Source organism: Pseudomonas syringae pv. cilantro (assembly GCF_001293775.1).
Classification (GTDB): domain Bacteria; phylum Pseudomonadota; class Gammaproteobacteria; order Pseudomonadales; family Pseudomonadaceae; genus Aquipseudomonas; species Aquipseudomonas syringae_P.
Genome location: NZ_LGLN01000065.1, coordinates 12,027 through 57,079, shown reverse-complemented (window position 1 = coordinate 57,079; position 45,053 = coordinate 12,027). Strand labels below are relative to the sequence as shown.

The 45,053-nt window shown below is 60.1% G+C and carries 38 protein-coding genes and 2 pseudogenes; 16 read left to right on the top strand and 24 right to left on the bottom strand.

The window, feature by feature from the left end:
• The first annotated feature begins 570 nt into the window (after nt 1-570).
• The 6 genes from ABJ99_RS15795 to ABJ99_RS15770 all read left to right on the top strand — a co-directional run bounded on the left by ABJ99_RS15795 (nt 571) and on the right by ABJ99_RS15770 (nt 8,443).
• A complete protein-coding gene (locus tag ABJ99_RS15795; protein ID WP_054086597.1) occupies nt 571-1,500 on the top strand; it encodes a sugar ABC transporter substrate-binding protein in 930 nt (309 codons plus the stop codon).
• A gap of 67 nt (nt 1,501-1,567) precedes the next feature.
• Complete coding sequence (locus tag ABJ99_RS15790) at nt 1,568-3,115, top strand: sugar ABC transporter ATP-binding protein (protein ID WP_054086596.1); 1,548 nt, start codon at nt 1,568-1,570, stop codon at nt 3,113-3,115.
• Nucleotides 3,116-3,174: 59 nt separating this feature from the next.
• Nucleotides 3,175-4,200 (top strand): ABC transporter permease, encoded by a 1,026-nt coding sequence (locus ABJ99_RS15785; RefSeq protein WP_007251301.1) that lies wholly within the window; start codon nt 3,175-3,177, stop codon nt 4,198-4,200.
• A gap of 304 nt (nt 4,201-4,504) precedes the next feature.
• Nucleotides 4,505-4,909 (top strand): TraR/DksA family transcriptional regulator, encoded by a 405-nt coding sequence (locus ABJ99_RS15780; RefSeq protein WP_002554078.1) that lies wholly within the window; start codon nt 4,505-4,507, stop codon nt 4,907-4,909.
• 179 nt (nt 4,910-5,088) lie between these two features.
• On the top strand, nt 5,089-6,702 hold the full coding sequence (locus ABJ99_RS15775; protein ID WP_054086595.1) for a methyl-accepting chemotaxis protein: 1,614 nt from the start codon (nt 5,089-5,091) through the stop codon (nt 6,700-6,702).
• A 256-nt stretch (nt 6,703-6,958) separates the two neighbouring features.
• A complete protein-coding gene (locus ABJ99_RS15770) occupies nt 6,959-8,443 on the top strand; it encodes a T6SS phospholipase effector Tle1-like catalytic domain-containing protein (protein ID WP_054086594.1) in 1,485 nt (494 codons plus the stop codon).
• Nucleotides 8,444-8,445: 2 nt separating this feature from the next.
• On the opposite strand, the gene ABJ99_RS15765 is transcribed toward ABJ99_RS15770, so the two are convergent.
• A complete protein-coding gene (locus tag ABJ99_RS15765) occupies nt 8,446-8,682 on the bottom strand; it encodes a DUF2789 domain-containing protein (protein WP_054086593.1) in 237 nt (78 codons plus the stop codon).
• A gap of 448 nt (nt 8,683-9,130) precedes the next feature.
• Here ABJ99_RS15765 and ABJ99_RS15755 point away from each other — a divergent pair, with 448 nt between their 5' ends.
• On the top strand, nt 9,131-9,598 hold the full coding sequence (locus ABJ99_RS15755) for a hypothetical protein (protein WP_054086591.1): 468 nt from the start codon (nt 9,131-9,133) through the stop codon (nt 9,596-9,598).
• A gap of 17 nt (nt 9,599-9,615) precedes the next feature.
• Here the strand turns inward: ABJ99_RS15755 and ABJ99_RS15750 are convergent, their stop codons facing one another.
• The 7 genes from ABJ99_RS15750 to ABJ99_RS15720 all read right to left on the bottom strand — a co-directional run bounded on the left by ABJ99_RS15750 (nt 9,616) and on the right by ABJ99_RS15720 (nt 16,782).
• The gene (locus ABJ99_RS15750) at nt 9,616-9,996 is read right to left on the bottom strand and encodes a Na+/H+ antiporter subunit G (protein ID WP_054086590.1); all 381 of its coding nucleotides are present in this window, start codon (nt 9,994-9,996) and stop codon (nt 9,616-9,618) included.
• On the bottom strand, nt 9,993-10,271 hold the full coding sequence (locus ABJ99_RS15745; protein ID WP_005890532.1) for a K+/H+ antiporter subunit F: 279 nt from the start codon (nt 10,269-10,271) through the stop codon (nt 9,993-9,995). Before ABJ99_RS15745 ends, ABJ99_RS15750 begins: the two co-directional genes overlap by 4 nt.
• Nucleotides 10,268-10,756: a Na+/H+ antiporter subunit E gene (locus ABJ99_RS15740; RefSeq protein WP_054086589.1), complete on the bottom strand. Its 489-nt coding sequence runs from the start codon at nt 10,754-10,756 to the stop codon at nt 10,268-10,270. Before ABJ99_RS15740 ends, ABJ99_RS15745 begins: the two co-directional genes overlap by 4 nt.
• Nucleotides 10,753-12,438: a monovalent cation/H+ antiporter subunit D gene (locus ABJ99_RS15735; RefSeq protein ID WP_054086588.1), complete on the bottom strand. Its 1,686-nt coding sequence runs from the start codon at nt 12,436-12,438 to the stop codon at nt 10,753-10,755. Before ABJ99_RS15735 ends, ABJ99_RS15740 begins: the two co-directional genes overlap by 4 nt.
• Nucleotides 12,435-12,779 carry a Na+/H+ antiporter subunit C gene (locus ABJ99_RS15730; RefSeq protein WP_007251310.1) on the bottom strand — a complete coding sequence of 115 codons (345 nt, stop codon included), beginning with the start codon at nt 12,777-12,779 and terminating at the stop codon, nt 12,435-12,437. The genes ABJ99_RS15735 and ABJ99_RS15730 overlap by 4 nt, the downstream gene beginning before the upstream one ends.
• Nucleotides 12,779-15,697: a monovalent cation/H+ antiporter subunit A gene (locus ABJ99_RS15725; protein WP_054086587.1), complete on the bottom strand. Its 2,919-nt coding sequence runs from the start codon at nt 15,695-15,697 to the stop codon at nt 12,779-12,781. The genes ABJ99_RS15730 and ABJ99_RS15725 overlap by 1 nt, the downstream gene beginning before the upstream one ends.
• 152 nt (nt 15,698-15,849) lie before the next feature.
• Entirely contained in the window at nt 15,850-16,782 is a 933-nt protein-coding gene (locus ABJ99_RS15720) for a DMT family transporter (protein WP_054086586.1), read from the bottom strand.
• 111 nt (nt 16,783-16,893) lie between these two features.
• On the opposite strand from ABJ99_RS15720, the pseudogene ABJ99_RS15715 reads away from it, so the two are divergent.
• Both ABJ99_RS15715 and ABJ99_RS15710 read left to right on the top strand, forming a co-directional pair.
• A pseudogene (locus ABJ99_RS15715) lies at nt 16,894-17,462 on the top strand (helix-turn-helix domain-containing protein).
• A 43-nt stretch (nt 17,463-17,505) separates the two neighbouring features.
• Entirely contained in the window at nt 17,506-18,918 is a 1,413-nt protein-coding gene (locus ABJ99_RS15710; RefSeq protein ID WP_054086585.1) for an FAD/NAD(P)-binding protein, read from the top strand.
• Nucleotides 18,919-19,310: 392 nt separating this feature from the next.
• Here ABJ99_RS15710 and ABJ99_RS15705 read toward each other — a convergent pair whose 3' ends face one another.
• Entirely contained in the window at nt 19,311-20,417 is a 1,107-nt protein-coding gene (locus ABJ99_RS15705) for a sigma-54 interaction domain-containing protein (protein ID WP_054086584.1), read from the bottom strand.
• Nucleotides 20,417-21,556, bottom strand: coding sequence for an FMNH2-dependent alkanesulfonate monooxygenase (ssuD, locus tag ABJ99_RS15700; RefSeq protein ID WP_054086583.1), 1,140 nt, complete (start codon nt 21,554-21,556; stop codon nt 20,417-20,419). The genes ABJ99_RS15705 and ssuD overlap by 1 nt, the downstream gene beginning before the upstream one ends.
• Nucleotides 21,557-21,845: 289 nt before the next feature.
• Between ssuD and ku the strand changes: the two genes are divergently transcribed.
• Both ku and ligD read left to right on the top strand, forming a co-directional pair.
• A complete protein-coding gene (gene ku, locus ABJ99_RS15695) occupies nt 21,846-22,757 on the top strand; it encodes a non-homologous end joining protein Ku (RefSeq protein ID WP_054086769.1) in 912 nt (303 codons plus the stop codon).
• A gap of 51 nt (nt 22,758-22,808) precedes the next feature.
• Nucleotides 22,809-25,448, top strand: a complete 2,640-nt coding sequence (ligD, locus tag ABJ99_RS15690) for a DNA ligase D (RefSeq protein ID WP_054086582.1) — start codon at nt 22,809-22,811, stop codon at nt 25,446-25,448.
• Nucleotides 25,449-25,641: 193 nt separating this feature from the next.
• On the opposite strand, the gene pssA is transcribed toward ligD, so the two are convergent.
• Both pssA and ABJ99_RS15675 read right to left on the bottom strand, forming a co-directional pair.
• Nucleotides 25,642-26,985: a CDP-diacylglycerol--serine O-phosphatidyltransferase gene (gene pssA, locus ABJ99_RS15680; protein ID WP_054086580.1), complete on the bottom strand. Its 1,344-nt coding sequence runs from the start codon at nt 26,983-26,985 to the stop codon at nt 25,642-25,644.
• 217 nt (nt 26,986-27,202) lie between these two features.
• On the bottom strand, nt 27,203-28,345 hold the full coding sequence (locus ABJ99_RS15675; RefSeq protein WP_054086579.1) for a glycerophosphodiester phosphodiesterase: 1,143 nt from the start codon (nt 28,343-28,345) through the stop codon (nt 27,203-27,205).
• Between the two features lie 247 nt (nt 28,346-28,592).
• On the opposite strand from ABJ99_RS15675, the gene ABJ99_RS15670 reads away from it, so the two are divergent.
• Entirely contained in the window at nt 28,593-29,525 is a 933-nt protein-coding gene (locus tag ABJ99_RS15670; protein ID WP_054086578.1) for a 2-hydroxyacid dehydrogenase, read from the top strand.
• Between the two features lie 193 nt (nt 29,526-29,718).
• Entirely contained in the window at nt 29,719-30,048 is a 330-nt protein-coding gene (locus tag ABJ99_RS15665) for an antibiotic biosynthesis monooxygenase family protein (protein WP_054086577.1), read from the top strand.
• A gap of 2 nt (nt 30,049-30,050) precedes the next feature.
• Here the strand turns inward: ABJ99_RS15665 and ABJ99_RS15660 are convergent, their stop codons facing one another.
• The 3 genes from ABJ99_RS15660 to ABJ99_RS15650 form a co-directional block, all read right to left on the bottom strand.
• Nucleotides 30,051-31,469, bottom strand: coding sequence for a short-chain fatty acid transporter (locus ABJ99_RS15660; RefSeq protein WP_054086576.1), 1,419 nt, complete (start codon nt 31,467-31,469; stop codon nt 30,051-30,053).
• 166 nt (nt 31,470-31,635) lie between these two features.
• Nucleotides 31,636-32,292 (bottom strand): CoA transferase subunit B, encoded by a 657-nt coding sequence (locus ABJ99_RS15655; protein ID WP_007251323.1) that lies wholly within the window; start codon nt 32,290-32,292, stop codon nt 31,636-31,638.
• Between the two features lie 45 nt (nt 32,293-32,337).
• Nucleotides 32,338-33,039, bottom strand: coding sequence for a CoA transferase subunit A (locus ABJ99_RS15650; protein ID WP_054086575.1), 702 nt, complete (start codon nt 33,037-33,039; stop codon nt 32,338-32,340).
• A 129-nt stretch (nt 33,040-33,168) separates the two neighbouring features.
• On the opposite strand from ABJ99_RS15650, the gene ABJ99_RS15645 reads away from it, so the two are divergent.
• From ABJ99_RS15645 to ABJ99_RS15635, 3 genes are all read left to right on the top strand, one after another.
• Nucleotides 33,169-34,059 (top strand): LysR family transcriptional regulator, encoded by an 891-nt coding sequence (locus tag ABJ99_RS15645; RefSeq protein ID WP_054086574.1) that lies wholly within the window; start codon nt 33,169-33,171, stop codon nt 34,057-34,059.
• Nucleotides 34,060-34,147: 88 nt separating this feature from the next.
• Nucleotides 34,148-34,429, top strand: a complete 282-nt coding sequence (locus ABJ99_RS15640) for a hypothetical protein (protein ID WP_054086573.1) — start codon at nt 34,148-34,150, stop codon at nt 34,427-34,429.
• A 122-nt stretch (nt 34,430-34,551) separates the two neighbouring features.
• Complete coding sequence (locus tag ABJ99_RS15635; RefSeq protein ID WP_054086572.1) at nt 34,552-35,160, top strand: LysE family translocator; 609 nt, start codon at nt 34,552-34,554, stop codon at nt 35,158-35,160.
• 19 nt (nt 35,161-35,179) lie between these two features.
• Here ABJ99_RS15635 and ssuE read toward each other — a convergent pair whose 3' ends face one another.
• The 9 genes and pseudogenes from ssuE to ABJ99_RS15590 form a co-directional block, all read right to left on the bottom strand.
• A complete protein-coding gene (ssuE, locus tag ABJ99_RS15630) occupies nt 35,180-35,761 on the bottom strand; it encodes an NADPH-dependent FMN reductase (protein WP_054086571.1) in 582 nt (193 codons plus the stop codon).
• 248 nt (nt 35,762-36,009) lie between these two features.
• Nucleotides 36,010-37,098, bottom strand: a complete 1,089-nt coding sequence (locus tag ABJ99_RS15625) for a polysaccharide biosynthesis/export family protein (protein ID WP_007251329.1) — start codon at nt 37,096-37,098, stop codon at nt 36,010-36,012.
• A 110-nt stretch (nt 37,099-37,208) separates the two neighbouring features.
• Nucleotides 37,209-38,618 carry an undecaprenyl-phosphate glucose phosphotransferase gene (locus tag ABJ99_RS15620; protein WP_054086570.1) on the bottom strand — a complete coding sequence of 470 codons (1,410 nt, stop codon included), beginning with the start codon at nt 38,616-38,618 and terminating at the stop codon, nt 37,209-37,211.
• Between the two features lie 11 nt (nt 38,619-38,629).
• Nucleotides 38,630-39,859, bottom strand: a complete 1,230-nt coding sequence (locus ABJ99_RS15615) for a glycosyltransferase family 4 protein (RefSeq protein ID WP_054086569.1) — start codon at nt 39,857-39,859, stop codon at nt 38,630-38,632.
• Nucleotides 39,856-40,947, bottom strand: a complete 1,092-nt coding sequence (locus ABJ99_RS15610) for a glycosyltransferase family 4 protein (protein WP_054086568.1) — start codon at nt 40,945-40,947, stop codon at nt 39,856-39,858. Before ABJ99_RS15610 ends, ABJ99_RS15615 begins: the two co-directional genes overlap by 4 nt.
• Before the next feature lies 1 nt (nt 40,948).
• Nucleotides 40,949-42,160, bottom strand: a complete 1,212-nt coding sequence (locus ABJ99_RS15605) for a glycosyltransferase family 4 protein (protein WP_054086567.1) — start codon at nt 42,158-42,160, stop codon at nt 40,949-40,951.
• Complete coding sequence (locus ABJ99_RS15600) at nt 42,157-43,158, bottom strand: glycosyltransferase (RefSeq protein ID WP_054086566.1); 1,002 nt, start codon at nt 43,156-43,158, stop codon at nt 42,157-42,159. The genes ABJ99_RS15605 and ABJ99_RS15600 overlap by 4 nt, the downstream gene beginning before the upstream one ends.
• Nucleotides 43,159-43,233: 75 nt before the next feature.
• The gene (gene rfaH / locus ABJ99_RS15595; RefSeq protein ID WP_054086565.1) at nt 43,234-43,764 is read right to left on the bottom strand and encodes a transcription/translation regulatory transformer protein RfaH; all 531 of its coding nucleotides are present in this window, start codon (nt 43,762-43,764) and stop codon (nt 43,234-43,236) included.
• A gap of 62 nt (nt 43,765-43,826) precedes the next feature.
• Nucleotides 43,827-44,981, bottom strand: a pseudogene (locus ABJ99_RS15590) (polysaccharide biosynthesis tyrosine autokinase); the annotation flags it as partial.
• Nucleotides 44,982-45,053: the final 72 nt, after the last annotated feature.

The following is a 45,053-nucleotide window of genomic DNA, read 5'->3' as shown; positions in this document are numbered from 1 at the left end:
GCGGAGAAGAGTTCGGTACAGCCTCCAGGAATAGGGTGTTTGGCCCCGCGTCTTCGTGAGCAAGCTCACTCCCACAAGTATCTATATGCATACCGACGCCGAGTGACGGCACGCTAGTCAAAACCCGACGCCTGACACGTGTCGGGTTTTGGCATTTCTGCACTGAATAAAAATGAAATGGAATAAAATTCTAAAATCGGTTGAATTGGAAAATATTTTCCAATAGAGTCGTTTGCAGGTTACCGACTATCGAATCACCCGGGCATGAAGTCACTTTTCAGGCTACGGGGAACAAGCCAACAAAAACAAAACAAAAGATAGGTACTGTCGATGAAAACCCCCACTTCTGGCTTGCCCGCCAAGCTTTCTGTCACCTCGTCATTCTGGATCCGGCTCATGGAGCGATTTCTCACGATCGTCGCCCGTGGCATGTGCGTACGGCACAAGGACGCTCAACTGTTCTGCATCCCGGGTGCAACGGGCATTCGTCTGCCTCGCTGAATGGCTTTATTGTCGCTCCCGACAAATGGTTATCAGATCCAAACAACAACAAGAATCTGGAGAGCCCTCATGAAAACCAAGCTTGCTTTCACTTCACTCGCCCTGGCATTGATGCTCGGCAGCGGCGCTGCGCTGGCCGATATCAAGGTCGGGGTGGCCATGTCGCAATTCGACGACACCTGGCTGACCTACCTGCGTCAGGACATGGGAGCGAAGGCCAAGAGCATGCCTGACGGCGTGACCCTGCAATTTGTCGATGCCCGCGCCGACGTCAACAAACAGATCGATCAGGTCAAGGAACTCATCAACAAGAAAGTCGACGCCCTGATCGTTAACCCGGTAGACACCGCCGCTACCGCGCGTATCACCAAGGAAGCCGTCGCCGCCGGCATTCCGCTGGTCTACGTCAACCGTCGCCCGGATGACCCGAAGCTGCCGGCAGGCGTTGCCACTGTGACATCCGACGATACCGAGGCTGGCCGGCTGCAGGCGCAGTACGTCGCCGACAAGATGGGCGGCAAGGGCAGCGTGATGATTCTGCTGGGCGACCTGGCCAACAACTCCACGCAAAACCGTACCAAAGGCGTGAAAGAGGTGCTGGCCAAATACCCCGATATCAAGATCGACCAGGAGCAGACTGGCACCTGGCTGCGCCAGAAAGGCATGGACCTGACCAATGACTGGCTTACTCAAGGGCGCAAATTCGACGCGATCCTCGCCAATAACGATGAAATGGCCATTGGTGCTGCGATGGCATTGAAACAGGCGGGTATCGACAAAGGCACGGTGTCTGTCGCCGGTGTCGACGGCACGCCTGATGGCCTCAACGCAGTCACCAAAGGTGATCTGACGGTATCGGTTTATCAGGACGCCAAGGGGCAGGCCGACGGCGCGATCGATGCGGCGGTGAAGCTGGCTAAGAAAGAGAAGGTCGAGCCACAGGCAATCGTCATTCCGTATCGTCTGATCACGCCTGAAAACGTCTCCACTTTCAAATAACAACAGTCGACCGGCCAGGGAAGATCCCCCGATCTTCCTGTGCTTGCCGCTTGAGGAGTTTGTGATCATGTCCGGTTCTGCCACTGCCCACCCGCCCGCGCCAGCCGATGTAGAGGCCTCGTCCCCTTATCTGCTGGAAATCAGCCATATCAGCAAAGGTTTTCCGGGGGTCGTTGCGCTTGACGATGTCCAGCTCCGGGTCCGTCCGGGCAGCGTGCTGGCGCTGATGGGCGAGAACGGGGCGGGGAAATCGACGCTGATGAAAATCATCGCCGGCATTTACCAGCCCGACGCAGGTGAAATCCGTTTGCGCGGCAAGCCAGTGCGCTTCGAAACGCCCCTTTCAGCGTTGCAGGCCGGAATCGCCATGATTCATCAGGAACTCAACCTGATGCCGTTCATGAGTATCGCCGAGAACATCTGGATCGGCCGCGAGCAGCTCAACGGTCTGCACATGGTCGATCATCGGGAAATGCACCGTTGTACCGCCGAGTTGCTGGAGCGCTTGCGCATCCGGCTGGATCCCGAAGAGCTGGTCGGTAACCTGAGCATCGCCGAGCGGCAGATGGTCGAGATCGCCAAGGCGGTTTCCTACGACTCTGACGTGCTGATCATGGACGAACCCACCTCGGCGATCACTGAAACCGAAGTCGCTCATCTGTTTTCGATCATTGGCGATCTGCGCGCACAGGGCAAAGGCATCATTTACATCACCCACAAGATGAACGAAGTCTTCGAGATCGCCGATGAAGTGGCAGTGTTTCGCGACGGCGCCTACATCGGCTTGCAGAGCGCCGACAGCATGAACGGCGACAGCCTTATTTCCATGATGGTCGGCCGCGAGTTGACCCAGTTGTTTCCGCAACGTGACAAACCGGCGGGGGACCTCCTGCTGTCAGTCCGTGACCTGAGCCTGAACGGCATTTTCAAGGACGTGTCCTTCGACCTGCGTGCCGGAGAGATCCTGGGCATCGCCGGGCTGATGGGCTCGGGGCGCACCAATGTCGCCGAGACGCTGTTCGGCATCACGCCCAGTGACGGTGGCGAGATTCACTTCGATGGCAAGGCCGTGCGCATCGGCGATCCTCATCAGGCCATCGAGCTGGGTTTTGCATTGCTGACCGAGGACCGCAAGTTGACCGGGCTGTTTCCGTGTCTGTCAGTGATGGAAAACATGGAGATGGCCGTGCTGGCGAATTACGCCGGTAACGGCTTCGTGCAACAAAAGGCCCTGCGCGCCTTGTGCGAGGACATGTGCAAAAAACTCAGGGTCAAGACGCCGTCGCTGGAACAGTGCATTGATACGTTGTCGGGTGGTAATCAGCAAAAGGCACTGCTTGCACGCTGGCTGATGACCAATCCCCGCGTGCTGATTCTCGACGAGCCCACGCGCGGTATCGATGTGGGCGCCAAGGTAGAGATCTACCGGCTCATCTCCCTGCTGGCCAGCGAAGGCATGGCGGTGATCATGATCTCTTCCGAACTGCCGGAAGTGCTCGGTATGAGCGACCGGGTCATGGTCATGCACGAAGGCGAAATGATGGGCATCCTCGACCGAAGTGAGGCGACCCAGGAAAAAGTCATGCACCTGGCCTCCGGCCATCGGGTTAATTGAGTGTGCAGCACACGGTTCGGTAAATGGACTCGTAAAAAAAGAACAAGAGGGTTACGAACATGAGCAACGCGATTCTGCAAAACAAGCCGGCCCTGGCGCCGACCGGGAAAAAAAGACGACTGCCGACCGAGCTGAGTATTTTTCTGGTGCTGATCGGCATAGGCCTGATCTTTGAACTGTTCGGCTGGATCGTCCGCGATCAGAGCTTTCTGCTCAACTCCCAGCGCCTGGTACTGATGATTCTTCAGGTGTCGATCATCGGCCTGCTGGCCATCGGCGTCACGCAGGTGATCATCACCACGGGCATCGACCTGTCGTCCGGTTCGGTGCTGGCGTTGTCGGCGATGATTGCCGCGAGTCTGGCACAGACGTCGGACTTTTCCCGCGCAGTGTTTCCGTCGCTGACCGACCTGCCCGTGTGGATTCCGATCGTGGTCGGGCTCGGGGTCGGGTTGCTGGCCGGCGCGATCAACGGCAGCATCATCGCGATTACCGGTATCCCACCCTTCATCGCCACGCTGGGCATGATGGTCTCTGCACGCGGCCTGGCACGCTTCTACACCGAAGGCCAGCCGGTCAGCATGCTTTCTGATTCCTACACGGCTATCGGCCAGGGCGCGATGCCGGTCATTATCTTTCTGGTGGTGGCGGTCGTCTTCCACATCGCCCTGCGCTACACCAAGTACGGCAAATATACCTATGCCATCGGCGGCAACATGCAGGCGGCGCGCACGTCGGGCATCAACGTCAAACGTCATCTGGTGATTGTCTACAGCATTGCCGGGCTGCTGGCCGGGCTGGCGGGTGTGGTGGCGTCGGCACGCGCCGCAACCGGTCAGGCCGGAATGGGCATGTCCTATGAACTGGACGCCATCGCGGCGGCCGTCATTGGCGGCACCAGCCTCGCCGGTGGCGTAGGGCGAATCACCGGTACCGTGATCGGTGCGTTGATCCTCGGCGTAATGGCCAGCGGCTTTACCTTTGTCGGCGTGGATGCCTACGTTCAGGACATCATCAAGGGGCTGATCATTGTAGTTGCGGTAGTCATCGATCAATATCGCAACAAGCGCAAGACCAAGCGCTGATTGGATTCCAGTGAGACAAAGGGCCTTATACAGGCCCTTTTGTGCGTGACATATTGCAGGAACCGATGGGTGGTCTGTGGGTCAGACCCTCATCACACCGCACGTGATCGGGTTTCATACCCGTGTTTCAAGGGGTTTTACTGTGACTGCTGTACGAAAACCCTTCAATTTGTGTTGCCGAGCCTGCAAGCCGGCCTTAGACTGCCGCCCCTCGTAAATTGAGTGCCAGGTGGCGCTTGGAGATTATTGGCTTTACGACAACGTCAAGCCGCTCCTCAATGCACGTTTTTTTATAGAGAAATAAATGACAAAGGAAAAGTTGCTGGCCATGCCGGCCGATGACTACATGAACGCCGAGCAGCACGCTTTCTTCGTCGAGCTGTTGCAGGGCATGAAGGTCGAGATCCACGAGCGAATCGAGCAGAGCCGTATTGCCATCGAAAGCCTGGACACCCCTGCCGATCCGGCCGACGCGGCCTCGGTTGAAGAAGAGCGTCACTGGTTGGTCAACGTGATCGACCGCGATCAACGCATGCTGCCTCAGCTGGAAATGGCCCTGTCGCGCATTGCCGATGACACCTTCGGCTGGTGCGATGACAGCGGTGAGCCCATCGGTCTCAAGCGCCTGCTGATCAGCCCGACCACCAAATACTGCATCGAAGCGCAAGAGCGTCACGAGCAGATCGACAAGCACCAACGCCAGGCCTGATTCTCAGGCGACAGGGGTTGAGCAACCGGACCGGGAGGCAAGCAATTGCCTCCCAGTTTCGTTGTGTCCAGAGTTTATTGAATCAACGCCGACCGATAAGACCATTAGCGCATGGCACATCGCCGTTATCTGACGTTTAATAGGTGCAATAACGATAAATACAAACGGGGTAACGCAACATGGCCGAAAACCTATCCATGGCTGCCGGATTGCCGCTGGCCAGTGCACCGGGCACTGCAGTAAGGTGGTGGGTGCCGGCGGTACAAAGTGTTGCGTTGTGCCTGTTGCTGGCAGCGATAAGCGTTGTCGGACTGTCCCTCTATATCGTTGTTCCCGGCGCTTTGCTGGTGATCTGGCTGCCGCGATGGTTACTCCGTCGCCCTGCAGCATTCTCGGCCGAGGCGGTCGACGCGGACATAACGCGCCTGACCCGCGAGCTCTCCCGCACCACCAGCCATAACGCGCTGTCAGCCGCTCAGGTGGCGTTTTCCGTGCGCCAGTTGGCAGGGCGTGTGCAATCGCAGCTTGGCGCTGCCGGGCAGGTGGTCAGCAGTGCAGAGCTGATGATCGCCACCGAGCAGCAGACCGCCCAGCTCAGCCAGCAGGCGCTGGTTGCCGCCAGCGAAGCGCGGGCGCGTAGCGAGGCGGGCAGTGGCGTATTGGATGAGTCCATCGAACGCATGCATCGGTTGAGCAAACGCGCGGTCGCCAGCCGAGAGCTGATCGAAGCGCTCAACCAGCGCAGTGAGGAGATCCAGCGGGTAACGTTGGTGATCCAGTCGATTGCCAGCCAGACCAACCTGCTGGCGCTCAATGCCGCCATTGAAGCTGCCCGGGCGGGCGAGCATGGACGTGGCTTTGCCGTGGTCGCCGATGAAGTGCGCGGGCTCGCCGGGCGAACGGCGAGTGCTACCGGAGAAGTCGGGCAGATGGTGGACGATATTCAGCAACGCACTGCGCAGGTCGTCGAACAGATCCGTCAGCTGTCTATCGACCTGGACAGCGGCGTCGAACAGGTTGAGCTTACCGGCGAGCACCTCGGCAACATCGCCCGCCTTGCCGTCGAAGTCGAAAGCCAGGTCAGCGAGATTGCCCAAGGCGCCAGGAGCAATCAGGATCAGTTGGCGAGCCTGTTCGAGGCCGTCGAGCACATGCGCAGTGATCTGGCGGTCAGCGACGAGCAGACCCGGCAACTGGCCAAAGCGGCGGTGCAAATGGAAGGGCAGGCCGAGACCATCAGTCAGCGTCTGGCCGAAGTGGGTCTGGATGACTATCACCAGCGCATCTACGATCTGGCCCGTGAAGGTGCACGGCTCATTGGCGAAAAGTTCGAAGCCGATATCGAACAGGGGCGCGCCAGCCTGGATGATCTGTTCGACCGTAATTACAAGCCGGTCGCGAATACCTTACCGACCCGGTTTACCACACGCTTCGACCGCTACACCGATCAGGTACTTCCGGCGCTGCAGGAGCCACTGCTCGCGCAGCACGAAGGTCTGGTATTTGCCATCGCCTGCACCCAGCAAGGCTACGTGCCCACGCACAACAACGCGTTCAACCAGCCTCTGACCGGCGACGCGACGCTGGACAATGCGCGCAATCGCAGCAAGCGCAAGTTCGATGACCGGACCGGCATTCGCTGCGGCAGCCATCAGCAACCGGTACTGCTGCAAACCTACACCCGGGACACCGGTGAGCTGATGCACGACCTCTCCGTACCCATTGTCGTCAAGGGGCGTCATTGGGGTGGTCTGCGCCTGGGTTATAAACCGCAGGGCGGTTCAAACCTGTAGACCTGCCTGGCAAGTTTGAGGTAAGTGAGCAGAGGTGTTGAAGTCTGCTCGACCTGTTCTTTACTTTTATCAGGCACTGCCGTGTAGGTATTTATTTATAGATTTTTTAAGTATGTAGATGTGGGTTGTAGGAAGCTTCTGAATAGCTCTTTGGGGCTTGACTGTCGATGCGCGCTGAGCAATCTCTTGAATCAATGGTATCAATTTTTGATTCACGAGCGGCCTTGCCAAGGGCGCCTCTACGGACGGAAGAGTTATGAAAAATACATGGAGTGTCAAACAATCATCCGAGACTTCGAGTGCAGTGGTTTTACAAGTTACGGCGCGTATCGGCATATTTTTTGACGGTACGGGTAATAACCGGGTCAACAGTCAGATAGGTGCTGATTGCCGTGCACTGCTGGAAGTCAATAACGGCCAGCATATTCAGGAGTGCGCTGGACGACATGCCGATCCGGGCAGTAGTTACAGTAATGAATTAAGTAATATCGCCTTGCTGGCAGGGCTTTATCGTCGACAAGCAATCGCTACCAATGACGGGCAAGGTTTGAACGTCTGCTACCCGATCTATATAAGCGGCGCCGGGACGACATCAGGTGGGCGTGATTCGGTATGGCCCGGGCAGAGTCTGGGCCGCGGCACCACGGGTGTGGTGGCCAAGGTGCAAAACGCTTTCAGAAAGCTCGAATCGGTAATCAAGACGTTTCCGGTGGATAATCCGGGCTGTGCTCTGAAGGCGCTGGAGTTCGATGTCTTCGGCTTCAGTCGCGGTGCTGCGTCGGCGAGGCACTTCGTCAACGAAATTCTCAAGCGTGACGTCGGCATGCTTGAGCCGATATTGCGCAGCCGCAAAGTGCGGTTGAGCGAAAATTTTGCCTGGCACAACGACTGTGTGCGGCTCAAGGTCATTGGCCTGTTCGACACTGTTGCCGCTATCGGCAGCATCAAAGACCTGGGCAGCACAAGCGACGCCAGCAATCGGCGGGTCAACCTGTACTTGCCGCCCGGATGTGCCCAGCAAGTGTTGCATCTGGTCGCACGCGATGAAAACCGGCGCAATTTTGCGCTCAATAGCATTACCCCCGGATGGCCTGCGGAAATCCTCCTGCCGGGGGCACATTCCGATATCGGCGGTGGTTATCCGCCGCAAATGGATGAAAACGTCTTGTTGACCCGCCCACGTATGAGCACTGTGCGGCGCGGCAGCGCTCCTGAAACGGCGAACTGCTGGCAGGAAGCGCAGGCCGAACTGAGCAGGATGGAGTTGAATTACTGGATCGATCCGCTCGATAGCCAGGCGTCATTGCAGGTGCAGTCGTGCAAAAGCAGCGGTCGTGTCTGCAAGAATTCGCTCAGCGGCCTGGGGGTGATTGTGGCTGCGGTGTGCATGCATCGGCAGGTCTTTGGGCATCTTTCACGGGTTTCGCTGCAGATCATGCATGCGCTGGCCTGTGACGAAGGTGTGCCGTTCCGCCCCATTCCGCAGGCGCCGCACTTTCAGCTTCCTCCCGAGCTGGAGGGCATCGCTCGCAAGCTGATCGATTACGCGCGAGGCGGTCCTTACACGCTGACCAGTGACGAAGAGCAGATTCTGCGCTGGCGCTACATTCATCAGTCCGCGCACTGGAGCGCGTCACTGGGTCGAACGGGCAGCCTCAGTGACGCAGTGTTCGTTCACGCACCTGAACCGGGCGGCCGGATACTGCACCCCAACATCGGGCAGCCCGGCTACCCGCAGTGATGTCAGGGCTTTTTATGCAAGCGGGCATTGAGGTCGTCGACCACAGGTGCCCACTCTGCGTCTTCACGGAGTAGCTCTTTGAGGAATGCCGCTTGCTGCGGGGTCCAGAATTGAGCGTCGATCAGCTTTACATCGTCGTCCAACTGGTGCGCTGCAACGAAAGCGTCAATGTCCTTGTCTTCGGAACCCAGCCCCAGTTGAGCGAACAGGTCATTCAGGGTAGCGGTAGTCAGATCCATGTCATCTCCTCGACGAGGGGTATCCCCGTATTGTCATCAGTCATCTATGGGAGTGACCGTCGCGTGCAAGAGTTCGATGCATTTGCCGTTCGTGAAAAACGGCAATCTTTTTTGCGCCGAACGTTAATGCTATGTTCCCGCTGCGCCGGATGTCTGCGGGAGCGCAGGTACGAGCCTGTCCAGCCACTGAACGAGGCCTGAATGGCGGGGCATTCCTGTGCCGTCAGGCTGCGGTGACATCGATGTGTACAAAAGGAATATATCCTGTAGAGGCAATGAGCCGGTAGAATCCGCCACCAGCCTGCACGGTTCGGCAGCGGCCGACTTGTCGTCCCCCGAGTGCAGCGCGTCAGCAGGTATCTGGCCGTGCCATACGGCCTGTGAATGAATCATTTATCGACTGCCTGAACTTCAGGCAGCCTCATTTTCATGTTTGAGGGTTTGGACTTTGGCTGTAAGTAACCTGGATACCCATGCTTTGTTCGTGCTCGGCGATCTTCGCGCACAGTTGGTCAAGCAGTTTCAATCCCGCTTTGTCTATCTCACCGAGCAATCAGCCGAAGGCATCTACATTGCTGAAATCGATACCGAAGCTGCCCTTGTGGTCGATGACAAGCCGCGCCTGGAACTCAAGGTCGGCGATCATTTTCGGGCTGCGGTTCTGCCGAGCCGTGAAGGTGGAAAGCTCGAACTGAAGTTCCGCGAAGTCAAGGTCACGGTTTACGGACTGGGTGAATATGCCTTTGTCGACACGCCTGAAGGCCATGGCATCGTGTTCAAGGAAGGGCAGGGTGTGGTGATGGTCTTTGCCGCGAAAGAGCAACTGCAGACCGGTATGAGCAAGGTCCTGAAAAGCGCAGTGGGCAAGGCCGCCAAGTGGCGCAAGGGCGAACTGACCTTCAAGGCCAGCGAGTAACGCACGCCCCTCCGGCCTCAGCCCCCGCTTGACTCGCCATCGACACGGCCACTGCTCACCTCGGCCGGTACAGCGTCACCGGCCATGCGCTTGCGGAACAACGCAGTGCGCGCAAGCAGCAGGGTCGTCACGGGCACCGTAATCGCCAGCAGCACCGGAATGAGCCAGGCATGGATGACCGGCTCTGACTTGAGTGCCGAGAAGTAGATGATCGACGCCAATGCCACGCACCACGCGCCCAGTGTCGACGCCAGTGCCGGTGGATGCATGCGTTGAAAAAAGTCTTTCAGGCGCAGCAGCCCGATGGCGCCGGTCAGGGCGAACAGGCTGCTGACGATCAGCAGCCCGGCAGTGAGTATTTCAGCCCAGAAGGGGACGGCACCGGACAGTTCGTTCATTCGATCACCTCTCCGCGCAACAGGAATTTGGCCAGCGCGAACGAGCCGACGAAGCCGAAAAGAGCGATCAGCATGGCCGCCTCGAAATAGGTGTCACTGGCGTAGCGAATACCCAATACCAGCATCATCAGCATGGCGATGATGTACAGGTAGTCCAGCGCCAGTACCCGATCCTGCGCGGAAGGGCCTTTGATCAGGCGCAGCAGGGTGATCACCATGGCCAGGGCGAAGATCAGCAGGCTGATCAGAATCGCGTTGTCGAGCAGTGCACTCACTGAAAGATCTCCATCAATGGACGCTCATAGGTGGTCTTGAAGTGCTCGATGAATTGCGCCTCGTCCTCCAGATCGAAGACATGCATCAGCAGCACGCTGCGATCCAGCGCCAGTTCCGACCAGACCGTGCCGGGCACTACCGTGGTCACTATCGCCAGTGCGGCAAGGCCGTGGGCGTCGTGCAGGTCCAGCGGGATTCGCACGAAGGCCGAGCGCGGCGGACGACGCTTGAGCCGCCAGATGCTCAGGCCGACCTGAAGGTTGGACACCACCACATCGCAGCCGACCCTCCAGAAAAACCTCAGGATCGTCCCCGGCTTGCGAATGCGCACTGGCAGCGGGCGCAACGGCGCCATCAACAGCGGTGCCAGAAACCCCAGCAGAGCACCCAGCAGCACGTGACCGGGGCTGAGCGACAGGTTCAGCACCAGCCACAGCACCCAGAGCGCCAGTGAGAGCAGGGGGGCCGGAAACAAACGTTTCATGGTTGTCCCTCCGGGTTCACGTCACGACTGGTCGGGCCGGGGATCGGTCGTGTAGCGAGCACCGACTGCACATACTGTTTGGGCTCATGCAGCGCGGCAGCGGTGTCTTGCGTGTAGCGCAGCAGCGGTTCAGCCTTGAAGGTCAGCGCAATGCACAAGCCGAGCAGGATGACGATTGGCAGGCACTCATTGCGCCGTAACAGTGGCGAAGGGCGCTCGTGGGGTGTCCAGAAGCGCTGGGTGCCGAGCCTGGAAAAGGCAATCAGTGACGCCAGTCCGGAAAAAATCAGCAGGCCGATCAACATCCAGGAGCGGGGCAGCAGCGCCTCATCCTTGGCAACATCCAGCCCCAGCGGGTTCAACAGGGCGCTGAGCAGCGTCAGCTTGCCGATGAACCCGGACAGCGGCGGCATGCCAATGATCAGCAGCGCGCAGATGATGAAGCTCAGGCCCAAAAAGGCCACGGTCATGGGAATGACCTGGCCGACCACGACTTTTTGCTCGTCGTCCAGATTGGTGCCGGGCGGCGGATGCAGCGACTCCACGGCGCGTGGCAATTGGTCGGCGTCTTCCTCCAGCGGGATTTCATTGGCCGAGCGCGAACGTTCGACCAATTCGCCCAGCAGGAACATCGCGCTCAGGGCCAGGGTCGAGCTGACCAGATAAAACAGCGCACCTGACGTCAGGCTGGGCTGAGCGAAACCGATGGCTGACAGCAAAATGCCCGCCGACACCAGAATGCTCAGGCTGGCCAGACGCTCCAGACGCTGGGCGGCGATGATCGCCATCGCCGCCGTAAAAATCGTCGCCATGCCGCCGAAGATCAGCCAGTCGCCACCGAAAAACGCCGAAGCGCCGGCCTGCCCGGAAAACAGCAGCGTCCAGAGGCGCAGCAGGGTATAGATGCCTACCTTGGTCATGATCGCAAACATCGCCGCCACGGGCGCGCTGGCGGAGGAATAGGCCGGGACCAGCCAGAAATTCAGTGGCCACATTCCGGCTTTTGCCAGAAATGCCGTGGCCAGAATCGCCGCGCCGGCGTGCAGCAGGCCCAGATCGGCTTCCGACACCTGCGGAATCTTGATCGCCAGGTCAGCGAAATTCAGGGTGCCGGTCACGCCGTAGATCAAGGCGGCGCCGATCAGAAACAGCGACGAGGCCAGCAGGTTGATCGAAATGTAATGCAGGCCCGCCGACACGCGCGCGCGCCCGGAGCCGTGCAGCATCAGACCATAGGACGCCGCGAGCAGGACTTCGAAGAACACGAACAGGTTGAACAGGTCAGCGGTCAGAAACGCGCCGTACAGGCCCATCAGCTGGATCTGGAACAAAGCATGGAAGCTGGCCCCGGCCCGATCCCAGCGCGCCAGGGCAAAAAGCAGCGCGCAGACACCGACGATGCCGGTCAGCACCATCATCAGCGCCGAAAGGTGATCCACGACCAGCACGATACCGAACGGCACGCCCCAGTTACCCGGCAGATAGACACCGATCGATCCGCTGCTGCCGCTTTGCTGCACCCAGAGCATCAGCACCACCGAGATGCCCAGCCCGAGGATGCTCGAGAACAGGTTGATGCGCCCTTTGAGCGGCCGGTGCTTTTCGCCCAGCCAGAGCATCAGCCCGGCGGTCAGCAACGGCAGCAGGATCGGCGCGATGATCAGTTGATTCATCCAGCTCATGCCTTGGGCTCCCGGCCATCGACGTGGTCGGTGCCGGTCAGGCCTCGGGAGGCGAGCAGCACCACCAGAAACAGCGCGGTCATGGCGAAGCTGATGACGATGGCGGTGAGCACCAGTGCCTGCGGCAGCGGGTCAGTGTAATTGAGCAGGTCCTGGGGAATACCGTCCTTGATGATCGGTTCTTTGCCGATGAACAGGCTGCCCATGCTGAAAATGAACAGGTTGACCCCGTAAGAGAGCAGGCACAGGCCCATGACCACCTGAAAGGTTCGCGGACGCAGGATCAGCCAGACTCCCGAGGCAGCGAGAACACCGATGGCGACTGCGATGACTTCTTCCATCAGAGAACTCCTTGCGGGTTGGCGACAGGCTTGGGCAGTTGGGTCGGACGATGGCTGCGTACCGACTGGTGAGCCAGCGCGGTAAGAATCAGCAAGGTCGACCCGACCACCACGGCATACACGCCGACGTCGAAAAACAGCGCGCTGGCAATGTGGATGTCACCCAGGATCGGCAGATCCACATGCGCGGTGTGGGTGGTCATGAACGGATAACCCAGCGCCATCGAGCCGGCTCCGGTCAGCACCGCAACCAACAGGCCGGTGCCCATCCAGCGCAGCGGCCGCAGACTCATCTGCGCTTCGACCCACTGAGTTCCGGCGACCATGTACTGCAGCAGGAAAGCCACTGACATCACCAGCCCGGCCACGAATCCGCCGCCCGGCTGATTGTGGCCACGGATGAACAGGTACATCGAGACGATGAAGGCAATCGGCAGCAGCAATCTGACCAGCGCGGCCGGGACCATCATGAAACCGAGCGCCGTGTCACTGGCGCTACGCGGGTTGATCAGGTCGGTGACCACGTCGCGTGCCAGCAGGCGCTGTTGAGCAGGCAACAGGATGCTTTCCTTGGGCGGGCGGAAGCGGCGCAACAGAGCGAAAACGGTCAATGCCACGGCAGCCAGTACGGTGATTTCGCCAAACGTGTCGAAACCACGGAAATCCACCAGCATCACGTTGACCACGTTGGTGCCGCCGCCCTGGGGCAGCGCACGGCTCAGGTAGAACGAAGAAATGGCGTTCGGAGTCTGGCGAGTCAGCATGGCGTAGGACAATATCGCCATCCCCACGCCGACCAGCACCGCGAGGCCGAAGTCGCGAATACGCCGGGTGCGGGCGCGCAGGCGAGCGCTGAGCGGGGCGACGTCTTCGTTGCGTCGCGGCAACCAGCGCAAGCCGAGCAGGATCAGCACAGTGGTTACCACTTCCACCACCAGTTGCGTCAACGCCAGGTCAGGAGCCGAGAACCAGACGAAGGTGATACAGGTCATCAGCCCGCAGACGCTGACCATCACCAGTGCCGCCAGACGATGGTATTTGCCCTGCCATGCCGCGCCCAGCGCGCAGGCAATCGCGATCAGCCAGAGGGTGACGAACACCCCGGAACCCGGAATCTTCGGCCGGTCGCCCCAGGTCAGGCCGCTGAAATACATCGGAATAAAGCCGCCCAGCACTGCAGCCAGCACCAGCAGAAACAACTGCGGTTGCAAGCGACGCGTGCTGACTTTGCGCTCGAAACGGCGTGCCCAATGCATCGCCACCACCAGGCTGCGTTCGAACATGTGCTTGCCGTTGAGCCTGCCCACCAGCGGCGGGGCGGTGATGCGCTCCTGCTTGAGCGGCTTGCGCAACAACAGATACAAAATGATGCCGCCCGCCATCGCCACCAGACTCATGATGATCGGCGCGTTCCAGCCGTGCCAGATGGCCAGGCTGTATTCGGGCAGTGTGCCGCCGACCACCGGCCGGGCCGCCGCTGCCAGCAGCGGCGCGACCGATTGTGCCGGGAAAATGCCGACGACGACGCAGGTCAGTACCAGAAATTCGACCGGCGCACGCATCCAGCGCGGCGGCTCGTGGGGCAGGTGCGGAAGATCCTTGGCGGCCGGGCCGAAGAACACGTCGACGGTGAAGCGTAGCGAGTAGGCGACGCTGAACACACCAGCAATGGTCGCGACCACTGGCAGCGCCATCTCCACCCAGGCGGTGGCTGAGATGAACACCGTTTCGGCGAAAAACATCTCTTTGGACAGGAAACCGTTGAGCAGCGGCACGCCTGCCATCGACGCACTGGCGACCATCGCCAGGGTCGCGGTGTAGGGCAGCAGTTTGACCAGCCCGCTCAGACGCCGGATATCCCGCGTGCCGCTTTCGTGGTCAATGATCCCTGCGGCCATGAACAGCGAGGCTTTGAACGTGGCGTGGTTGAGGATGTGGAACACTGCCGCCACTGCCGCCAGCGGGCTGTTCAGACCGAGCAGCAGTGTGATCAGCCCCAGATGACTGATGGTCGAGTAGGCCAGCAGGCCCTTCAGGTCATTCTGGAAAATGGCCGCGTAGGCACCCAGAATCAGCGTGCAGGCACCCGCGCCGCTGACCATCCAGAACCATTGTTCGCTGCCGGACAGCGACGGCCACATGCGTGCCATGAGAAACACACCCGCTTTGACCATGGTGGCCGAGTGCAGGTACGCCGACACCGGCGTCGGTGCTGCCATCGCGTGGGGCAGCCAGAAGTGAAAAGGGAACTGCGCGCTTTTGCTCAGTGCGCCGATCAGGATCAGGGTCAGCAACACCGGGTACAGGGCATGCGCGCGGATCGCGTCGCCGGATGCCAGTACGCGATCCAGATCATAACTGCCGGCCACATGACCGAGGATCATCATTCCCGCGAGCAGCGCCAGCCCGCCAGCACCGGTGACCATCAGCGCCATGTACGCACCGCGTCGGGCATCGGCACGGTGGTGCCAATAGCCAATCAGCAGGAAGGAAAACAGGCTGGTCAGTTCCCAGAAAAACACGATCTGGATCAGGTTGCCGGACATTACCAGCCCGAGCATGGCGCCCATGAACGCGAGGAAAAAAGCAAAAAAGCGCGGCACCGGATCATCCGGCGACATGTAGTAGCGGGCGTACAGTGACACCAGCGCGCCGATGCCCAGCACCAGCATCGAGAACAGCCAGGCGAAGCCGTCGATACGCAGGACAAAATTCATTCCCAGGCTGGGCAGCCAGAAATATTCTTCCCGGATCACGCCACCATCGGCAATCTGCGGAAACCACAACGCCATCTGGATTGCGCCGACCAAGGCAACCAGACCTGCCAGAAAGGATTCTGCGTTACGTGCGTTGTGCGGCAAAAAGGCCGCCAGACAGCTGCCGATGAAAGGCAGAAGCAGTAGAACTATCAGAGACATAGGCTTCTAATCTGCAGGAGAATGTCAAGCATCATACGTGCCAGACAACTCAATACCAAACGAACACTTTCCGAAATTTCCTACAAAAAGTGTCTGATATTTTTACATCAGAAAATCCCGACTGCGGTAATCAATCATTCTTCATCCGTAATTCACGCCTTTTCAGTCGGTTGTCGTGCGCCTTGCTGCCTGTTAGCAGGCTGTTCGGTGGCGGGCGGGCGTCGTTTCAGTTCGCTGACGATGACGCCCGCCACGATCAGCGCCGCGCCGAGCAAGGCAATCCCCGGCAGGCGCTCACCGGCCAGTCTTCCGACAATCCCGGCCCAGACCGGTTCACCGGCATAAATCACCGTCGCGCGGGTGGGTGAAACACTGCGTTGCGCCCAGTTCATGGCAATCTGAATCGCCGCGCTCATCGCCCCCAGGCCCACTGCGCTGAGCACCAGCAACCAGGAGAAATCCGGCAGACTTTCCTGGGTTGGCACGATCATCAGAAACGCCAGCACCGAAGCGGTTGCCAGTTGCACCACCGTCACCCGGCGCACATCGACCCTGCCAGCATAGGCACTGATCATGATGATTTCAGCGGCTATGGCCACAGCGCTGATCAGTGTGACGATTTCCCCCGAGCTGAAATCCATGGATGCGCCTTGAGGGCCCGAGACGAGCATCAGGCCGATGAACGCGAGGACAATTCCCAGGGTCGGCATCAGCCCCGGCCGCCGACCGAGCACCAGCCATTGCAGCAACGGCACGCAGGGCACATAAAGAGCAGTAATGAATGCCGACTGGCTGCTGGGAATGGTCTGTAAGCCGATGGTCTGCAGACCATAGCCAAGCATGATCGCCGTGCCGATCACGACACCCGCCTTAAGCTCGAGTAATGTCAGACCGCGCAGCACGTTCATCGAGAACAGTGCGATGATCACTGCTGCGGCGGCGAAACGCAGGCCGACAAAAAACATCGGGCCGCTGACCGTCATCGCATGCTGTACCAGCAGGAACGTGCCCCCCCAAAGCATGGTGATCAGAATCAATACGGCTTCTGCTTTACTGATGCGGGGCAAGCGGCTGATAGACTTCATGTCAGCTCCAGATTCCTGTTCATTACGAGGCGTGGGATGAGAGGCTGGGCACCTTGATAGTTGCCCAGAAGTGGGCAGTATACTGCGCAATGGTTTCACGTGAGTACATCCATGCACCCAGAACATCACCGACGCGCACCCGTGCTGCAACACGTCAGCCAGAACATTCGGCGTCTGCGTAACGCGGCAGATCTCAGCCAGACTGCTCTGGCGGATAAGTCCGGCGTGAGCCGCCGTATGTTGGTGGCTATCGAGGCCGGGGAAAAAAACGTCAGCCTGGCGACTCTGGACCGTGTCGCCGAAGCACTCGACGTGGCATTCAGTGACTTGATTCAGGCCCCTGACAGCCGCGATCATAGCCGCATCAACGAGTTGGCCTGGGAAGGTACGCGTTCTGGCAGCAAGGCGGTGTTGCTGGCCAGGGCGATTGCCCGGCGCGAAGTTGAACTGTGGGAGTTCTGCCTGGCGCCCGGAGACGCCTACGCGTCGGAAGCCGACCCGGATGGCTGGAGCGAGCAGGTCTATGTCGTGGAAGGGCAACTGACGCTGCGCCTGGCCGAACCGGTTGCGGCGCAAGTGATCGGGCCAGGAGAGTTTTCATGTTTCCCAGCAATCAGCCGCACCGCTATTGCAACGAAGGCACGCTGCCGCTGCGCTTCGTGCGCAACGTGGTGCTGTAACGTTCTTGTTCTTTCTGTGGTATCCCGATCGAGGCGCTGTTCGATGAGCGACGAGCATAACCAGATGGCCGATTTTCTGATCATCGGCGGCGGTTTGAGCGGCAGCATGCTGGCAGTACAACTGCTCCGCAGGCCGGGTCAGCGTCGGATCATGATCATCGAAACCCGCAGCGAACTGGGTCGTGGCGAGGCATACAGTGCCACCGAGCCCGGGCACACGCTCAATGGCAATGCGGCGCGCATGAGCGTTGATCCGGACAACCCCGCTGACCTGACCGAATGGCTGACCGGGTACCTGGCCGAAGGCGGCTGGCCCGAATCCGCAGAGCAGCCAGTACCGGTGGCCGAGCTGTTTCCGCCGCGAGGGGTGTTCGGTCTCTATGTGCAGCAGCGCCTGCGCGAGGCCCGCGCCGCCGGAGACGTTTATGGTTCGACGCTCGAGCATGTGCGCGGCGAGGCGGTTGATGTGCAGCCTGATGCTTTCGGTGTCAGCATCACGCTGGCGGATGGCAGTCTGCTGCGTGGCCGCCACGCCGTGCTGGCCACCGGCATGTACGCTGCTTCACGTACGCCGATGCGCGAGTCGAACGGGCTGAATGCAGCGGCGCTGGACCCGTGGGATGTGGCGGTCATGCGCCAGCTCGATCCGCAGGCGAGGGTGCTGATCATCGGTTCCGGGCTGACCATGGTCGACGCGGTGGTGTCCCTTGAAAAAGCCGGCCATCGCGGGCAGATTCAGGTTTTTTCGCGCCACGGCCTGTTGCCTCACGTGCGCCGTCAGCCGCCGGAATGGCCTGACTTTCTGGCCCATGACCCGAGTATCCGCACCACCCGGCAGTTGCTGCGCAAGGTGCGTGAGCAGTGCGAACTGGCTATCGAGAGCGGCATTGACTGGCAGGCTCCGCTGGATACCGTGCGCGCCAACGTCGGACGGCTGTGGCATCAGGCGACCGACAGGCAGCGCCGACAATTCGTGCGCCATGTACGGCCTTGGTGGGAAAGCCATCACCATCGCTCGCCGCCGCCGAGTGCGGCGTTGCTGGCCAGGCTGGTGCGGCAAGGACGGCTGAGCATCCAGGCTGCATCGTTGCAGAGTGTTGCCAGTCTGGCTTCGGGGCAGGTGCAGATCAGCGTCCGCTATCGGGGCGAGAATGAATTCTCGCAGCTGGCGGGTGATGCGCTGATAAATTCCACCGGTATCGAATACGACTGGCGTCGCGTAGACCGTCCGCTGCCTCGCCAGTTGCTGGCACGCGGGTTGATCCAGCCCGGCCCACTGGCACTGGGCATCGCCGCCGACGCTGGAGGCGCGGTGCTTGATGCGCAAGGTCAGTATTCCTCCCGGCTGTTCGCCATGGGCCCGCCGTTGCGCGGCATGTGGTGGGAGAGCACCGCCGTCACCGACGTAGCGATCCAGGCCAAGGCGCTGGCAATGCGTTTGGCCTCCTTGACCTAGCCCCGCAAGAGCGGACGCGGAGCGTCCAGAACGGCATGACGACGCGGAGCGTTGTCACGATAAGTGTTCTTCCAGACACCTTTCGTTTCTCACGCGTGTGAGGGTCAGCCGGGCGTACAGCTCCGGAAACAAGGCGCTAGCTCCTGTTTCTATGCTCCGCGTCGCGCAGCGGTTTTGCGATGTCAGTGATGTCTGTTTACGGCTCAAGGCACCTTTTCGCCCCTCGNCGGTGCGGCTTGCTCGGCGTCCTGCCTCGCATCCCCCGGATCAGCGTCAGGACTCAGCCGTCACTTACGTCGCAATCGGCGTTGTCAGTGCTATCGCGCTCTAAAAACACATCTAAAGCATTATCGCGCAGTGTTATTACGGGCATTCCACAGCGTCGTTGCCTGCTACACCGACAAATGCAGCATCCGGTCGCCCTGCACATTCTCGCCCGGCCTGCGCTTGTTGACCGCCAGTTCGCCGATCCTGATCAGACGCGTGCGCGTCACGTTCCGTGTCAGGCCCAGCAGGCTGGCCGTATGCACCTGATTGTGATGGCAGAAACGATAAGCCGTACGTAGCAACGTGTCCTCGACCTTTTCGTGCAAGGCGCCTGCCTGCTCCTCGAACAGCTTCTGAAACGCACGGTTGAGCAACTGCTCGGCGGACTCGTCAGCCGGGCTGTACTCGTCCTGACGCTCGATTCTCAGGTTCGACATGCGCAAGTCATCACGCTGAATCACGCCGTCACGGCAGACCAGCAGCGTGTGATGAATGACGTTTTCCAGCTCGCGAATATTGCCCGGCCAACTGTAGGTCTTGAGCTTGTGCTCGGCCTCCGGGCTGATGCGTACCGGACCATGCCGCAGGCGCTGGCTATAGACTTCGATGAAATGCCGGGCCAGCGGCAGAATATCGCCCGGCCGCTCGCGCAACGGGCTCAATTCCAGATTGACCACGTCCAGCCGGTAATACAAATCCTCACGAAAATGCCCGGCATTAATGGCTTTTTCCAGCTGCACGTTGGTGGCCGCCAGCACTCGTACATCGATCGGAATGCTCTTGCGTGAGCCCAGGCGCACCACTTCGCGCTCCTGAAGCACGCGCAGCAGCTTGACCTGAAGCGTCATGGGCAGATCACCGATCTCATCAAGAAACAGCGTGCCGCCATTGGCTTCCTCGAACCAGCCTGCCTTGGCGCTTATTGCACCGGTAAAGGCGCCTTTATCGTGACCAAACAACTCGGCCTCGATCAGGTTTTCGGAAAACGCTCCGCAGTTCACTGCTACGAACGGCTTGTCACGCCGGGCGCTCAATTCGTGGACATGCCTGGCGACCAGTTCTTTGCCAGTGCCGGTTTCGCCGATGATCAGCACGCTGGCGTCGCTTGGCGCGACCTGGCGCACGTGCGCCAGCAAGGCTCTGGATTTCGGGTCTTCGAAGACCTGCGCGGTGGCCCTGATCGAGGTCGCCAGCGCAGGCGAGTGCGGTAAGGTCAGCAGTTGCCCGGACATCACTTGGCCTGCGGGGGCAAATCGTTGGCGATCATTTCGCCAAACGGCCCGGTCAGATTGGTGATGCCGCGCCCGGCGAGGCTGGCATAAGGCTCAGGCAGCAGCGGGAAGACCAGCTCGGCAAAACGATACGCTTCTTCCAGATGCGGGTAGCCGGAAAAGATGAAGCTCTCGATGCCCAGATCCGCGTATTCCTTGATGCGCTCGGCGACTTCCTGCGGGTTGCCGACCAGTGCCGTGCCGGCGCCACCACGCACCAGGCCAACGCCTGCCCACAGATTGGGAGCGATTTCCAGGTTGTCGCGGCGCCCGTCATGCAGTGCTGCCATACGTCGCTGGCCTTCGGAGTCGAAACGCGAAAAGGATTTTTGCGCCGCTGCGATGGTTTCGTCGCTGATGTGTTCGATCAGGGTGCTGGCGGCTTTCCAGGCTTCTTCGCTGGTTTCCCGAACGATCACGTGCAGACGAATGCCGAATTTCACGGTACGGCCCTTGCGCGCCGCACGTTCCCGCACATCAGCCAGCTTCTGCGCGACGGCCGCCGGCGGCTCGCCCCAGGTCAGATAGACGTCCACCTGATCGGCGGCCAGATCATGAGCCGCGTCCGAAGAGCCACCAAAATACAGTGGCGGATAGGGTTTCTGGATGGGCGGGTACAGCGCCTTGGCGTTCTGAACGCGCAGGTGTTTTCCTTCAAAGTCGACCGCTTCGCCCTGCAGGACGCGCCGCCAGATTTGCAGGAACTCGTCGGTGACTTCATAGCGTTCGCTGTGATCGAGAAAGCTGCCATCGCCGCGGTTCTCGTCCGGATCGCCGCCGGTAACCACGTTGATCAGCAGGCGGCCGCCGGAAAGACGGTCCAGTGTGGCCGCCATGCGCGCTGAAACGGTCGGGGAGATGATCCCCGGACGGATCGCCACCAGGTACTTCAAACGCTCGGTCAGCGGCACCAACGCCGAGGCGATCACCCACGAATCTTCGCAGGAGCGGCCGGTAGGGATCAGCACCCCGTGATAGCCCAGATCATCGGCAGCCTGCGCCACTTGCTTCAGGTAGTTCAGGGTCACCGGGCGCGCGCCCTTGGTGGTTCCCAGATAATGGCCGTCGCCGTGAGTCGGAAGAAACCAGAAAACGTTCATGACAAATCCTTGGGAGTGATCAGCTCAGTGAAAGCTGACGGGACCTGCTGTTGGAGCGCAGACAGTCTGCCAACAGCGTTCGAGGTGGGCCATTTATAGAACGTCTTTTTTATTCCGCAAAAGATCGTTAAACCATATTTTTAGATCTTAAAGGTATATATGGCAGTGCTTGTGACCTGCATTCCCTTCCAGAGCCTTCTGCCACAGGGGTTTGGCAGCGCTCGTCAGCCTGTCGAAACTTTTCTCGGTCGTGCCCGGTCACCTGTTCAAGACCAACAGGAGTCAGATCATGGCAAGGGCAATCTGGAAGGGCGCGATCAGCTTCGGGCTGGTACACATCCCCGTCGCGCTGGTGTCTGCTACAACGTCGAACAGTGTCGATTTCGACTGGCTGGACAAGCGCAGCATGGACCCGGTCGGCTACAAACGGATCAACAAGGTTACCGGCAAGGAAGTCACCAAGGAAAACATCGTCAAAGGCGTGATGCATGAGAAGGACCGTTATGTGGTGCTCAGCGAGGAGGAAATACGTTCTTCGCACCCCAAGTCGACCCAGACCATCGACATCTTCGCTTTCGTCGACAGTCAACAGATTCCTTTGCAGAACATCGACACGCCGTATTTTCTGACCCCGGACAAGCGCGGCGAAAAGGTCTACGCGCTGCTGCGCGAAACCTTGATCGATACCAAAAAGGTGGCGCTGGCCAATGTCGTGTTGCACACCCGTGAGCACCTGGCAGCGGTCATGCCGCTGGAGTCGGCGCTGGTGATGGTGATCCTGCGCTGGCCCGCCGACGTCCGCGAACTCGATGTGCTGGAACTGAATGAGGCCGTGACCAAGGCGCAGTTGAATAAAAGCGAACGCGACATGGCCAAGCGGCTGGTCAAGGACATGAGTGCCGACTGGGAGCCTGAAAAGTACCGCGATACCTTTCAGGAGAAGATCATGAAACTGGTCGAAACCAAGGCCAGCGAAGGCAAGATCGAGAACGTCGAGAGCGATCCAGGCGAGGAAGAGCGCAAGAGCGCCGATGTCATAGACCTTACCGATTTGTTGCGTCGCAGCCTGGCGGGCAAGAGCAGTGCGGGCAAGGCAAGGGCGAGCAAACCTGCCGCCAAGCCCAGCGGCAAGGCTGCTGCCAAAGACGAGACCAAGCCCAAGCGGCCCGCTGCGCGTAAAAAAACCGGCAAAGCGTCTTGAGGCAAAACCGGTTGAGACAAAAGCCTCTCGATCCCTACGGAGAAACCGGCCATGGCCAAGCCAGCCAGTGAATACACGCGCAAGCGCAACTTCGATGTCACGTCTGAGCCCGCCGAGAGCACACGCAAAAGCAAGGCCCGGTCCGGCGCGTTGAGCTTTGTGATCCAGAAACACGATGCGCGCAACTTGCACTACGATTTCCGGCTGGAGCTGAACGGCACGCTCAAGAGCTGGGCGGTCCCCAAGGGACCGAGCCTGGACCCGAAGCAGAAGCGCCTGGCGGTGCATGTCGAAGATCACCCGCTGGATTACGCCGGTTTCGAGGGCAGTATTCCGCAAGGGCAATATGGCGGTGGCGACGTGATCGTCTGGGATCGTGGCATCTGGCAACCTCATGGTGATCCGCAAAAGACTTATGAGGAAGGCAAACTCAAGTTCACCCTGGTGGGCGAAAAACTCAGCGGCGAATGGGCGCTGGTGCGCACCCGGCTCAAGGGCAGCGGCAGCAAGGAGCAGTGGTTGCTGATCAAGGAGAAGGACTCGATTGCCCGGCCGGCTGACGAATACGACATCACTCGGGAGCAACCGCAAAGCGTGATCAGCGGCGCACAGGTCGGGGCAGGGCGTGCAGCGCCTGTCAAAACCAGATCCAGACCTGACACTGCAACCGGCAAAGCCAAGGCCAAGGCCAAGGCCGTCAAAGCGAAAGAGGCAACGCCAAAGCAGACAAAATCGAAAACAGCTTTCCCCGACGCGCTTTCACCGCAACTGGCCACCCTGGTGGATGCTCCGCCCGCAGGCGAATGGCTGTACGAGATCAAGTTCGACGGCTACCGCATGCTGGCGCGTCTTCAGCATGACGATGTGCGGCTGTTCACCCGGAACGGTAATGACTGGACCGATCAGTTACCTGAGCTGGTCAAGGCGCTAAAAGGCCTGAAATTGCAGGACAGCTGGTTCGACGGCGAGGTTGTGGTGCTCGACGAACAAGGGCTGCCGGATTTTCAGGGGCTGCAGAATGCCTTTGACGAGGGGCAGAGCAAAAACATCCTGTACTACCTGTTCGACATGCCGTTTCTGAGTGGCGAAGACTTGCGCGAGGTGCCATTGGAGCAGCGTCGTGACGCCCTCAAGCAAGTGCTCGACAGCCAGCGCAGCCGTTTGCTGCGTTACTCCGATGCGTTTCAGGCCGGGCATCAGGACATTGTCAGCAGCGCGGCGGCGATGGGCCTCGAAGGAGTAATCGGCAAGCGCGCCGGCAGTGCTTATGTCAGCAAGCGCAATGCCGACTGGATCAAGCTTAAATGCCGTCTGCGTCAGGAATTCGTGATCGTCGGCTACAGCGCACCACAGGGCAGCCGCTCGGCGTTCGGCGCGTTGTTGCTGGCAGTCAACGACGACCAGCAAGGCCTGGTGTATGCCGGGCGGGTCGGCACCGGTTTCAACGAGACGACCCTCAAGCAATTGCACAAACAGTTTCGTCCATTGCAGCGCGACAGCTCGCCGTTGTGCAAAAAACTCACTGCAGCGCAAGCACGCGGTGTGCAGTGGCTGGAGCCGCAACTGGTGTGCGAAGCAGAGTTCGCCCAATGGACCCGCGAGGGTATTCTGCGTCAGGCCGCGTTTGCTGGCCTGCGCACTGACAAACCGGCTGGTGAGGTGGTGCGCGAACAGGTCCAGCCTGGCAAGGCCGCAGGCCAGACCAAGGCAGCTTCTGCGCCTTCCACGCCCGCGCCAGCGAAAGCCAGGCCCGCTACGGCAACGCCCAGGGCCGGCAAAAAAGCTGCGCACGGCAGAGTTGATGTGGCAGGCACCGGTATCAGCCATCCGGATCGGGTCATCGACAGCCAGACCGGCACGCAGAAGATCGAACTTGCGCAGTTCTACGAGGCCATCGCCGACTGGATTCTGCCGTACCTGAGCAAGCGTCCGGTAGCCCTGTTGCGCTGCCCGGAAGGCATCGATGGCGAGCAGTTTTTCCAGAAGCATGCCGAGCATCTGGCCATTCCGAACATCAGGCAACTGGATCGCGCGCTGGACCCTGGCCATGCCGCGCTGATGGAAATCGATTCGGTGCAGGCGCTGGTCGGGGCCGCGCAAATGGGCGCCATCGAGTTGCATACCTGGGGCGCGACCCGCGACAAAATCGAGACGCCCGATCACCTGGTGCTCGACCTCGATCCTGACCCTGCGCTGCCTTGGCGCAGCATGATCGAAGCCACGCAGATGGTGCTCGCCGTGCTCGACGAGTTGCGGCTGGACGCTTTTCTGAAAACCAGCGGCGGCAAGGGCATGCACATCATCGTGCCACTGGCGCGGCAGGCCGACTGGGAAACCGTCAAGGCATTTTCCAAAGCGATTGCCGAGTTCGTCAGTGGTCAGTTGCCCGAGCGCTTTACGGCCACCATGGGGCCGAAGAACCGGGTCGGCAAGATCTTCATCGACTACCTGCGCAACAGTCGCGGCGGTAGCACGGTCACTGCGTACTCGGTACGCGCCCGGCCGGGTTTACCGGTCTCAGTGCCGATAGCACTGGATGAGCTGGCGGGACTGACGTCGTCGGCGCAATGGGACATCACCACTCTGCAACAGCGTTTGAGCACGCTCACTGATGATCCATGGGCGGGTTACAGCAACCGCCGCAAAATCACGCAAAAGATGTGGAAGCAGTTGGGAGCCAGGCGACCTTGAACACTGCGGGTGTCGAAAAGCGCCGTCAGCGGGCGACAGGCCTGAAGAACAGCTGTGCGCCCGCTGAGGTGAGCGACCAGGGTCTGTTCCCGTTTCATCGCGAGCCGCGTTGCTGGGCCAAATCNTTTCAAGTCCTGCAACGACGCATGGCAAAACAGACTCCGACGCGGCCGCGATGAAACGGGAACAGACCCTAGAGAATCCGGTACAGCAAACGTTCGACCCTGACCCGACTGACCCTGCGCAGAAATTTGCGCACGCCTTCAGGGTAATTGGCCAGCGTGTCCAGTTCATCGTATTGATCGACGCGCTGGGTATTGCGCATCAAGTGCGCGATTTCTGCCTCGCGGGGGGCGGTCCACTGGCCTCGTGGATCGTCGATCAGCAAGCCGTTTTCCAGGTCCAGATTGAAGGCTCGCGGATTGAGGTTGTTGCCGGTCAGCAACGTGTAACGCTGATCGACCCAAAGCCCCTTGAGGTGGAACGTGTTGTCACCGTGCTTCCACAAATGCACGTTCAGGCGATGCTGGGTAATTGCCTTCTGATGCTTTTGCGCAAAGCGTCGCAGGCTGATTTCATACAGATAGGGCAAGGCCGAGATCACCTTGAACGGCTCGTCCGGGTCGATGAAAAAGTCATTGGCGGTCTTGTCACCGATGATGATATCGACATGCACGCCGCGTTTCAGCGCTCTGTTGATCTCGCGCGTCACGGCCACCGGCAGGTTGAAATACGGCGTGCAGATGGTCAGCTGAATCTTGCTGGAAGCGATCAGGTCGCAGATGGCCCGATTGAGCGCGTTGCGCGGGCCGACGCCCAACAAGGGGATTACGCGAAACTCACCGTTTTCCCTGTCGCCTGCCGAGGTGTCATAGGCCGCGCGCTTCAGATCGCCACGAAACGCCCGAATTTCGCTGCGCAGGCTGCGAGAACTCGGCGGCGATTGCAGGTCCAGACGATGCACGGCAGGTGATGGCAGAATCTCCCGCTGCACCAGATTCACGAAAGAGTCGGCCAGCGCTGTACTTTCGATCAGGTGATAACGGTCAAGGCGGTATTTATCGAGTTTGTGCAGATAAACGTTATTGAGGCTCGCGCCGGTGTAAAGCACGCAGTCATCGATCACGCTGCCCTTGAGATGCAACACGCCGAACAGCTCGCGAGTCTGCACGGGTACGCCGTAAATCGGCACTTCTTCGTCGTATTCGAGGTTTTGCGCCTGATACCACGTCGAATTGCCCGGCTGCCGCCCGGCGCCGATCAGGCCCCGCTGCGCCCGGAACCAGTCCACCAGCACCACCACCTCCAGCCCTGGCCGGGCTGTCTTGGCGGCATACAAGGCGTCGAGGACTTCCTGGCCCGCCTCATCCTGTTGCAGATACAGCGCAATAATATAGATACGGCGCGTGGCCGAAGCGATCTTCTCCAGCAGGCAGCGCCGATAATCGGCGGCAGATGGAACAATGGAGATAGCATCACTCGGCAAGGCAAAACCGCGAAGCGCTGCCAGGGTCGAGCGTCGGAAAGTGGACTGCATAGGCCTCTCGATGGGAAAACCAACAGCGTATGAGCTTACACGAGAGTAACGGGCAGGTGGCTGTCGTCGACCTGTTTCAAAGCGTTGCAGGGCGTAGCGCCTGGATACACACCCTTTTCGATCCTGCTGCATCGCGCCGCACTCTGAAAGAGTCGGCGCGATCGATTTCTGATGACTCGGTCACAGGCCGCATCGCCGGATGCGGCCTGTCACTCGATCAGTAGCCGTTACGCTTCAGGATCGAGTCGATGCTTTCCTTGGCCGGCCGACCATAGAACTTCAACAGTTCGGCGGTACGGTTGGTGAAGAAACCATCAACGCCGTCATTGCTGATCCGCTTGAAATCCGCTTCGTCGTCCACGGTGTAAGGGTGAATCACCAGGCCTTTTTCATGGGTGAGGGTGTTCATCCACGGCTTGACCAAGTCCATATAGCTTTGATCGCCGCCTTGCGTCAGTTTTGATGATGGGCCGGTGCCGATGGCTCCATGGGCCTTGGCCCAGTCAATCCACTGCGCGAATTCTTCCGGCGATTTGACTTCCTGCGCCCCGTAATAGCTGGCCTTGTCCTTGAAGCCGGAATCCTTGAAAGCGACGCTGGATTTGGGCTCGATCGAGCCTGCGCCAATCCACAGCAGCATGACTTTGGGCACGTTCGGCATTTCTTTCTGCAACAGTTCCAGGCTCTGCTTCTCGAAAGTCTGCAACACCACACGCCCCGGCATATGCGCGACGTTGACATGGCCCGCAGCGGCGGCCGGGCGCTCAGTCAGCCAGCCGCGCTTGGCCAGTGCCTTCTTCAGGTCGGCTTCGACGCCGGGAAACTTGTTCGGCACCTTGGTCTCGATATACAGCCCCGGCTTGTTGGCGCCGCCTTCGGCGATATCGATGACTTCGTCCAGGGTCAGAATTTGCAACCCGGCGTAACTGTCGCGCGCCCGGTCCGGGTAGGCCTTGTTGAACCATGAACCGGCGTCCAGTTGCTTGAGCTCTGCCAGGGTAAAGGAACTGACCGGGTCCTTGACCCGCGTCGGGAATACTTGAGCAATGTTGGTCGTGCGTTCCAGCACGTCGTCGTGCAGCGCAATCAGCACGCCGTCCTGGGTGCGCTGGATGTCCATTTCCAGATAGTCCGCGCCCAGATCCCGCGCCAGGGTGTAGGCCGGGATGGTCTCTTCCGGCGCGTCGAACGAGGCGCCGCGATGGGCGATCGCAGCGGGCCACGGCAGGCCGTACTTCTCGCTCAACAGCTTGCCCGGCGATTCTGCCGCCGATGCCAGGGCTGATGACAGCATCAGGCTCGACATGACCGCTGCGGCCAACAGAATGCGTTTCAACAGCGTGGTGGAAAATCCGTGCATTGGCGGTGGGTTCCTTGTCTGGAGAAGGTGTTCGACTGCGCCGGAGGGGCGTGTTACCGGTCGCGTCGCTGTGGGCAACGATAGCGCACAAGGGCGGTTGTGACCCAGTCTGTCCGGCAAATGCGTCCACTTCATGAACAGAACCTGGCCCTTGGCGATGTTTTTTCTCTGCCAACGCTGCGGGCCGCTGCACAAGCACGTCCAGTCGCGTTACTGTCGGTGTTTTACAGATCGAATGGGAGCGCACATGACAACGGTGTTGGTGCTGGTTGAAAACCTGGACACATATTTGCCGATTCTGGAAAGCAGTGGCTTCCAGCTGATTCGTGCGCCAACGGCCGAGCAGCGTGCCGAGGCGATTGCCACCCACGGTCAAGCCATCAGCGCAGTCGTGACGCGCGGGCCGCTGGGTTTTTTTGCAGAGGAAATGGATGCGCTGCCGCATTTGCGCATCATCTGCGTGAGCGGCGCGGGTTACGAGAAAGTTGATCTGCCCGCCGCCAGGGCGCGGGGTATCACGGTGACCAACGGCGCCGGGGTCAACGCCGCGACAGTGGCCGATCATGCGTTGGCGCTGTTGCTGTCGCTGGTACGCGATATCCCGCAGGCCGATGCCTCGGTCCGCCGCAACGAATGGCGCAAGGCCGTGCGTCCGTCACTGGCAGGCAAACGCCTGGGCATCATCGGTCTGGGGGCCGTGGGGCTGGCCATCGCCAAACGGGCGGCCGCGTTCGACATCGTTATCGGTTACCACAACCGCACGCCGCGCAACGATTGCGCCTACACCTGGCACGCCTCGGCGCAAGCGCTGGCGGCCGCATCGGACGTATTGGTCATTGCTACGCCCGGAGGCAACAGCACGCAACATCTGGTCGATGCGCAGGTGCTGGAAGCACTGGGCCCGGAAGGCTTCTTGGTCAACATTGCCCGCGCCAGCGTCGTGGATACCCCTGCGCTGGTCAGAGCGCTTCAGAACCAGCAGATTGCCGGGGCTGCGCTGGATGTATTCGATGACGAACCCAATGTGCCGGACGTCCTCAAGATCCTGACCAATGTCGTGCTCACGCCACACGTGGCTGGCCTGTCGCCCGAGGCATCGAGAGACAGTGTGCAAATGGTCAACGACAACCTGCTGGCATTCTTTGCCGGGCAGCCGGTGCTGACGCCGGTCACCGAATGACACTGTGCGGCGCTGCATAGATGACTTGCCCGCTCGCCCATTCTGATTGCGTAGTGGCCCGTTTATAGTCGGTCCGGATTTCACAAGAACCGGGCATGGAGCAGGGTATGGGCGTAGTAGCAGATGTAACAGGCAAGAAATTGCGTGTCGGGCTGGTGGGGGATTTCATCACGTCCGCCCAGGGTGACAAATCGTGATCGCCGCACGCTTTCCCACGCCTTACTTTGCGGTCGTGTTCACCTCGCTGCGCACGTCTGGCGAGAGTCAGGCGTACGCCGAGACTGCACAACGAATGATCGAACTGGCCAGCAGACAACCCGGTTTTCTGGGCGTTGAGTCGGCGCGCGACGCCGCGGGGCTGGGGGTGACGGTTTCGTACTGGACCGACGAAGCCGCGATTCTGGCCTGGAAACAGCAGGCCGAACACGCCGCAGTTCGCGAGCAGGGCCGCGCGCACTGGTATCAGGCGTTTACCACGCGGATCTGCAAGGTCGAGCGTGATTACGCGTTCGGTCCGCATTGAGGTCAGGGCATGACCGGTGGCGTGTAGGTCAACGTCGTGCCTAACGCCCACAGCAGAAACAGCACCAGCGGCGTATGGACCAGCAACTGGACGAACGAAAAGCCGATCAGGTCCCGCGCCTTGAGGCCCAGTACGCCCAGCAGCGGCAACATATAGAACGGGTTGATCAGGTTCGGCAATGCCTCGGCGGCGTTGTAGATCTGCACCGCCCAACCCAGGTGATACTGCAGATCATTGGCCACTTGCATCACGTAAGGCGCTTCGATAATCCACTTGCCGCCGCCCGACGGTATGAAGAATCCCAATATGGCCGAATAGACACCCATCAGGATCGCGTAGGTGTCGTGGGAGGCGATGCCGGTGAAGAACGTCGAAATGTAATGCGCCAGGGTCTGGGCATCGCCGCCTTTGACGGTGGTCAACAATGCGGCAATCGAGCCGTACAGCGGGAATTGGATCAGTACGCCGGTGGTGGTCGGCACCGCTCGCGTCACGGCATCGAGAAAGCTGCGCGGCCGCCAGTGCAACAACGCGCCTAGCATGATGAACAGAAAATTGTACGTGTTGAGCCCGGAAATCGCCGTGATCGCCGGTTTGCTGGAAAACTCGTTGAACAGCCAGCCGATGCCCAGCAGCACCATCAGGATAATCAGCAGCGGGCTGTATTCCAGCCATTCGCCGGGGCGGGTGCGCGCAGGCAGTGGTGGCAGATTGAACGCAGGGTCAACGCCACAGGCGCTGGCATCGCGGGCACTGTTGGGGCCCGGCGCGGTGGCGTAAGCGACGATCAGCGAGATGACCACCAGCGCTGCGAGCATGACGCCGGATTGCCAGAGAAAGATGGTTTCAGTGAACGGGATCACGCCGGTAATTGCGAGGATCGACGGCGGCAGGCTGGCCGGGTTGGCTTGTAACTGGGCGGCCGAAGACGACAGACCCAGCGCCCACACCGCACCCAACCCGAGGTAGGCCGCGGCACCGGCCGCGCGATAATCCATGCGCAGGTCGGTGCGGCGGGCGAGGGCGCGAACCAGCAAACCCCCGAATACCAGCGACAGCCCCCAGTTGAGCAGCGAGGCCAGCATGGCAATCAGCGCCACCCAGGCCACGGCCGAACGGCCATTGCGCGGCACCCGGGCTAACCGGTCGATCAGCCGCACGGCGGGCGGCGAACTGGCGACCACATAACCGCCGATGACCACGAAGGCCATCTGCATGGTGAACGGGATCAGGCTCCAGAAACCATCGCCGAACGCCTTGGCGGCTTCGGCCGGACGCGCGCCGGTGGCCAGGGTTGCGAGCGTGACAATGACCACCGCCAGTGCGGCGAATACCCAGGAATCAGGAAACCAGCGCTCCGCCCAGGCGGCGCAGCGCAGGGCAAATCGGGCGGAGCGGCTTTCTTCAATGTTGGCAGCCACGAGGGGCACCTCTTTTTGTAATTATTATTGGGGGGATCGTAAAACGGTGTTAACACGCAACCGCACTTCAGATCGGACGCAGAGCATCCAGAACAGCACTACCACGTTTGAGCGCTCATCGTTCCCGACTGATGACGCCGGAGCGCGGAAACGATAGGCATATGGGTCAAAAACTCATCTCGATCACGTCATCCGGTACAACCAGTTTACCGGCGGTCTTGGCGACGATTTCTTCCACGCTGACACCCGGGGCGCGTTCGCGGAGGATAAAGCTGCCGTTTTCGATTTCCAGGTACGCCAGGTCAGTCAGGACCTTGCGGATGCAGCCCGCCCCGGTCAGGGGCAGGGTGCAGCGCGGCAGCAATTTGGATTCGCCGTCCTTTGACGCGTGGGTCATGGTCACGATGATGTTGTCGGCACCGGCCACCAGGTCCATAGCGCCGCCCATGCCCTTGACCAGCTTGCCGGGGATCATCCACGAGGCGATGTTGCCTTCGACGTCGACCTCGAAAGCGCCCAGTACCGTGAGGTCAACATGGCCGCCGCGAATCATGGCGAAGGACTCGGCCGACGAGAAAATCGACGCACCGATCCGTGCCGTCACCGTCTGCTTGCCCGCATTGATCATGTCCGCATCAATGGTCTCTTCGGTCGGAAACGCACCCATGCCCAACAGGCCGTTTTCCGATTGCAGCATGACGTCGATGTCGTCCGGCACATAGTTGGCGACCAGCGTCGGAATGCCGATGCCCAGGTTCACGTAGTAGCCGTCCTTGAGTTCACGGGCGACGCGTTGTGCCATTTGTTCGCGGGAAAGTGCCATGCTCTGAAATCTCTTTGTTGTTATGGGCCAGAAGAGGCGTCGCAATCATGATGCTCTGACGGTGCGCTGTTCGATGCGCTTCTCGAAGGTGCCCTGAATCACGCGGTCCACGTAGATGCCCGGCGTGTGAATCTGGGTCGGCAGCAGCATGCCCGGCTCGACGATTTCTTCGACTTCGACCACGGTGATTCGGCCTGCGGTCGCGACCACCGGATTGAAATTCTGCGCCGTGTGACGATAGATCACATTGCCGAAGTGGTCGGCTTTCCAGCCCTTGATCAGCGCGAAGTCGCCAGTGATGGCTTCTTCCAGAATCACATTGCGGCCATTGAACTGACGGGTCTCCTTGCCTTCTGCCACAGGGGTGCCGTAACCGGTCGCGGTATAAAAAGCCGGAATGCCCGCACCGCCTGCGCGTAGCTTTTCGGCGAGCGTGCCTTGCGGGGTGAGTTCGACCTCCAGTTCGCCGCTGAGCAGCTGCCGCTCGAACAGCGCGTTCTCGCCGACATAGGAAGAAATCATTTTGCGGATCTGCCGGTCTTCGAGCAGGATGCCCAGGCCAAAACCATCGACGCCGCAGTTGTTGGACACCACGGTCAGGCCCTTGATACCCATGCGCTTGATCTGCGCAATCAGATTCTCCGGGATGCCGCACAGGCCAAAGCCACCGCACAGCACAGTCATATTGTCGGTCAGCCCGGCCAGGGCCTCTTCGTAGGTCGCTACTCGTTTGTCGAGTCCAGCCATGATGATCCGCCTTTTATAGTTGTTGACCGGCAGTCGTGTTGCCGGAGGATCGTATGGCTGGCATCTTCTCTCGGCAGCAGTGATTTGTTAATTTTGTTTTTCTGATCGATTGATAAGAAAAACAAATATATGAATGTCAAACAGCTTCGGGCTTTTCTGGCAGTCGCGCAGTACCTGAGTTTTGCTCAGGCCGGTGAGCGGCTGAATGTGTCGCAACCGGCGCTGAGCCTGACGATCAAGGCGCTGGAGGAGGACCTGGGCGGGCAATTGTTGACGCGCACCACGCGCAACGTCGGCCTGACACCGGAGGGCGAAGCCCTGCTGCCGCTGGCACGCCAGCTGTTGGCGGACTGGGACAACACCGAAGAATTGCTGCGTCAGCGCTTCACCCTGCAAACGGGTCGGGTTTCCATCGCCGCGATGCCGTCGTTCGCGGGCAACCTGCTGCCCGGAGCATTGAAGGTGTTTCGTGGCCGCTATCCACGGGTCAATGTCGCGGTGCATGACGTGGTCAATGAACAGGTGCTGGAAATGGTGCGCCACCGGCGTGTCGAACTGGGTATCGGTTTCGAGCCGGAGTCCAGCAGTGCGCTGCTGTTCACACCGTTCTACCTGGATCGCTTCGTTGCCGTGGTTGCCCACGACTCGCCACTGGCCGAGCGCAGCGAAGTGTCCTGGGACGCGTTGCTGGGCGAAGATTTCATCGCGCTGCAACGACCGTCTGCCGTGCGCCTGTTGCTGGAACAGGCCATCGAGCCCACGCATGGCAAGCTCTCCGTGGCGTTCGAGGGTCATCAGCTTTCCACCATCGGCCGCATGGTTGCCAACGGACTGGGGGTCAGCGCGGTGCCGTCGCTGTGCATCGGGCAGATGCAGGAACTCGGCGCACGTTGCATCCCCTTGATCGAGCCGCGCATCGAGCGTCGCATCGGCCTGGTGATGCTGGCCGATCATCAGCTTTCAGCCGCTGCGCAGGCGTTGCGTGAGGTATTGATCGAAAATGCTCGGGCGAGTCGATAGCCACTATCACGGCGGTTGATTTTTGCTGCAGCAGGCGCGGGCGTAACCTTGCTTCATTCCAGAAATGAAGCCCGCCCGGAGACCTCAGATGAACCAGTTGTTCGCTTTTGCGCTAGTCCTGACATTCAGCGTAGCGTTGCTTTCCGGTTGTTCCACGCATCATGCGGTCGAGCAGCGTCCGTTCAGCATTCAGGAAAGCCATCAACTGGCGCTTGAGGACCTGAACCGTCGCGGTCTGTCGTTTGACGAATACCAGGCACGCAAGGCGCAGTTGATGGCAGACCCGCAGATTCAGCAGGCGCGCGATTTCGACAAGCGCGGTGAAGTGAGCGTTGATCTGGGCTCGGTCACACTGCAACCCCAAGGCTGACAGTCTGCGCAAATCACGTTTCTTGTCGAACTGTATGGCTTAAAGTTTCGCTCAACTGTCCGTGTGTTTCCTGTCGAGCGTTCGATAGGGTGAGTGCCTGACTCACTGATTGGACAGTTTCGATGGTGCTCTCATTTGATTTACTGCTGGCGTTCGCGCTGTTCGCGTTCGTGACCTCGGTCACGCCTGGCCCGAACAACATGATGCTGCTCGCATCGGGCGTCAATTTCGGGTTCAGCCGTACCCTTCCGCATATGCTGGGTATCAGCGTCGGTTTCTTCGTTCTGGTGTTGGCCGTCGGCTTCGGCTTGGGCAGCGTGTTCAAAGCCTGGCCGGTGCTTTACACCCTTCTGCGTTACGTGGGCGCTGCCTATCTGCTGTACCTGGCCTGGAAGATCGCCACCTCAGGCCCTGCTGCCGAAAACGTCGAAAGCAAAGGCAAGCCTTTCAGCTTCATGAACGCCGCGCTGTTCCAGTGGGTCAATCTGAAGGCGTGGATCATGGCTATCGGTGCCATCAGCGCGTATACCCCGATGCAGGGTTATTTTTACAATGTAGTAGTGATCTCGGCAGTGTTCACGTTGGTCGGCCTGCCGTGCGTAGGCATCTGGGCCGGTTTTGGTAGCCTGCTGCGCAATGTGCTGCGCGATCCGCTGGGCTTGCGGGTCTTCAACGGCGTGATGGCCGCCTTGCTGGTGGCGTCGCTGTATCCGTTGTTTGTTGAGCATTGAGCCCGAGTGCAACCGGGCGTTACAACGCCAGTTGCAAATGCCCGCCCGCCTGTTTGTGACGCGCCCGCAATCGGCGTTGCAGGCCGTGGTAGAAGTGTTCCAGCCCTTCATGCAGGCGCTCGGTGAGGATTTCATCCAGCGTGCCGCCTTCTTCGTTGTCGCCGTAGCTGACTTGCGTGTCAATGGCGAAAATGCCGTGCAGCACTTCCTGGGATTTGAGCGTTGAAAGCACCGGCTTGAGCGCGTAATCCACCGCCAGCATGTGCGCAATGCTGCCACCGGTCGCCAGCGGCAGGACCACTTTGCCATGCAGGGCACGTTCCGGCAGCAGGTCGAGCAGGGTTTTCAGTGCGCCGGAAAATGACGCCTTGTATACCGGCGTGCCAATCAGCAGACCATCGGCCTGCCTGACCGCTTCGACAAATTCCACCACCTGCGGGCTGTCGAAACGGGCGAATAGCAAGTCCTCGGCATTGAAGTCGCGAATGCGCAGCGTCGTGACTGCAACGCCATGGCTTTGCAACCAGCTGCTGGCGTGGGCCAGGACTACGCCCGAGCGGGATTTGAGGGACGGACTGCCGGAAAGCGAAACAACGAGCATGCGGGAATTCCTTGCGATAAGCGTCACCCTGTAAAGCAGCTTGTGTGCCAGCCCCAGGCAATCGTCCCGATGCCCCTGCGTTACGGGGGCAAGCCGGCTGCGCACGACATCTGCGAGTACACGTAACTGATGCGCCAGCCGATAACTGTTGAAACGCTGTTGCCAGAGCAACAGTAGGCTGCCGTTCGACAGGCAAAAAAATCCCCGCAACGTTTGCAGGGGTCAGGCATGGTTTACATCGCCATACATCAGTTGCGGAACGCAGCACCCGTCTGCACCACGCTGGCCGATCCCAACAATTGACTGATGAAGCGGCTCCAGCGAGTAATGTCAGCCGGGCCTACAAACACCACGTCTTGCGCTTTGAGTTCGAATTGCCCTGCGAGCAGATAAGCCGTGGGTTTTTTACCTTTTAACTGATACACGGTGGAAGGCGCCTCGGCGAAGTTTTCCGCGCCGCGTATCACATAAACCGCGTCGCCGTCGGCGCTGTCCGGGCTCAGCCCTCCGGCATTGCCCAGTGCTTCAAGCAGCGTCAAACGGGTGGTGCCGAACGAGATGACTTGCGGGTTGCGCACTTCACCCAGCACGTAAATGCGGTTTTTCGAGTTGCTGTTCAGGTGCAGATAGTCACCGTCCTTGAGAAAAATCCGGCTGAGTTGCGAGCCCTTGCGGTTGAGCGAATCGATGTCGATCAGAAAATCCTCGCCGTCGCGGCGCAGGGTCAGCCCGGCCAGGTTGGCATCGTTCAGGTCGACACCGGCGATGCTCACCGCCTGCACCAGGCTCAGCGGGATATTGGTGATCGATTGCGGGCCGGGCACTTTGAATGAACCGGACAGCAACACACGCTGGCTGTTGTAGCGCAGCACTTTGACGTCGACTTTGACCTCGGTGTATTGCGGCGCGAGGCCCATGCGCAATTGTTCGCGGATCTGGCTGACCGTCTTGCCACCCGCGCGGATGCGCCCGACGTAGGGAAAAAACAGAGTGCCGTCAATCAGCACTTCCCGGGTATTGGCGTCGAGCTGGTCCTGAGAACCTGGCGCAGTCAGCTCCGGGTGTTCGAACACCGTAACCAGCAAGGTATCGCCGGGGCCGATCACGTATTCCGGGGTTTTGTAATCAAGCAGCTTTTGCGGCAAGGCATTGGCTTCGGCGGCAGCGCGTAATTGTTGCTGGCGCAGAGTGCCGGGGGTGATGGCAATCAGTTTTGCCTGTGGCTCATCCGGGTCGCTGAGGGTGACATCGTCGGGCGTCATGTGCTGGCCTGGTGCAAATGCACAGCCCTGCAAGATCAGGCTGAAAAGTATTACGGCGAGTAACGTCTGACTCATAGGGGCGTTCCTTCCTGGCGGTGTCTGGCACCTGACGGGTTGCGTGTGTCCTTTTTCAGCGGTGTTCTGTTCCCCAGCGCGGCACCTCTGCTGGTTCTCTCAGCGAAAAATCAGAATGCATTTTTGTTGAGGAAGCCTTTGAACAGGGTCAGCAGAATGATTTTCAGGTCCAGCCAGATCGACCAGCGCTCGATGTATTCCAGATCGAATTCAATGCGCATACGCATCTTGTCCAGCGTGTCGGTCTCGCCGCGCCAACCATTGATCTGTGCCCAGCCGGTGATGCCGGGCTTGACCTTGTGGCGCAACATGTAGCCGCTGACCTGTTTGCGGTACTGCTCGTTGTGTGCCACGGCATGCGGTCGCGGACCGACAATCGACATGTCGCCGTACAGCACGTTGAAGAACTGTGGCAGTTCATCCAGCGACGTGCGGCGCAGAAACCTGCCCAGCGACGTGACTCGCGCGTCGTTACGGGTGGCCTGATGCACCACATCACCGTTTTCCTGCACGCGCATGCTGCGAAATTTCCAGACCATGATCGAACGGCCGTCCAGCCCGTAACGGCGCTGGCGAAACAGCACCGGGCCGGGGGAGGAGATTTTGATGGCGATGGCGATCAGCAGTAACGGCAGGGCGATCAGCAGCAGGATCAGGCTGGACAGGACAATATCCTCGGCGCGTTTCACCAGGCTCCAGGCACCGTCCATGGGCGAATCGAAAATGCTGATGCTGGCCAGACCATTGATGCTTTCGCTGCGCGCGTGCAGCAAATCGAACATGAACACGTCCGGAATCAGATACACCGACGCGGTGGTGTCACTCAGGCCGGTTACCAACGCGCTTAAATGCGGTTCGGCACCGAACGCCAGCGTGATGTAAACCTTGTCGATCCGGCCTTCGCGGGCATCGTCGATCAACTGATCCAGATCACCCAGTACCGACAGCCGACGTCCCTGGTCATCCAGGTCCATCTGCTGCGGGTGCGAGTCATAGAAGCCGAGCAGGTTGAGCCCCATCCACGGCGCTACCGAGATCGAGCGCGCCAGCCGCTCGCCCACCTTACCGGTGCCGACGATGACCACCCGCCGCGTATTGAAGCCGTTGCGCCGCAGGCTATGCAGCACCAGCCGGATCAGCAGTCGGTAGCCGCACAGCACCGCCAGCACCAGCGCAAACCAGCTCATCTGGGCGTTATCGGGCAGTTGCAGGTGACCCAGCAGCAGGCTGTTGATTGACAGCAGGCTGGCGAAGGTCATGGCCCAGTAATTGAACACTTTGTTCAGTTCGCGAAGGATGCGTTCGCCGCGCCACGAGCCATAAAGCTGGTGGTATTCACTGACCCAGTGGAACACCAGCACGGCGAGGATGATGTGCAGCCAGGCTTCGGTGCTGTCAAAAGCTGCCAGGCGGTTTTGCCAGTGACCGATCAGCACGATCACCGTCAGGTCGAGCAGGCGATGGGCGACCGAGAGTGCCGACTGATGGGCGTGCAGAATGCCGCGAACCGGATTGCGCATGGGGTGCTCGCTCAGACAGATTTCAGGGGGACAGCGCGGATCGGCAAATCGCTGCCCGCGCCTGGCGAGTGCTGAGCGGCCAGTGGCGGCTCAGGCAGCCGCGCAAGGTGGGTCGATCGGGCGGCTGCCAACTGGTGGTCGACGAACGCTTTGATTTCTCTTTCGAAGCGCGCCAGTGAAAAGCGTTCGGCATTGTTCCGGCAGGCCTGCGGCGTGATACGCGATTGCGCGGCCTCGAATTCATCGACGGCGGTAATCAGCGCGGCGCTGTTTTGCTGCCGGTAGAACACGCCGGTGGGCTGCGGGTGATCCAGGCCACGCACGGTTTCCAGGACGCCGCCCTTGCCGAACGCGATGACTGGTGTACCGCAGGCCTGAGCTTCAACCGGGGTGATGCCGAAATCTTCCTCTGCAGCGAATACGAACGCCTTGGCGCTGCGCATGTGCTTCAGCAATACCGAGGCCGGCTGGAAACCCAGCACCGTGATGTTGGGCACCTGACTGGCAATCGCTTGCGCCTTGGCCAGGTCCGGACCGTCCCCGATCATGACCAAGCGTCTGTCGGGCATGGCGGCGAAGGCTTCGGCAATCATCGGCATACGCTTGTAGGGCACCATGCGCGAGGCGCTGAGGTAGAAGTCCTGGCGAGCACCGCTCATGGTAAAGCCCAGCGTGTCCACCGGTGGGTAGATAACCGTGGAATCACGCTGATACGCCTTGCCGATACGCGCGCCGATGAAGCCCGAGTTGGCAATGAATGCGTCTACGCCGGTCGAAGTGCGCTGGTCCCACAGGCGCATGTAATGCAGGACCAGACGCGCCAGAACGCCTTTGAACCCGCGGTTCAGCCCCGATTCCTGCAGGTATTGATGTTGCAGGTCCCAGGCATAGCGGATCGGCGAGTGGATGTAGCTGATGTGCAGTTGATCCGGGCCACTGAGCACGCCCTTGGCGACGGCATGGCTGCTGCTGATGATCAGGTCGTAGCCGGACAGGTCCAGTTGCTCGATGGCCAGCGGCATTAATGGCAGATAACGCGGGTAGTGTTTTTTGGCACCGGGCAGCTTCTGGATGAACGTCGTTCTGGCCACTTTGCCGTGCAGCTGCGCACGATCCTGATCATTGAAGAAATCGATGACCGAGAACAGGTCTGCTTCCGGCCATATCTTGATCAGCGAAGCCAGCACTCGCTCTGCACCGGAGTACGACACCAGCCAGTCGTGGACGATAGCGATTCTCATGGTAGCTCCCGTTGGCTTTGCAGGATGGCGGCAGGTTGCAGGAGCAAATCGATCCGCTGTGAGAGCTGTTGCGCGGAAAGGTCCCAGGAGAAGCGCTGTACATTGTCCAGCCCGCGCAGTCGCAAGGCCTGACGCAGTGGCGCATCGATGAGCACGCGCTGCATGGCGGCTGCCATGTGGCCAACGTCCAGCGGATCGAAATACAGCGCGCTGGTTTGCAGGACTTCCGGTATCGAGGCGACATTGGCAGCCAGTACCGGGCAGCCGCAGGCCTGAGCCTCCAGCGGTGGAATCCCGAAGCCTTCGTACAGCGACGGGAAAATGAAAGCAGTGGCGCCCTGATACTGCTCGATCAGCTCGCTATCGCTCAGGCGACCGAGAAAACGGATGCGTGGATCGCGACAGGCCAGGCGTTGCAGGTCTGGATCGGCAAACAGGCTGGTCGCCGCGCCGACGATGTGCAGTTGCAGATCGGTATGGTCACGCAGGCTGAGAAAGGCCTGAATCAAGCGCTTGAAATTCTTGTGCGCTGCCGGAGAGGAAACCGCCAGTAAGTACCGCGGCTCCGCGGATGGCGCTGTGCGAGGTGTGAAGTCTTCGCTGACCGCCGCCGGCGTTACCAGCACCTTGTCTTGGGCGAAATTGTAAAAAGCGCAAATTTCGCTGCGCGAGAAACGGCTGCCGGTAATCAGCGTTCTGGCGCGCGACAGCAGTATGGGCGTGATGATCCGATAGGCGAGCCTGAACAGCCGCGTGTAGCTCTGCGGGTATCGGACGTAGTTGATGTCGTGATGGGTGGCGATCTGATTGGCATACAGCATGGGGCCGGTGTTGCTGATCGAGATCAGCAGCGGACTGCCGCGATTTTTCAGGTAAAGCGGCAGATCGAGCTGTTCCCACAGGTGTCCGCTGCTGCGACCGATGCATTGCGCGTCCAGCGCTTTTGCCGCGTCATGCAGCCTGATGCTGTGCGGCGCGACGAATACCAGATCGTTACGCAATCGTCGCAGCGCTCTGCACATCTGCTCTGCATAACGTTGCACACCACTGACGTCCTGGGTGAGAAACCGTGAATTGATGAAGATCATCTCAAGCATCCTGCAAGTGATGGTGGTGTGCCTGGGCGAAGATGCTTTCGTATTGATCAAGCATCAGGTCGAGGTTGAGCAGTGAAGCCACGCTGTTGCGCGCCTGAGCGCCGAGGCGTGCGAGCAATTGCGGTTGCTGATGCAGCTTGAGCATCGCCAGCCCCAGTGAGTCCGGGTCATCCGGGTTGCATAACAGACCGTTGAGTGGGTCCTGAATGATTTCCGGCAGCCCTCCCATGCGGCTGGCGATGACCGGAAGTGAATGAGCGCAGGCCTCGACGGCGACCATGCCGAACGGTTCGTTCCACATAGAGGGCACGACGGCCACGTCGATCTGCCGGTAGAAATCCTCGGGTTTCTGATGGCCGACAAAACTGATCGCGGGCGAAGTGGCCATGGCCTTGAAGCGTTTTTCGTCTTCCCGTTGCCCGCGCCCTGCGATCTTCAGCGTGGCGTCGAACGGCAGGTGCTGGAATTGATCGATCAGCCAGCCCACGCCCTTGGAATCCGACAGGCTGCCCAGATACCCGAAGCGCAGCGGCGCATGGGCGGCACGGGCGTTGGCCTGCTCCGGCAGCGGCGGCACGAACGGGCTGGCGTTGTGCACCACATAGCCTCGTGCGCCCTCGAAATAGCCTTGCGACTTCAGCGTGTCGAGCATGAAGCGGCTGACACCCACTACCGTGTCGACTTGCTCCGAGCGTTGCGCATGGTCCTTGCGAAATTGTTTGCATAGCAGGCACTGGCGCTGGCAACTGTGGCCTTTCTTGAACAGCGTGCTGCTCGGGCAGAGCAGATAGAAATCGTGCAGAACCTGCACGATGGGGCGTTGCGCCGCGGTGATTTCGTCCCAGGCCGATACCGACCAGCCGGTCAGGTTGTGGCAGACTACGATGTCTGGCTGCTCCATATCCATCATCTGCCTGACCGGGGCGCGCATGCGTGCGTTGTAGCGATCGCGCCAGTGCCAGGCGAACCGCGCAAGGCGCCCCGGTCGTTGCGCCATGAAGTGCCAGTAAACGTTGTGCAGTCCTGCGCGGTAGACCTTGACCTGATTGACTTCCGTCATCTGCAGCCCGGGCTGGTCGGTGGTGGCCAGGACCGCCACGCTGTAGCCGCGCTGCCGCAAGCCCTCGACCGTACGCTGCAGAATGATTTCTGCGCCGCCGCCGATGTCGGGCGCGTAAAGGCTGCTGAGGAACAGGATTTTCATAGCGGGTAGGACTTGTGCAGACCCAGTACGCTGGCTTCGCCGTCGTGGATCGCGTCTTCGATAAGGCTCAGGCGTTGGCCTGCGTCGCAACGCAGCGCAACCAGGCGCAACAGGCAGAAGAACACCCAGCGATTGAAGCGGTAGATCAGCGTGGAAGAGGCCCAGACGTGCTTGTCGAACCATGCCTGATTACGCGCGGCGTAATAAGCGCGCAGATCCGTTCCCCCCAGCAAGTAGCTTTCATAGACATTGCGCGTGCGCGCCTTAATGTTCCAGGAATTTTCCAGATCATCGAGCAGCGCGTCGGGCACCAGGAAAAGCTGTCCGCCTCCTGCGGTGATCCGCCAGGTGTATTCGTTGTCATCGGCATACAGCTTGAGGGCGTCCAGCGGCAGGCCGATTTTGCGGTACAGGCTGTGATGGGCCAGCAGCCCGCCGTAGGTGCCGAATGGCAGTTGCACCATGCCCGGCAGGCGCGAACCGGCCTGCGGGCGGCCCCAGGGCAGACGTCGCCAGATCTTGTACGGCGACTGGGCGATGTGAAAGCCGAAAAAGCTGGAGCGACGCTGGACGGCGAAACGTTTCGGCACGCCAGCGGCGATGTCCGCCTGATGCGTGGGGCGAAAGCCAAGCACGGCGGTCTGGTCTCTGGCGTGCGTCTGTTCCCGTTGATGCAGGCATTTGTGCAGCAGTTCGAGCGCGTGGCAGGTCGGTGCGTTGTCATCGTCCATCAGCCAGATGTACTCGGCACCGGCTTCAAGCGCAGCCTGAATGCCGACCGCATAACCATTGGCCGAACCGGTGTTGACGGGCAGCCAGATGATCTGCACTTGATCAGGCCACTGATCGCTCAGTGCCTGCAACGGCGCGACCGACGCATTGCTGACAACAATGACGCGCTCGACTTGCGGACTGCGCAGTGAACGGCTGATCAGCGTGTGCAGGTAGTTGAAACGATCACCATAGGTGAGCGTCACCAGAGTTGTCGGGTGGGGCATGGTCAGGTTCCGCTTTGTATGAGGGCTGCCGGGGAGGAGGATTCGAACGCGCGTGGACTCAGGGTCGGGGCCGCGTTACGCCCGGGCTTCGATTCGCGACAGGCTGCTGATGGGCAACACCACTTTTTGCTGGCGTTGCAACAGGTTGAGCAGAATCACCGCGCGCTCAGTGCCGTCTGCGGTCAGGAAGATAGCTTCCACGTCGCAGAAACTGCCCGCGGTGATCATGACCTGTTCACCTTGAGCGAACGCCGTGTGCTGTTGTGGCAGCGTGAGGCGGTCGCGGATCTGCTCGATAAGCTGATCGCGAACCGGCACCGGATGCCCGCCGAAGGTCACGATGCGCGAGACGCCGCGGGTCGAGCGAATCGGATACCAGTTGTCATGCACTTGATCCATACGGATGAACAGGTAGCCGGGGAACAGTGCTTCTTCGCTCTGCACGCTGAGCGATGAAGGTTTCACTGCTGCCTTGAGCGGCCGGTAGCACTCGAAACGTTGACGTTGCAGGTGTTCCTCCGCACGCTTTTCCTGCCGCGGCCTGGTCTGAATGAGATACCAGCGAGCGGGCTGGTCGGAGAGGTCTGTGGCTGCGATTGCGGTCATGATCAAGTCCTTTTAAATGAGACGCTGCGGGTGACGAACTGCGGGTAACGAGAACGATCGGCTTAACGTGGCGCGCTTTTATAGTCGTAGCCATAGGCGGCGCTGTCGTAAGCGGAGGTTGCGGCCTTGCGCACCACTGCATTGAAGATCGCGCCCTTGATCAGAATGCCGTTCTGGCCCAAACGCCGTTTGCAGGCTTCGATTTCCTTGACGGTGGTCATGCCGAAGCGCGCTACCATCAGGCAGGTGCCTGCCTGCCGACCGACCAGCGAGGCGTCGGTTACCGCAAGAATGGGCGGAGTGTCGACCAGAATCAGGTCATATGACGGAGCCAGCTCGGCGAGCATCTTGTGAAAGTTATCGTGCATCAGCAGTTCCGACGGGTTAGGGGCCGCGAAACCACATGAGATGAGGTCCAGGTGCCGAATCCGTGTCGGCGTGATGACATCGGCACAGCGCCGACGGGCCGCCAGCGTGTCGGACAGCCCGTGCTTGGGTTGCAGGCCGAAGATGCGATGCAGATAGCCTCTGCGCATGTCGGCATCGATGAGCAGCACCCGTTTGCCGGTCTGGGCAATGATCACTGCCAGGTTGCTGGAGACGAATGATTTGCCAGCGCCCGGCGTCGGGCTGGAAATCATCAGGATGTTATTGCGCGCCTCAAGCATCGCGAAGTGCAGGCTGGTGCGCAGGCTGCGCAACGATTCGATGGCCAGGTCGTCCGGCGCCGCGGCACTGAGCAGCCTGGTGCCCGGCCGGGTGGGGGCGCTTTTGCTGTTTTTCTCCAGACGGTCCTGCTGGCGCGAGTAGGGCAGCGATGCGTAGACCGGCATACCCAGGCCTTCGATGACCTCGGCGCTTTCCACGCCGCGATAAAAGGCCTGGCGAACGAAGATGATCATCACCGCGACCAGCGCGCCGATCAGTGTCGCCATCAGCACGATCAGCTTCTTCATGGGCTTGACGGGTTTTTCGGTGTTGGCGTTGGCGTGGTCGATGACCCGCACGTTGCCAATGCTGCCAGCGCGCAGAATGTCCTGCTCCTGACTCTTGTTGAGCATCAGCGAGTAGGTCTGACTGGTGACTTGCATGTCTCGGGTCAGGCGCAATAACTCCTGTTGCGTCATGGGCAGCGCCTCGATCTTTTTCAGCAGGGCCTTTTTCTGTTCTTCCAGCTGGTTCATCTGGCTCATCAGGCTGCGGTAAGTCGGATGTTCCGTATCCGCGCCACGAACCCCACCTAGAAAAAAATGAGGATCTGATTTAGCGAGGCATCTCTGGCGAGCAAT

Coding starts and splice junctions, on each gene's coding strand:
- ABJ99_RS15795 (WP_054086597.1), top strand. CDS start 571: ATGAAAACCAAGCTTGCTTTCACTTCACTCGCCCTGGCATTGATGCTC.
- ABJ99_RS15790 (WP_054086596.1), top strand. CDS start 1,568: ATGTCCGGTTCTGCCACTGCCCACCCGCCCGCGCCAGCCGATGTAGAG.
- ABJ99_RS15785 (WP_007251301.1), top strand. CDS start 3,175: ATGAGCAACGCGATTCTGCAAAACAAGCCGGCCCTGGCGCCGACCGGG.
- ABJ99_RS15780 (WP_002554078.1), top strand. CDS start 4,505: ATGACAAAGGAAAAGTTGCTGGCCATGCCGGCCGATGACTACATGAAC.
- ABJ99_RS15775 (WP_054086595.1), top strand. CDS start 5,089: ATGGCCGAAAACCTATCCATGGCTGCCGGATTGCCGCTGGCCAGTGCA.
- ABJ99_RS15770 (WP_054086594.1), top strand. CDS start 6,959: ATGAAAAATACATGGAGTGTCAAACAATCATCCGAGACTTCGAGTGCA.
- ABJ99_RS15765 (WP_054086593.1), bottom strand. CDS start 8,682: ATGGATCTGACTACCGCTACCCTGAATGACCTGTTCGCTCAACTGGGG.
- ABJ99_RS15750 (WP_054086590.1), bottom strand. CDS start 9,996: ATGAACGAACTGTCCGGTGCCGTCCCCTTCTGGGCTGAAATACTCACT.
- ABJ99_RS15740 (WP_054086589.1), bottom strand. CDS start 10,756: ATGAAACGTTTGTTTCCGGCCCCCCTGCTCTCACTGGCGCTCTGGGTG.
- ABJ99_RS15735 (WP_054086588.1), bottom strand. CDS start 12,438: ATGAGCTGGATGAATCAACTGATCATCGCGCCGATCCTGCTGCCGTTG.
- ABJ99_RS15730 (WP_007251310.1), bottom strand. CDS start 12,779: ATGGAAGAAGTCATCGCAGTCGCCATCGGTGTTCTCGCTGCCTCGGGA.
- ABJ99_RS15725 (WP_054086587.1), bottom strand. CDS start 15,697: ATGTCTCTGATAGTTCTACTGCTTCTGCCTTTCATCGGCAGCTGTCTG.
- ABJ99_RS15720 (WP_054086586.1), bottom strand. CDS start 16,782: ATGAAGTCTATCAGCCGCTTGCCCCGCATCAGTAAAGCAGAAGCCGTA.
- ABJ99_RS15710 (WP_054086585.1), top strand. CDS start 17,506: ATGAGCGACGAGCATAACCAGATGGCCGATTTTCTGATCATCGGCGGC.
- ABJ99_RS15705 (WP_054086584.1), bottom strand. CDS start 20,417: ATGTCCGGGCAACTGCTGACCTTACCGCACTCGCCTGCGCTGGCGACC.
- ssuD (WP_054086583.1), bottom strand. CDS start 21,556: ATGAACGTTTTCTGGTTTCTTCCGACTCACGGCGACGGCCATTATCTG.
- ku (WP_054086769.1), top strand. CDS start 21,846: ATGGCAAGGGCAATCTGGAAGGGCGCGATCAGCTTCGGGCTGGTACAC.
- ligD (WP_054086582.1), top strand. CDS start 22,809: ATGGCCAAGCCAGCCAGTGAATACACGCGCAAGCGCAACTTCGATGTC.
- pssA (WP_054086580.1), bottom strand. CDS start 26,985: ATGCAGTCCACTTTCCGACGCTCGACCCTGGCAGCGCTTCGCGGTTTT.
- ABJ99_RS15675 (WP_054086579.1), bottom strand. CDS start 28,345: ATGCACGGATTTTCCACCACGCTGTTGAAACGCATTCTGTTGGCCGCA.
- ABJ99_RS15670 (WP_054086578.1), top strand. CDS start 28,593: ATGACAACGGTGTTGGTGCTGGTTGAAAACCTGGACACATATTTGCCG.
- ABJ99_RS15655 (WP_007251323.1), bottom strand. CDS start 32,292: ATGGCACTTTCCCGCGAACAAATGGCACAACGCGTCGCCCGTGAACTC.
- ABJ99_RS15650 (WP_054086575.1), bottom strand. CDS start 33,039: ATGGCTGGACTCGACAAACGAGTAGCGACCTACGAAGAGGCCCTGGCC.
- ABJ99_RS15645 (WP_054086574.1), top strand. CDS start 33,169: ATGAATGTCAAACAGCTTCGGGCTTTTCTGGCAGTCGCGCAGTACCTG.
- ABJ99_RS15640 (WP_054086573.1), top strand. CDS start 34,148: ATGAACCAGTTGTTCGCTTTTGCGCTAGTCCTGACATTCAGCGTAGCG.
- ABJ99_RS15635 (WP_054086572.1), top strand. CDS start 34,552: ATGGTGCTCTCATTTGATTTACTGCTGGCGTTCGCGCTGTTCGCGTTC.
- ssuE (WP_054086571.1), bottom strand. CDS start 35,761: ATGCTCGTTGTTTCGCTTTCCGGCAGTCCGTCCCTCAAATCCCGCTCG.
- ABJ99_RS15625 (WP_007251329.1), bottom strand. CDS start 37,098: ATGAGTCAGACGTTACTCGCCGTAATACTTTTCAGCCTGATCTTGCAG.
- ABJ99_RS15620 (WP_054086570.1), bottom strand. CDS start 38,618: ATGCGCAATCCGGTTCGCGGCATTCTGCACGCCCATCAGTCGGCACTC.
- ABJ99_RS15615 (WP_054086569.1), bottom strand. CDS start 39,859: ATGAGAATCGCTATCGTCCACGACTGGCTGGTGTCGTACTCCGGTGCA.
- ABJ99_RS15610 (WP_054086568.1), bottom strand. CDS start 40,947: ATGATCTTCATCAATTCACGGTTTCTCACCCAGGACGTCAGTGGTGTG.
- ABJ99_RS15605 (WP_054086567.1), bottom strand. CDS start 42,160: ATGAAAATCCTGTTCCTCAGCAGCCTTTACGCGCCCGACATCGGCGGC.
- ABJ99_RS15600 (WP_054086566.1), bottom strand. CDS start 43,158: ATGCCCCACCCGACAACTCTGGTGACGCTCACCTATGGTGATCGTTTC.
- rfaH (WP_054086565.1), bottom strand. CDS start 43,764: ATGACCGCAATCGCAGCCACAGACCTCTCCGACCAGCCCGCTCGCTGG.